52 protein-coding genes (1 of these 52 only partly in view) are annotated in these 55296 nt (G+C 66.8%); 31 read left to right on the top strand and 21 right to left on the bottom strand.

Annotated features, from left to right (window positions below; all coding sequences use genetic code 11):
• Positions 1-1481, top strand: partial view of a hypothetical protein gene (locus tag ACUXVE_RS15910; protein WP_445514775.1) — the 3' portion only. 670 nt of this gene lie to the left of the window's left edge; 1481 of the gene's 2151 nt are visible here — the last part of the coding sequence; its start codon lies beyond the left edge, outside the window; it ends in the stop codon at positions 1479-1481.
• Positions 1482-1488: 7 nt separating this feature from the next.
• Here the strand turns inward: ACUXVE_RS15910 and ACUXVE_RS15905 are convergent, their stop codons facing one another.
• Entirely contained in the window at positions 1489-1872 is a 384-nt protein-coding gene (locus ACUXVE_RS15905; protein ID WP_093818066.1) for a GtrA family protein, read from the bottom strand.
• Positions 1873-2034: 162 nt separating this feature from the next.
• Here ACUXVE_RS15905 and glmU point away from each other — a divergent pair, with 162 nt between their 5' ends.
• Both glmU and ACUXVE_RS15895 read left to right on the top strand, forming a co-directional pair.
• Positions 2035-3402: a bifunctional UDP-N-acetylglucosamine diphosphorylase/glucosamine-1-phosphate N-acetyltransferase GlmU gene (glmU, locus tag ACUXVE_RS15900; RefSeq protein ID WP_222388331.1), complete on the top strand. Its 1368-nt coding sequence runs from the start codon at positions 2035-2037 to the stop codon at positions 3400-3402.
• Positions 3371-3904 (top strand): GNAT family N-acetyltransferase, encoded by a 534-nt coding sequence (locus tag ACUXVE_RS15895; RefSeq protein WP_445514774.1) that lies wholly within the window; start codon positions 3371-3373, stop codon positions 3902-3904. The genes glmU and ACUXVE_RS15895 overlap by 32 nt, the downstream gene beginning before the upstream one ends.
• 468 nt (positions 3905-4372) lie before the next feature.
• Here the strand turns inward: ACUXVE_RS15895 and ACUXVE_RS15890 are convergent, their stop codons facing one another.
• The 7 genes from ACUXVE_RS15890 to ACUXVE_RS15860 all read right to left on the bottom strand — a co-directional run bounded on the left by ACUXVE_RS15890 (position 4373) and on the right by ACUXVE_RS15860 (position 12185).
• Complete coding sequence (locus tag ACUXVE_RS15890) at positions 4373-5734, bottom strand: sensor histidine kinase (protein WP_180831952.1); 1362 nt, start codon at positions 5732-5734, stop codon at positions 4373-4375.
• A complete protein-coding gene (locus ACUXVE_RS15885; RefSeq protein ID WP_222388333.1) occupies positions 5731-7077 on the bottom strand; it encodes a sigma-54-dependent transcriptional regulator in 1347 nt (448 codons plus the stop codon). Before ACUXVE_RS15885 ends, ACUXVE_RS15890 begins: the two co-directional genes overlap by 4 nt.
• A 140-nt stretch (positions 7078-7217) precedes the next feature.
• On the bottom strand, positions 7218-7601 hold the full coding sequence (locus ACUXVE_RS15880; protein WP_445514773.1) for a PDZ domain-containing protein: 384 nt from the start codon (positions 7599-7601) through the stop codon (positions 7218-7220).
• A 1-nt stretch (position 7602) separates the two neighbouring features.
• The gene (locus tag ACUXVE_RS15875; protein ID WP_154881091.1) at positions 7603-8817 is read right to left on the bottom strand and encodes an ABC transporter permease; all 1215 of its coding nucleotides are present in this window, start codon (positions 8815-8817) and stop codon (positions 7603-7605) included.
• Positions 8818-8838: 21 nt separating this feature from the next.
• Positions 8839-10143 (bottom strand): ABC transporter permease, encoded by a 1305-nt coding sequence (locus tag ACUXVE_RS15870; RefSeq protein WP_445514772.1) that lies wholly within the window; start codon positions 10141-10143, stop codon positions 8839-8841.
• A 10-nt stretch (positions 10144-10153) separates the two neighbouring features.
• The gene (locus ACUXVE_RS15865; protein ID WP_032976565.1) at positions 10154-10876 is read right to left on the bottom strand and encodes an ABC transporter ATP-binding protein; all 723 of its coding nucleotides are present in this window, start codon (positions 10874-10876) and stop codon (positions 10154-10156) included.
• Positions 10877-10907: 31 nt separating this feature from the next.
• The gene (locus ACUXVE_RS15860) at positions 10908-12185 is read right to left on the bottom strand and encodes an efflux RND transporter periplasmic adaptor subunit (protein ID WP_445514771.1); all 1278 of its coding nucleotides are present in this window, start codon (positions 12183-12185) and stop codon (positions 10908-10910) included.
• A 214-nt stretch (positions 12186-12399) separates the two neighbouring features.
• Between ACUXVE_RS15860 and glmS the strand changes: the two genes are divergently transcribed.
• Both glmS and ACUXVE_RS15850 read left to right on the top strand, forming a co-directional pair.
• On the top strand, positions 12400-14238 hold the full coding sequence (gene glmS, locus ACUXVE_RS15855) for a glutamine--fructose-6-phosphate transaminase (isomerizing) (protein WP_222388338.1): 1839 nt from the start codon (positions 12400-12402) through the stop codon (positions 14236-14238).
• Positions 14239-14681: 443 nt separating this feature from the next.
• Complete coding sequence (locus tag ACUXVE_RS15850) at positions 14682-15113, top strand: CBS domain-containing protein (protein WP_025877332.1); 432 nt, start codon at positions 14682-14684, stop codon at positions 15111-15113.
• A 125-nt stretch (positions 15114-15238) separates the two neighbouring features.
• On the opposite strand, the gene ACUXVE_RS15845 is transcribed toward ACUXVE_RS15850, so the two are convergent.
• Positions 15239-15667, bottom strand: coding sequence for a VOC family protein (locus tag ACUXVE_RS15845; protein WP_025877330.1), 429 nt, complete (start codon positions 15665-15667; stop codon positions 15239-15241).
• Between the two features lie 127 nt (positions 15668-15794).
• Entirely contained in the window at positions 15795-16313 is a 519-nt protein-coding gene (gene gloA, locus ACUXVE_RS15840) for a lactoylglutathione lyase (protein ID WP_445514770.1), read from the bottom strand.
• A 126-nt stretch (positions 16314-16439) separates the two neighbouring features.
• Between gloA and ACUXVE_RS15835 the strand changes: the two genes are divergently transcribed.
• Entirely contained in the window at positions 16440-17552 is a 1113-nt protein-coding gene (locus ACUXVE_RS15835) for a PLP-dependent cysteine synthase family protein (protein WP_025877326.1), read from the top strand.
• 97 nt (positions 17553-17649) lie between these two features.
• On the opposite strand, the gene ACUXVE_RS15830 is transcribed toward ACUXVE_RS15835, so the two are convergent.
• Positions 17650-18054, bottom strand: coding sequence for a hypothetical protein (locus tag ACUXVE_RS15830; RefSeq protein WP_093818057.1), 405 nt, complete (start codon positions 18052-18054; stop codon positions 17650-17652).
• Between the two features lie 170 nt (positions 18055-18224).
• On the opposite strand from ACUXVE_RS15830, the gene ACUXVE_RS15825 reads away from it, so the two are divergent.
• Positions 18225-20255, top strand: a complete 2031-nt coding sequence (locus ACUXVE_RS15825; RefSeq protein WP_445514769.1) for a M3 family metallopeptidase — start codon at positions 18225-18227, stop codon at positions 20253-20255.
• 168 nt (positions 20256-20423) lie between these two features.
• On the opposite strand, the gene ACUXVE_RS15820 is transcribed toward ACUXVE_RS15825, so the two are convergent.
• Positions 20424-21224: an SDR family oxidoreductase gene (locus ACUXVE_RS15820; protein WP_222388342.1), complete on the bottom strand. Its 801-nt coding sequence runs from the start codon at positions 21222-21224 to the stop codon at positions 20424-20426.
• On the bottom strand, positions 21221-21787 hold the full coding sequence (locus ACUXVE_RS15815) for a DUF1415 domain-containing protein (protein WP_025877318.1): 567 nt from the start codon (positions 21785-21787) through the stop codon (positions 21221-21223). Before ACUXVE_RS15815 ends, ACUXVE_RS15820 begins: the two co-directional genes overlap by 4 nt.
• 195 nt (positions 21788-21982) lie before the next feature.
• Between ACUXVE_RS15815 and ACUXVE_RS15810 the strand changes: the two genes are divergently transcribed.
• The 3 genes from ACUXVE_RS15810 (at position 21983) to ACUXVE_RS15800 (ending at position 26189) form a co-directional block, all read left to right on the top strand.
• Complete coding sequence (locus ACUXVE_RS15810) at positions 21983-23449, top strand: benzaldehyde dehydrogenase (RefSeq protein WP_445514768.1); 1467 nt, start codon at positions 21983-21985, stop codon at positions 23447-23449.
• Between the two features lie 17 nt (positions 23450-23466).
• Positions 23467-24594 carry an NAD(P)-dependent alcohol dehydrogenase gene (locus ACUXVE_RS15805; RefSeq protein ID WP_445514767.1) on the top strand — a complete coding sequence of 376 codons (1128 nt, stop codon included), beginning with the start codon at positions 23467-23469 and terminating at the stop codon, positions 24592-24594.
• Positions 24595-25097: 503 nt separating this feature from the next.
• The gene (locus ACUXVE_RS15800; RefSeq protein WP_261311864.1) at positions 25098-26189 is read left to right on the top strand and encodes a helix-turn-helix domain-containing protein; all 1092 of its coding nucleotides are present in this window, start codon (positions 25098-25100) and stop codon (positions 26187-26189) included.
• 38 nt (positions 26190-26227) lie between these two features.
• Here ACUXVE_RS15800 and ACUXVE_RS15795 read toward each other — a convergent pair whose 3' ends face one another.
• Positions 26228-26710 carry a YajQ family cyclic di-GMP-binding protein gene (locus ACUXVE_RS15795; protein ID WP_080149807.1) on the bottom strand — a complete coding sequence of 161 codons (483 nt, stop codon included), beginning with the start codon at positions 26708-26710 and terminating at the stop codon, positions 26228-26230.
• An 83-nt stretch (positions 26711-26793) separates the two neighbouring features.
• On the opposite strand from ACUXVE_RS15795, the gene ACUXVE_RS15790 reads away from it, so the two are divergent.
• The 3 genes from ACUXVE_RS15790 to ACUXVE_RS15780 all read left to right on the top strand — a co-directional run bounded on the left by ACUXVE_RS15790 (position 26794) and on the right by ACUXVE_RS15780 (position 29545).
• A complete protein-coding gene (locus ACUXVE_RS15790; protein ID WP_049465804.1) occupies positions 26794-27690 on the top strand; it encodes a DMT family transporter in 897 nt (298 codons plus the stop codon).
• Between the two features lie 161 nt (positions 27691-27851).
• Positions 27852-28859 (top strand): methionine ABC transporter ATP-binding protein, encoded by a 1008-nt coding sequence (locus ACUXVE_RS15785; RefSeq protein WP_025877309.1) that lies wholly within the window; start codon positions 27852-27854, stop codon positions 28857-28859.
• Entirely contained in the window at positions 28856-29545 is a 690-nt protein-coding gene (locus tag ACUXVE_RS15780; RefSeq protein ID WP_445514766.1) for a methionine ABC transporter permease, read from the top strand. The genes ACUXVE_RS15785 and ACUXVE_RS15780 overlap by 4 nt, the downstream gene beginning before the upstream one ends.
• Positions 29546-29652: 107 nt before the next feature.
• Here ACUXVE_RS15780 and ACUXVE_RS15775 read toward each other — a convergent pair whose 3' ends face one another.
• The gene (locus tag ACUXVE_RS15775; RefSeq protein WP_222388346.1) at positions 29653-30252 is read right to left on the bottom strand and encodes a lipocalin family protein; all 600 of its coding nucleotides are present in this window, start codon (positions 30250-30252) and stop codon (positions 29653-29655) included.
• A gap of 126 nt (positions 30253-30378) precedes the next feature.
• Between ACUXVE_RS15775 and ACUXVE_RS15770 the strand changes: the two genes are divergently transcribed.
• On the top strand, positions 30379-30696 hold the full coding sequence (locus ACUXVE_RS15770; protein WP_093818049.1) for a hypothetical protein: 318 nt from the start codon (positions 30379-30381) through the stop codon (positions 30694-30696).
• 69 nt (positions 30697-30765) lie between these two features.
• Positions 30766-32862: a prolyl oligopeptidase family serine peptidase gene (locus ACUXVE_RS15765; protein ID WP_445514765.1), complete on the top strand. Its 2097-nt coding sequence runs from the start codon at positions 30766-30768 to the stop codon at positions 32860-32862.
• Positions 32863-32982: 120 nt separating this feature from the next.
• Here the strand turns inward: ACUXVE_RS15765 and ACUXVE_RS15760 are convergent, their stop codons facing one another.
• Complete coding sequence (locus ACUXVE_RS15760) at positions 32983-34167, bottom strand: pyridoxal phosphate-dependent aminotransferase (RefSeq protein ID WP_445514764.1); 1185 nt, start codon at positions 34165-34167, stop codon at positions 32983-32985.
• 203 nt (positions 34168-34370) lie between these two features.
• Here ACUXVE_RS15760 and ACUXVE_RS15755 point away from each other — a divergent pair, with 203 nt between their 5' ends.
• The 9 genes from ACUXVE_RS15755 to hslU all read left to right on the top strand — a co-directional run bounded on the left by ACUXVE_RS15755 (position 34371) and on the right by hslU (position 42086).
• The gene (locus tag ACUXVE_RS15755) at positions 34371-36503 is read left to right on the top strand and encodes a S9 family peptidase (protein ID WP_222388349.1); all 2133 of its coding nucleotides are present in this window, start codon (positions 34371-34373) and stop codon (positions 36501-36503) included.
• Positions 36504-36559: 56 nt separating this feature from the next.
• Complete coding sequence (locus ACUXVE_RS15750) at positions 36560-36982, top strand: YbaN family protein (RefSeq protein WP_222388350.1); 423 nt, start codon at positions 36560-36562, stop codon at positions 36980-36982.
• A gap of 129 nt (positions 36983-37111) precedes the next feature.
• Positions 37112-37351, top strand: coding sequence for an LPS translocon maturation chaperone LptM (lptM, locus tag ACUXVE_RS15745; RefSeq protein WP_049465812.1), 240 nt, complete (start codon positions 37112-37114; stop codon positions 37349-37351).
• Positions 37344-38195 (top strand): diaminopimelate epimerase, encoded by an 852-nt coding sequence (dapF, locus tag ACUXVE_RS15740; protein WP_222388351.1) that lies wholly within the window; start codon positions 37344-37346, stop codon positions 38193-38195. The genes lptM and dapF overlap by 8 nt, the downstream gene beginning before the upstream one ends.
• Positions 38192-38866 (top strand): DUF484 family protein, encoded by a 675-nt coding sequence (locus ACUXVE_RS15735; protein ID WP_100462415.1) that lies wholly within the window; start codon positions 38192-38194, stop codon positions 38864-38866. Before dapF ends, ACUXVE_RS15735 begins: the two co-directional genes overlap by 4 nt.
• Positions 38867-38882: 16 nt before the next feature.
• On the top strand, positions 38883-39776 hold the full coding sequence (gene xerC / locus ACUXVE_RS15730; RefSeq protein WP_222388352.1) for a tyrosine recombinase XerC: 894 nt from the start codon (positions 38883-38885) through the stop codon (positions 39774-39776).
• A 31-nt stretch (positions 39777-39807) separates the two neighbouring features.
• Positions 39808-40032, top strand: coding sequence for a DUF3079 domain-containing protein (locus tag ACUXVE_RS15725; RefSeq protein ID WP_445514763.1), 225 nt, complete (start codon positions 39808-39810; stop codon positions 40030-40032).
• A 49-nt stretch (positions 40033-40081) separates the two neighbouring features.
• Positions 40082-40633 (top strand): ATP-dependent protease subunit HslV, encoded by a 552-nt coding sequence (gene hslV / locus ACUXVE_RS15720; protein ID WP_025877284.1) that lies wholly within the window; start codon positions 40082-40084, stop codon positions 40631-40633.
• Positions 40634-40709: 76 nt separating this feature from the next.
• Positions 40710-42086, top strand: a complete 1377-nt coding sequence (gene hslU, locus ACUXVE_RS15715; protein WP_025877282.1) for an ATP-dependent protease ATPase subunit HslU — start codon at positions 40710-40712, stop codon at positions 42084-42086.
• Between the two features lie 92 nt (positions 42087-42178).
• Here the strand turns inward: hslU and smeT are convergent, their stop codons facing one another.
• Positions 42179-42838: an efflux transporter SmeDEF transcriptional repressor SmeT gene (smeT, locus tag ACUXVE_RS15710; protein ID WP_222388353.1), complete on the bottom strand. Its 660-nt coding sequence runs from the start codon at positions 42836-42838 to the stop codon at positions 42179-42181.
• A 225-nt stretch (positions 42839-43063) separates the two neighbouring features.
• Between smeT and smeD the strand changes: the two genes are divergently transcribed.
• The 3 genes from smeD (at position 43064) to smeF (ending at position 48866) form a co-directional block, all read left to right on the top strand.
• A complete protein-coding gene (gene smeD, locus ACUXVE_RS15705; protein ID WP_032976547.1) occupies positions 43064-44245 on the top strand; it encodes a multidrug efflux RND transporter periplasmic adaptor subunit SmeD in 1182 nt (393 codons plus the stop codon).
• Between the two features lie 12 nt (positions 44246-44257).
• Complete coding sequence (gene smeE / locus ACUXVE_RS15700; protein ID WP_032976546.1) at positions 44258-47383, top strand: multidrug efflux RND transporter permease subunit SmeE; 3126 nt, start codon at positions 44258-44260, stop codon at positions 47381-47383.
• A 97-nt stretch (positions 47384-47480) separates the two neighbouring features.
• Positions 47481-48866 carry a multidrug efflux RND transporter outer membrane subunit SmeF gene (gene smeF / locus ACUXVE_RS15695; protein ID WP_445514762.1) on the top strand — a complete coding sequence of 462 codons (1386 nt, stop codon included), beginning with the start codon at positions 47481-47483 and terminating at the stop codon, positions 48864-48866.
• A 173-nt stretch (positions 48867-49039) separates the two neighbouring features.
• Here the strand turns inward: smeF and ACUXVE_RS15690 are convergent, their stop codons facing one another.
• The 4 genes from ACUXVE_RS15690 to ACUXVE_RS15675 form a co-directional block, all read right to left on the bottom strand.
• The gene (locus ACUXVE_RS15690; protein ID WP_093818039.1) at positions 49040-49462 is read right to left on the bottom strand and encodes a low affinity iron permease family protein; all 423 of its coding nucleotides are present in this window, start codon (positions 49460-49462) and stop codon (positions 49040-49042) included.
• A gap of 72 nt (positions 49463-49534) precedes the next feature.
• Complete coding sequence (locus tag ACUXVE_RS15685) at positions 49535-49861, bottom strand: hypothetical protein (protein ID WP_025877273.1); 327 nt, start codon at positions 49859-49861, stop codon at positions 49535-49537.
• Between the two features lie 74 nt (positions 49862-49935).
• Positions 49936-50196, bottom strand: a complete 261-nt coding sequence (locus tag ACUXVE_RS15680) for a hypothetical protein (protein WP_445514761.1) — start codon at positions 50194-50196, stop codon at positions 49936-49938.
• A 199-nt stretch (positions 50197-50395) separates the two neighbouring features.
• The gene (locus tag ACUXVE_RS15675) at positions 50396-50848 is read right to left on the bottom strand and encodes a nucleoside deaminase (RefSeq protein WP_093818037.1); all 453 of its coding nucleotides are present in this window, start codon (positions 50846-50848) and stop codon (positions 50396-50398) included.
• Between the two features lie 79 nt (positions 50849-50927).
• Here ACUXVE_RS15675 and ubiE point away from each other — a divergent pair, with 79 nt between their 5' ends.
• From ubiE to ACUXVE_RS15655, 4 genes are all read left to right on the top strand, one after another.
• Positions 50928-51689: a bifunctional demethylmenaquinone methyltransferase/2-methoxy-6-polyprenyl-1,4-benzoquinol methylase UbiE gene (gene ubiE, locus ACUXVE_RS15670; protein WP_032976541.1), complete on the top strand. Its 762-nt coding sequence runs from the start codon at positions 50928-50930 to the stop codon at positions 51687-51689.
• Positions 51690-51867: 178 nt separating this feature from the next.
• Positions 51868-53796 carry a M1 family metallopeptidase gene (locus tag ACUXVE_RS15665; RefSeq protein ID WP_222388356.1) on the top strand — a complete coding sequence of 643 codons (1929 nt, stop codon included), beginning with the start codon at positions 51868-51870 and terminating at the stop codon, positions 53794-53796.
• A 126-nt stretch (positions 53797-53922) separates the two neighbouring features.
• Positions 53923-54654 carry a hypothetical protein gene (locus tag ACUXVE_RS15660; protein WP_445514760.1) on the top strand — a complete coding sequence of 244 codons (732 nt, stop codon included), beginning with the start codon at positions 53923-53925 and terminating at the stop codon, positions 54652-54654.
• A complete protein-coding gene (locus tag ACUXVE_RS15655) occupies positions 54642-55271 on the top strand; it encodes an HAD family hydrolase (RefSeq protein WP_093818034.1) in 630 nt (209 codons plus the stop codon). Before ACUXVE_RS15660 ends, ACUXVE_RS15655 begins: the two co-directional genes overlap by 13 nt.
• Positions 55272-55296 lie beyond the last annotated feature (25 nt).

The following is a 55296-nucleotide window of genomic DNA, read 5'->3' as shown; positions in this document are numbered from 1 at the left end:
TGTCCACGCTGGCCTGGCTGGGCGAGACAAATCGCGATGGTTTCTCGTTGGAGGCTGCGTTGCCGGGGGCGATGCACTGGCAGACCCTGGCTACGCTGCTGTCGGGCAACGTGTTCTCGCAGGGGCGCGGTGACAGCTGGGCCTTTGGCGACATCAGTGCCGATTACCTGTATCTCGGCGCGGTGCCCCTGGCGCTCTGGCTGGGATGGGGCGGTGAGGTGCTGCGGCGCAGACCCGCGGCGACCCGCATCGCGCTGGCAGTGGTGATCCTGATGATCCTGGCTGCACTGGGTGGGGCGACGCCACTGTTTCCGTGGCTGTTCACCTGGCTGCCTGGGCTGGATCTGTTCCGACGACCTGCCGATGCCTTGTTCCTCACGGTTCCCGCTGCGGCTTGGCTGGCTGCCAACGCCTTGCAGGTTGCATTGCAGCGAGGCCCGTTGCGGCCGCCGTGGACATCGGTGGCCGCCGTCATGCTGCTTGCCGTCTCCAGTGCATGGATGGCGATGGAACGCGGCCACCCCGTGGCCTTTGTCTGGCTCGGCATCAGCGCGGCCGTGGGAATCGCCGCGGTGCTGCTGCTGCGTCGTCACCGGGCACCCGAGCGCTGGCTGTTTGTGCTGGTGCTGTTCGACCTGCTGCTGTTCAACGTGGGGACCAGCTTCAACGCAGGCAGTGGCACCAAATCGGTGCTGACCGCCGACCGCGCCGGGCCGGCGCAGCGGGCCTACGCGCTGCTCGCGGCAGAGCGGCAACCCGGTTTGCCTGAGCGCGCCGTGGTCTTCGGCATCGGTGGGCTCACCAACGGTGCTGCGGTCCATGCGATCGCGCTGGCAAACGGCTACAACCCGATGTTGGCCAGCGACTACCTGCAGATGACCGGCATGCCGGGTGAACCGGTGGATACGTTCCAACAGAAGCTGCCGACGGCCTGGGCAACGGACACAACCGCGCCTGTGTACGATCTGCTGGGCGTGCGCTGGCTGCTGGCCCAGGATCCGTTCCCGGGTTCAAGCGCGCAGGGTGACCAGGTCGAGCTCGCGCGACGCGACAGCGTGCTGCCGCGCGTGCTCAATCCTCGGAATGTCCGACGCCACGATGCGCGTCTGCCGCCTGCGGATGAATTCAACCAGACCGATTTCAGCCGGCAGCTCTGGCTGCCAGCCATGGCCGGCGCCGCATGCCCGGAGCATGATGCCGGTGAGGCCAACATCCAGGTGCAGCACTACCAGCCTGGCCGTATCGAGCTCACGGTGGAAGCCGACCGCCCCGCGTGGGTCGTGGTCAACGAGGTGGCTGCCCGTGGCTGGCAGGCCCGCTTGCCCGATGGCACCGTACTGCCGCTGCTGCGTGGCAATGGCCTGTTCCATGCGCTGTGCGTGCCGGCAGGCCGCCATCAGGTGCAGTTGCGTTACAGCCCGCTGCAGTTGTGGCGCGAGGGATTGAGCGTGCGCCTGGCCGGCGACGGTAGCCGTCGCTGAATGCTGGTCAGCGGTACACCACGTGCCGCAGCAGCAGGAACGACACCAGCGCCAGACCACCTTCCACCAGCGGCTTGGCCAGCCACGCGTACTGCAGCCCCAATGCGTGGTCGGCCGCGGTCACCAGCAGGGTGCTGGCCGCGGTGAGCAACGTCCACAGCAGGAGGAAGCGCGCGAAGCGCTTCCAGCCCAGGCGCTGTTGGCCGGCGGCCGAAAAGGTGTAGCGGCCGTTGAGCCAGAAGCCGAGCAGCATGCCGGCCAGGCGGCCGACGACGTTGGCAGGGGCGACGGGCAGCCCGAGTGCGGTGCTGCCCACGAACACCAGCCAGTCCAGCAGCAGCTGCACCAGGCCGACGACGATGTATGAGCTGCCCTGGCGGATGAGCGTCATGACCGTGGGATTGCGATACCGCCCAGCAACAGCGGAGCCATCCAGGGCAACAGATCGGGAAATCGTTCCTGCAGGAAGAGCACGGTTCACGTCGGGTGGGGAAAGAGCTCGGCTATCCTATCAGCCAACCCCCAGATTGCCGCCGCCGTGCGGCCCCTCTCCATGACCCAACCCCTGCACGTGATCATCCTCGCCGCCGGCGCCGGCAAGCGCATGAAGTCGGTGCTGCCCAAGGTCCTGCAGCCGATTGCCGGCCAGCCGATGCTGGCGCATGTGATCGCCACCGCGCGCGAACTGCAGCCGGCCGCCATCCACGTGGTGTACGGCCACGGTGGGGACCAGGTGCGCAGCTGTTTCGCTGACCAGCCGGACCTGTTGTGGGCTGAACAAGCGCAGCAGCTGGGTACCGGTCACGCCGTTGCCCAGGCCATGCCGGAGGTGCCCGACGCCGCACAGGTGCTGGTGTTGTATGGAGATGTGCCGTTGATCCGTGCGCAGACCCTGCGCGACCTGCTGGCCCAGCCGGGCCGGCTGGCCGTGCTGGTGGCCGATGTGGAGGATCCCACCGGCTACGGTCGCGTGCTGCGCGATGCCGAGGGCAAGGTCGGGGCGATCGTTGAGCAGAAGGACGCCGACGATGAACAGCGTCGGGTGCGCATCATCAACACCGGCATCATCACTGCCGAATCGACGGCGCTGCGCCGCTGGCTGTCGCAGCTGTCCAACAGCAACGCGCAGGGCGAATACTACCTGACCGATGTATTCGCCTTTGCCGCCCGCGAGTTCACTCCGGCGGAGATGGCCCTGGTGGCCGATGCGCAGGACGCCGAAGGCGCGAACGATCCGTGGCAGCTCTCGCAGCTGGAACGGGCCTGGCAGCGGCGCGCGGTGCGCGCGCTGTGCATCCAAGGCGCGCGCGTGCGCGATCCAGCGCGGGTGGATGTCCGGGGCGAGGTGATCGTCGGCAGCGATGTGATGATCGATGTCGACGTGATCCTTGAAGGCAAGGTGGTCCTCGGCGATGGCGTGACCATCGGGCCGTTCACCCGGCTGAAGGACGTCACTCTCGGCGCGGGCACCGAAGTGCGTGCGCACTGCGATGTGGAAGGCGTGATCAGCGAGGGCGCGGCCCAGATCGGCCCGTTCGCGCGCCTGCGCCCGGGCACCGTGCTGGCCGACGGCGTGCACGTGGGCAACTTCGTGGAAACCAAGAAGGTCACCCTGGGCGTGGGCAGCAAGGCCAACCACCTGACCTACCTGGGCGACGCGGTGATCGGCAGCAAGGTCAACATTGGCGCGGGCACCATCACCTGCAACTACGACGGCGTGAACAAGTCGACCACCACCATCGGCGACAACGCTTTCATCGGCTCCAACAGTTCGCTGGTGGCGCCGGTGCTGATCGGTGAAGGGGCCACGATTGCGGCCGGTTCGGTCATCACCCGCACTGCGCCGGACGGCAAGCTGACCGTGGCCCGTGCGCGCCAGGAAACCATCGATGGCTGGCAGCGCCCCATCAAGAAAAGCTGAGCCGAGGCCACCGCGCGTCGAGGAACTGAGTGCGCTGCCGCGCATCGAACAGCGTGCGGGCGAACTGCTGCGCGGGCACGAGGCGTACCCGGTGTTCGCTGGCCATGGACTGGAGCTTCCCACGTTGCAGGCCGGACTGCGGCGTGGCCAGTTGTGGATCATCGAAGGCGCCGATGGCGGCATCGCCGGCTACCTGCTGGGCGATGCGCTCGACGGCGATTTCCATGTGCTGCAGATGGATGTTGATCCCAATCATGCTCGCCGGGGCTACGGACGGGCGTTGCTGCAGCACGCACTCGCCGAGGCCAGGGCGCTTGGCTATCCGGCGGCGGTGCTGACCACGTTGTCCGATGTACCGTGGAATGCGGCTTTCTATGCCAGCGAAGGATTCACCCTGCTGCCGGATTCAGAGTGGGGCGCGGGCCTGCGAGGGGTGATGGCCGAGGAAGCCGCGTTGGGATTCCCGATGCACCTGCGGGTGGCGATGCGACGGGTGCTTTAGTTTTGCTTCTTCTGTTGATTGCTGAAGGTTGATAACGGTTCATGGGTGTCACTTTTCTTTTCGCGCGAAAAGAAAAGTAACCAAAAGAAACGCGCCGCCAGTCCGCGAGCCGTCGTGCTGCACACGCCGGTACCCTGCGCTCCTCGGTCCGCCGAGGGACGGCGCGGGAACTCGCTGCGCTCAGACACCCGCGCCTCTTCGCCCTCGCCGGCCCTGCGGTGCTCGGCTCGCTTCAAGGCGGACCCAAGTCAAAGGCCACAGCTGCACCCAGTAGATCCACGCCATGCGTGGATGCTTTTGCTCTGCTTCTCGAGTCCGTCTTGAAGCGAGCCGAGCACCGATGCGCAGCACGACGGCTCGCGGCCGGCGGAACGCTTCTTTTGGTTACTTTTCTTTGCGTACAAAGAAAAGTGACACCCATGAACAATGATCAACCTTCAGCCATCAACAGAGGAGGGAAGAACAAACCTACCCCACCGGCAACAGGATCGACACACACAGCCCGCCGTCGGTGCGGTTCTGCAGTGACACGCGACCACCGTGCGCCTCGACGATCTCGCGGGTGAGGGCCAGCCCCAGCCCGGTGCCGTTGCGCTTGGTCGAATAGAACGGCATCAGCGCATTCTGCAGCACCTGCTCGTTCATGCCCTTGCCGCGGTCCAGCACATCCAGCCGCAGCCACTGCGGCAGCCGGGTCAGCTGCACCTGTACGTCGTCGTTGGGCGGATCGGCTTCGGCGCAGGCCTCGTGTGCATTCTTCAGCAGGTTGAGCAGGGCCTGGCCGAACTGGGCGATGTCGATCCGGCTGCTCAGCTCCTCGTCGGGTGCACGCTCCATCGTGAACGGAATCTGCTGGCACAGGCTGGACAGGAACGGCGCCCAGTGCACGGTCTGCAGCTGCGGCTGCGGCAGCTTGGCGAAACGTGCATAGCCGCGGATGAAGCCTTCCAGGTGGCGGGCCCGGTCTTCGATGGTGGTGAAGATCTCCGGCAGCCGGTCGAAGCGCTCGCGCTTGACCAGTTCGCCGCCGGAGTGCGCAAGCGAGGCGATCGGCGCCAGCGAGTTGTTGAGTTCGTGGCTGATCACCCGGATCACCTTCTTCCAGGTCTGTACTTCCTGCCGGCGCAGTTCGGCGGTGAGCTGGCGTACCAACAGCAGGTCATGCGGGCGGCCGTTGAGCTGGAATGCGCGCCGCGACAGGTGATAGACCTGTTCGTCGTCCTCGTCGCCTTCCACACCGTCTTCGCTTTCCGACTTCACCGCAAACAGGCTGTCGCCGCCGCGGCCGATGGCATCGCGCAGTTCCACCGGCAGCTGCTCGAGCACGTCTTCCATGCGCTGGCCTTCCAGCTTCCAGCCGCTGTGCAGCAGCTTGCGCGCGGCCAGGTTGGAGAACACCACGCGGGAAATGCCATCGCCACCGGCGGCGATCAGCAGCATCGCCACCGGGGTGTTCTGCACCATGGTGTCCAGCAGCAGTTCGCGCTGCACCAGGCCCTGGCGTTGTGCGCGCAGCACTTCCCCGAGCTCGCGGTGTGCCTGCACCAGGTCACCCAGTTCGTCATTGCCGGGCCAGTAGATGCCGAAGTTGTACTCACCGTCGCGGTAGCTGCTGGTGGTCCCGGACAGCGCCCGCATCAACGAGCGCACCGGTGCGGTGGCGCGGCGCAGCGTCCACCACATCAATGACAGCAGGATGATCGTGGAGACCGTGGTCACCACCCAGCCATGGTCCATCCAGTAGGCCAGCAGCCACGGCAGCGCGGCAGCCAGCGCCAGCACCGGCAGCAGGCGCAGGAACAGGCGGAAGGTGAAGGAGCGTCGCTTCATTCGCGTGGGATGCCGTGACGGTCCATGCGCCGGTACAGCGCCTGCCGGCTCAGTCCAAGCTCGTTGGCCGCCTGTGCGATGACGCCGTGGTTGCGCGCCAGCACTTCTTCGATGCGTGCGCGATCGGGATCATTGCCGGCGCTTGGCGTCGGGCGCGACGCAGCCGGTGCACGCGGCAGGTTGAGATCGGCCACTTCGATGCGGTTGCCGGTGGCCAGCAGTTCGGCACGCTGGATCACGTTGCGCAGCTCGCGCACGTTGCCCGGCCACGGGTGGCGCTGCAGTGCGGTGGCCGCCGTGCTGGACAGCGGCTTGCCGATGCTGAGGAAATGCTCGGCCAACGGCACGATGTCGCCTGGGCGGTCGGCCAGCGGCGGCAGCGTCAGTTCCACCGTGTTGAGCCGGTAGTACAGGTCTTCGCGGAACGTACCTTCGCGGATCATCGCCGGCAGGTCGGCATTGGTCGCGCTGACCACGCGCACCTTGACCTGGCGTTCGCGGTTGGAGCCCAGGCGTTCGAAACGTCCTGTCTCCAGCACGCGCAGCAGCTTCATCTGCCCACCCAGCGACAGGTTGCCGATCTCGTCCAGGAACAGCGTGCCGCCGTCAGCTGCCTCGAACTTGCCTTCGCGCGCCTTGTTGGCGCCGGTATAGGCGCCGGCCTCGGCGCCGAACAGTTCGGCCTCGATCAGTTCGGAGGGCAGGGCGCCGCAGTTCACCGCCACGAACGGGCCCTTGGCCACCAGCGAGTTGGCCTGGATGATCTGCGCGATCTTCTCCTTGCCCGCGCCATTGGGGCCGGTGATCAGCACCGGCAGCTCAGAGCGCGCGACCTGGCACGCCAGGGCGATCACCCGCTCGCTGGCGGGGTCGGCGAACACCGCACCACACAACGCGTACTTGTCTTCCAGCGCATGCCGCTGGCGTTGTTCGCGCTGGCGTCGCTGGTCCAGTTCGCGCCGCGCTTCGGACAATTCCAGCAGGTTGTTGACCGTGGTCAGCAGCTTGCGGTCATCCCAGGGCTTGGCCAGGTAGTCGGCGGCACCGGCCTTGACCAGGTCCACCGCGCTGCTCAGGTGGGTCCAGGCGGTCAGCAGGATCACCGGCAGATCGGGGTGGCGTTCGCGGATCTGTGCGAACAGCGCCTCGCCTTCCTCACCGGAGGTGGTGTCCTCGCTGAAATTCATGTCCTGGATCACCAGGTCCACCGGCTGCGATTCCAGCAGCGCCAGCCCTTCGGCCGGGCTCTGCGCCAGCAGGGTGTCGATGTCGTGCAGGGAGAACAGCACGTCCAGCGCGGTACCCACGCTGGCGTTGTCGTCGATGATCAGGATCGCAGGCATGGGTCGCAAAGAGGGTAGCGCCGGGCCATGCCCGGCGGGGCGGGTGCAGTTGCAGCGGCTGGAACCGCCGGGCATGGCCCGGCGCTACCGGGCCGCTCTGCAATATAGCGAAACCAGCGGTAGCGCAGGGGCGTCCGGACTCAGCGCCGTGGCGGGGGCGGCGGTGGCGGTGGTGCTGGCGGGTTCAGCGCCGCCCGCCACGCCGACACCGCCACCGGCACGGTCAGCATCCGACCATCGCGCCGCAGCAGCAGGTGGACGGTGGGCGTCGATGCCGCCCGTACTGCGTCGGCGAGCTGTTCGATCTGCCGCACCGGCGAATCGTCCACCCGCAGGATGCGGTCGCCGCTTCGCACGCCGAAGCGCGCCTCCGGGCTGGCCGCATCCACCCTCACCACGCCTTCGGTCGAGCGCAGCGCCAGCCGCGCATCGTCCTGGCGCCACGCCAGCGTCTGCGCGCTGCTGCTGCCGGCGAGTACCGGCAGCGGCAGGGCCAGCAACAGAAACAGCAGGCTGGCGCGCATCTCACGCCCCCCGCGTGGCGACGGCCGGTGGCACCGCCGCAGCGCGGCGGGCCGGGCCGAACACGGCGATCTGGCCGAGCAGCCACAGCAGCGCTGCGCCCAGCGGCAGGTACAGCAGCGGCATGCGCGGCAGCTCGTACATGTTCATCAGGGCCAGGTTGATGGCGTACGCCGCCAGCATGCCCAGCACGATGCCCAGCGTGGCCAGCAGGAAGTTCTCGGTCTGGAAGTAGCGCAGGATCTGCCCGCGGGTGGCGCCCAATGCGCGGCGGATGCCGATCTGCTTGCTGCGCTGCTGCACCCAGAAGCTGGCCAGGCCGACGATGCCCAGGGCGGTGACCACCAGCAGCGCCACGCAGACCGTCACCAGCAGGCCGACCATCGAGCGGTCGTTCTTGAAGTAGTCGGCACGCTGTTCCTGGTAAGTCAGTTTCTCGCGCACCAGGCGGTTGGGGTCGTTGTGCTCCAGCGCGGCCAGCGCACCTTTCAGCACTTCATCGCGGCGTTCCGGCGAAGTGCGCAGCATGTACGGGCCGCGGGTGAAGTCGGTACGCACCGGCAGCATCATCGACAGGGTGCTGTTGTCGTTGTAGTCGGTAGGGGTGGCCAGATGGGCGACCACGCCGACCACATGCAGGGCCTGGTTGCCCATGTAGAACGTCTTGCCCAGCGCGCTCTGGTCCGGATACATCTTGGCGGCGACCTGCTGGTTGATGATCACCGGCGCGGCGCGGTCAGGCTTGGGATTCTTCTGGGCTTCCTCATAGTCGATGTATTCACTGGGCAGGAAGTCGCGGCCGGCGACCAGCTGCAGGCCAAGCGTCGGAAGTGCGTTCTCGCTGAACATGTACAACGACACGAACGCGGTCGGGCGCTCCTGGTCACGTTCGCGCGAGATGCTGGTGTTGCTCGAGTTGCGGCGGAATGGCAGCTGGTTGACCTTGGTCACGCTGGTCACGCCGGGAATCGCGCGCAGCGATGCCAGGTCTTCGTTGGTGCGGGCCATGGCGTTGGTCTGCTTGCCGATGCCGCTGACCCGGACCATGACCAGTTCGTTCTCGGCCAGGCCGCTGGGCTGGCTGATCTTTTCCACGCGCTGGGTGACCAGGAACAGGGCATTGCAGACGATGGCGCAGGTCAGGGCGATTTCCAGCACGATCAATGCGGCTGCGGTCTTGTGCCGGCGCAGGGTGCTGAGGATGGGGCGGATGTCCATGGGAAGTCCTCGTTCTGGTGCTTACTGCGACTTGAGCTGGATGGCCGGGGTGACCTGCATCGCGCGCCAGGCGGGCAGGAAGCCGGCAGCAATGCTGGCCAGCAGGGTCAGGCCGAGGGCGAGCAGCAGCATGCTGCCGTCGAGGTGGGCCAGCTTGGCGTAGTCCACCGGCTGCTGGCGTACTGCATACAGGCCCAGCAGTGCCAGGCCGATGCCGAGCACGCCGCCAACCACGCCCACCGCGCCCGCCTCGACCAGGCACTGCAGGAAGATCTGCCCGCGGCTGGCACCCAGTGCGCGGCGCACGCCGATCTCACCGCTGCGGCGCAGGAACTTGGCCAGCAGCAGGCCGACCGTGTTGACCAGGCAGACACCGAGGAAACCCAGGGCCAGCCACATCTGCAGGCGTACGTCGCTGGGTACCGCGTTGTTGAAGGTCAGCCACTCCATCACGGTGCGCAGGCGCACGTTGGCCGGGCGCTCGAAACGGCCGGCAGCCCGCTGCTGGTCCGAGTAGTTCACCAGGTAGCGGCGGTAGTCCTCGGCCTTGGACGGGTCAAGCTCCACCCAGTACTGGATCCAGGTGCACGGCGCGTTGATCGAATTGCTGTCGTCATCGGGTGCGCCGTCGCGGAAGCAGTTCATGTTGCCGTTGCTGCCGAGCTTGAGGTCCATCGCGGTGGACAGCGGCATCATCAGGTCCTCTTCGCGGCCGTAGTTGCCAACGGTCAGGTCGAAGAAGTGCGGTTCCGGATTCCAGGTATCCATCACGCCGATCACGCGCAGCGAATGGCCATCGACCCGGATCTCACGGCCGACACTGTCGGCGCCCTGGAACAGCTTGTCGTTGATCACCTTGGACAGCACCACCACGCGGGAGCGACGGTCATCGTCGCTGGCCGTCCAGGCACGGCCATACAGCATCGGCACATTGAACATCGGGAAGAAGTCAGCCGAAGTCCAGCGGGTGTCGATGTTGAACGGCTTCAACGTGCTGCCTTCCGGCTCGATGGTCGCGTCACCGGCACTCATCATCGCCTGGCGCTCGCCACGCTTCTCGCGCAGCAGCGTCTCTGCATCGAAGCGGGTCATCTGGGTCTCCGGCTCTTCGCCGGTCAGGTAACCCGAGCGCGGGCGCGGATCGACCTGCACGTAGAACAGGCGGTCGCTCTTGTCAGGGATCGGATCGCCGGACAGCACGTGGAACACGGTCAGGGTGGTCATCGAAGCACCGATGCCCAGCGCGATGGCGACCACCATCAGCGCGGTCAGTACCTTGTTGCGGCGGAAGCTGCGCACCGCCAGTCGGGCGTAGTAGGCGAACATGGTCGTGCCCTCACTCGTTGACGGCGACGATGCGACGCGGGGTGGCCAGCACCGGCTCGCGCACCAGGTCGGTGACCTGGCCGTCGACGATGTGCACGTTGCGCTGCGCGCGTGCGGCCAGTTCCGGGTCGTGGGTGACCATCACGATGGTGGTGCCGGCGGCGTTGATCTCCTCCAGAAGTTCCATCACCCCGCGCGCCATCTGCGTGTCCAGGTTGCCGGTCGGTTCGTCGGCCAGCAGCAGGCGCGGGCTGCCGGCCAGGGCACGGGCGATCGCCGCGCGCTGCTGCTGGCCGCCGGAGAGTTCGTTCGGGTAGTGCTTCATGCGCGAGCCCAGGCCGACCTGGCTCAGCGCCTTCTCGATGCGCTCGCGGCGCTCGCCGGCGCTCATCTTGCGGTAGCGCAGCGGCACGTCCACGTTGTCGAACAGGTTGAGGTCCGGAATCAGGTTGAAGCCCTGGAAGATGAAGCCGATCTTCTGGTTGCGCAGGCGGCTGCGGGCATCATCGCCGAGCTTGCTGACGTCCTGGCCATCAAGCATGTAGGTGCCGCTGGTGAAGGTTTCCAGCAGGCCGGCGATGTTGAGGAAGGTGGTCTTGCCGGAGCCGGACGGACCAGTGACGGCGACGAACTCGCCTTCCTTGACCTGCAGTTCCAGTGAACGCAGCGCGTGGGTTTCCACCTGTTCGGTACGGAAGACCTTGGCGACCGAACGCATTTCGAGCATGTACATGGGGTGTCCTCTCTCCAGGATGTATGAGTTGTCAGTTGACGGAGACGCGTTCGGCGTCCTTGAACAGGTCGCTGCCCGAGACCACGATGCGGTCCCCCGGCTGCACACCCGACTTGATTTCCACTTCGCCCAGGCTGCTGACGCCCAGTTCGATCGGACGACGCACCGCGGTGCGGCCATCCATTACGTACGCCACGCCGTTGCCCTGCTCCACGAACGGGCCGCGCTCGACCTTCATGACATTCCTGCGGGTATCCAGCAGCACCCGCACCGACATCCGCTGGCTCTGGCGCAGCCCTTCAGGCTGGGCCGCAGCGAAGCGGACGCGAGCGTTGACTTCACCATTGACCACTTCCGGCGACACCGCACTGATCTCGCCCGGGAACGGCTGGCCATTGCCACCGGTCAGCTGCGCCGGCATGCCGATCGCCAGATCGCGCGCGAAGCTCTCCGGCACCTTGATCTCGACTTCGAACTTGGACAGGTCGACCACGCCCAGCACCGGCGCGTTGGCGGCAAGGTTGGTGGCCTGGGTGGCCTGCACCTGGCCGACCTGGCCATCGAACGGTGCACGCAGGGTCAGTGCGTCCACCTGGCGCCGCACTTCGGCCACTACGGCCTTCTGGCGGTCGGCCAGCAAACGCTTGTTGCGTGCGTCCAGGTCCGCGCCCTGGCTCTGCAGGCGTGCATCGGTGGTGGCATTGACCAGGCTGATGTCGGCCTTCTTCAGGGTGTCCTGGGCCTTGGCCAGGTCGATCTGCGGCACCGCACCGCCATCGAAGCCACGCTGGTAGCGCTGCAGGTCGCGGTCGGCGGCCTGCCGCTCGATGTTGGCCTGGTCGGTTTCCTTGCGTGACTTGGCCCGGGCCAGGGTGGCATCCAGGTTGGCGCGGCTGGCCTCGGCTTCCAGGCCGGCCAGGGTGGCCTCCTCCTGGGCGAGCTTGCTGCGCAGCTCGGGGCTGTCGATGATCGCCAGCTCCTGGCCCTTCTTGACCACGTCGCCGGCCACCACCTTCAGGTCCACCGTGCCGGCGGAGATGGCGTACAGCACCGGGCTGTTGGCGGCGATCACGCGGCCGTCGGCGGCGATGTCGCGCACCAGGTCGCCGCGCTGCACTTCGGCGATGCGCACCCGGCTGCTGTCGAACGAGCTGCTGGCATTGGACCACGCATGCACGGCCCAGCCGATGCCGGCCAGCAGCGCGATCCCCGCCAGGGCCGGCCAGCGGTAACGATGCCATGCGGCCTTGGGGGCACTGGCTGAAGCGGAGGAAACGATCTGGTCCTGGGCGGAGGTGTCGCGGATCATCGGGTTCGTGCCTGTCGGTGGTGCCAGAGTGGTGCCAAGGACAAAGCACACAGCGTGCCAACTTTATTTCCTTTCCCATCAATTAGTTGCGGATTTTTCATGACTGTCCGGGTGTCCGCGGACACCTTTCCGGACACTTTCATTAAGCGGACAGGAGGGGGCTGGCGGACACGCACGCTAGAATGCGGCGACCGTCTTCAAGGAACTGCGTGACATGTGTGGAATCGTAGGTGCGATCGCCGGGCGCGACGTGGTGCCGCTGCTGATCGAGGGACTGAAGCGACTGGAATACCGCGGCTACGATTCCTCCGGCATCGCCGTGATCGATCAGGCCGAACGGCCCGAGGTGCGCCGCGTACGCCGCACCGGTCGTGTCTCGGAGATGGCCACTGCTGCCGAGGCTGAAGGCTTCAATGCCAGCCTGGGTATCGGCCACACCCGCTGGGCCACCCATGGTGGTGTCACCGAGGCGAACGCGCATCCGCACATCAGCCATGGCGTGGCGCTGGTGCACAACGGCATCATCGAGAACCATGAGGAGCAGCGCGAGAAGCTGCGCGCGCTGGGCTACACCTTCGAGTCGCAGACCGACACCGAAGTGATCGCCCACCTGATCCACCACCATCTTAAGAATGGCGATGACCTGCTGGTCGCGCTGCAGCACACGGTGAAGGAACTGACCGGTGCCTATGCGCTGGCCGTGGTCAGCCGTGCCGAGCCGCAACGTTTCGTCTGTGCCCGCATGGGCTGCCCGCTGCTGGTCGGTCTGGGCGAGGGCGAGAACTTCGTGGCGTCCGATGTGTCGGCCGTGCTGTCGGCCACGCGCAAGGTGATCTTCCTGGAAGAGGGCGACACCGCCGAGATCCGCCGTGATGGCGTGAGCATCTTCGATGGCAACGATCAGCCGATCGAGCGCGATGTGCATCTCTCCGATGTCTCGCTGGCATCGCTGGAGCTGGGCCCGTACCGCCACTTCATGCAGAAGGAGATCCACGAGCAGCCGCGTGCGCTGGGCGACACCATCGAAGCGGCGATCGACGCTGGTGGCTTCCCGGCCGAACTGTTCGGCAAGAATGCCGAAGCGGTGCTGTCGGGCATCGAGGGCGTGCAGATCCTGGCCTGTGGTACCAGTTACTACTCGGGCCTGACCGCGCGCTACTGGATCGAGGCCATCGCCGGCCTGCCGTGCAGCGTGGAGATCGCCAGCGAATACCGCTACCGCGCGGCCTATGCGAATCCGAAGCACCTGATCGTGACCATCTCCCAGTCCGGCGAAACGCTGGACACGATGGAAGCGCTGAAGTACGCCAAGTCGCTGGGCCACACGCACACGCTGTCGATCTGCAACGTGCCGGAAAGCGCGATTCCGCGCGCCAGCGAACTGGTCTGCTACACCCGTGCCGGCGCCGAGATCGGCGTGGCCTCGACCAAGGCGTTCACCACCCAGCTGGCCGCGCTGTTCCAGCTGACCGTGGTACTGGGCAAGCTGCATGGCCGCGTTGATGCCGCACAGGAAGCGGACTACCTGGAGCAGCTGCGTTTCCTGCCGGGGAGCGTGCAGCATGCGTTGAACATGGAACCGCAGATCGCTGCATGGGCCGAGCGCTTCGCACGCAAGAGCAGTGCGCTGTTCCTCGGCCGTGGCCTGCACTATCCGATCGCCCTGGAAGGCGCGCTCAAGCTGAAGGAAATCTCGTACATCCACGCCGAGGCCTACCCGGCCGGTGAGCTCAAGCACGGGCCGCTGGCGCTGGTGGACGAGGACATGCCGGTGGTGGTGATCGCGCCCAACGACAGCCTGCTGGAGAAGGTCAAATCCAACATGCAGGAAGTGCGCGCGCGTGGCGGCGAGCTGTTCGTGTTCGCCGACCAGGACAGCAACTTCAACGAGTCCGAAGGCGTGCACGTGATCCGCACCCCGCGCCATGCCGGCGTGCTCAGCCCGGTGGTGCACACCATCCCGGTGCAGCTGCTGGCGTACCACACCGCGCTGGCGCGCGGCACCGACGTGGACAAGCCGCGCAACCTGGCCAAGAGCGTTACGGTGGAGTAAACACTCGGGTCCATTGGATGCTGCATGCGAAAGGGGCCCACGTGGCCCCTTTCGTTTATGACAGTGGCGCTTCCAAGTGGGACAGCTGCCGGGTTTTCTGTCCGCGGTCGGCAGCAGGCAATCAATCTTTAATGCGCGACATCGCCTGTATTCAGCTGCGGTTTCAGCCGCGGTGCCATTCTCTGGATCGTCAGTTGGTTCCTACGACGAACTGTCCCATCGATGCCGCTAGTGACCGATGGTCGCAGTCGTAGAATCGAGTTGACCGAGATCCGGGTTGAGCCGTTGAACCCCCTCGTTCGTGTTGCAGCACGACGTCTGCCGATCCATTCCAAGCGGCAGGTGGGTGCGCCAGACGTGCACTGAAAGGTCTGTTCCCGGGGAGGGGGCGAATCGGCAGAGCACACTTTTTTGACTTCAGTGACCTGCACCAGGAAACAAGAATGAACGTCCGCGAGCTCCTGCAATCCAAGAAAGAAGCTGTCATCACCATCGACACGGAAGACACGATCGGTGCCGCCGCGCACAAGATGAGCGCGAATAAAATCGCCGCACTGGTCGTGATGAAGGATGATGCCCCGGTCGGCATCATTTCCGAAAAGGACATCGTCCGCAGCCTGGCCGATGATGGCCCGCAGGCCGGTCGCCGGGTGATTTCCAGCCTGCCGTCCACCGGCCTGGAAGGCATTGCGCCGGACGCCACGTTGAAGCAGGCCATGTCCCTGATGACCTACTCGCGTCGTCGCCACCTGATGGTCACCGACGGCAGCAAGCTGGTCGGCATCCTCAGCCTGGGTGACATCGTGAAGAACCTGCTGGGCGAGCTGGAGCTGGAAAAGGCCGTGTTGCAGGACATCTACATGGCGGCCCACTGAGGCCTGCGCTGCGTGATGAAACGAAGCCGGGCATTGCCCGGCTTCTTCGTTGGTAGCGCCGGGCCATGCCCGGTTTCATTCGTTGGTAGCGCCGGGCCATGCCCGGCGAGTGCGTAGCGCAGGAATCAGAAGCTGACCTTCACCGAATCGGCGCTGTAGTTCGCCGGGCCGTGGTAGACAACCTCGATGTTGTTGCCATCCGGATCGAGCACGAAGGCGCCGTAGTAGCCGGGATGGTACGGGCGCTCGCCGGGCGCGCCGTTGTCCTTGCCGCCCGCCGCCAGCGCAGCGCTGTGGAAAGCATCGACGGTGGCGGTATCGCGGGCCTGGAAGGCCAGGTGATGGCGACCGGTCAACTGGCCGGCAGCGGCCTCGCTGCTGGCGCTGGAAATGAACAACTCGTCGGCCCAGAAGTAGTCATCGCCTTCGCCGGCCACCGGGATGCCGATCGTGTCGAACACCGCCTGGTAGAAGCGGCGGCTGGCGGCCAGATCGCGTACGACCAGCTGGATGTGGTCGATCAATCGCCCGCGGTGCAGTTCCATCGTTTCCATACGAACCTCGCAAAAAAGGGGGATGGAGTCGGTAGCGCCGGGCCGTGCCCGGCGAGCGCGCAGCGCGGCCTGCTCAAGGCCGCCGGGCATGGCCCGGCGCTACCGGAATTGTGCCCCTTTCTGCCGGTCAGGCGTTGGCGATGATCTCGACCCAGTAGCCGTCCGGGTCCTTGATGAAGGCCAGGTTCTTCATGCGGCCGTCGGTCAGGCGCTTCTGGAAGGTCACGCCCAGGTCTTCGAAACGCTGGCAGGCCGCTTCGATGTCCGGCACCGACACGCAGATGTGGCCGAAGCCGCGCGGGTCGCTGTTGCCGTCGTGGTAGACGGCGCCTTCCTGGTTCTCGGTGCCATGGTTGTGGGTCAGTTCCAGCACGCCCGGCAGGCCGGCCATCCACAGGCGGCGGGTGTTGTCATCTTCCGGCACCACGGTGCCGGCAGGTACGTAGGCCAGGAAGTACAGGCTGAACTGGGCTTCGGCGAAGTCGCGCTTGTCGATCAGCTGGTAGCCCAGCACGCGGGTGTAGAAGTCCAGCGAGGCGGTGGCGTCCTTGACCCGCAGCATGGTGTGGTTGAAGACGAAGCCGGTGGTCTCGGACGGGGCCTGGGCGGCGACGCCGGGGACATCGCGCAGGGCGGGAATGGTCATGGGGGAGGTCCTTCAGACAGGGCCGTTGCCGGCCGGATGGGTGTCATTCTACGGGCCGGCAGCTGACGGCACCGCGACGTACAATGGCCGGATCGCACCGTTCCGTCCTGATGACCATTGCCCGCCATGTCGCAGCGTGAATGGGTGGCCGCCGCCATCCGCAAGATCGAAGCCGATTTCAACCGTTCCGCCGATACCCACCTGATCCCGCTGGCGCTGCCCGGGTTCGAGGGCATCGAGGTGTACCTGAAGGATGAATCGAGCCATCCCACCGGCAGCCTCAAGCACCGGCTGGCGCGTTCGCTGTTCCTGTATGCGCTGGCCAACGGCTGGCTGCGTGAAGGACGGCCGGTGATCGAGGCCTCCAGCGGCTCCACCGCCGTTTCCGAGGCCTACTTCGCGCGCCTGCTCGGCCTGCCGTTCATCGCAGTGATGCCGGCCACGACGTCGCCGGAGAAGATCGCGGCGATCGAGTTCCACGGTGGCCGCTGCCATCTGGTCGAGCGCGCCTGCGACCTCAACTGCGATTCGGAAAAGCTGGCCCGCGAAACCGGCGGCCACTTCATGGACCAGTTCACCTATGCCGAGCGCGCCACCGACTGGCGTGCCAACAACAACATCGCCGAATCGATCTTCAAGCAGATGGCCGAGGAGCCAAGCCCGATTCCGGACTGGATCGTGTGCAGCCCCGGCACCGGCGGTACCGCAGCAACGCTCGGGCGCTACGTCAGCTATCGCCGGCATGACACCCGCATCCTGTGTGCGGACCCGGAAGTCTCGGTGTTCTACGATGGCTACCAGGCTGCACTGGCCGGCGGCAACGAGTGGCGCGGCATGACCTGCAACGGCGGCTCGCGGGTGGAAGGCATCGGCCGGCCGCGGGTGGAGTCCAGCTTCATCCCGACCAGTGTCGATGCCATGGTGAAGGTGCCCGACGCCTTGAGCCTGGCTGCGATGCGTCATGTCAGCCGCCAGCTGGGGCGCCGCGTCGGTGGCTCCACCGGCACCAACTTCATCGGCGTGCTGCAGGCCGCGCAGTGGATGCGCGAGGCCGGCCGCCAGGGCAGCATCGTCAGCATCCTGTGCGACAGCGGCGATCGCTACGCGCACAGCTATTACGACCCGGCCTGGTATGTGCGGCAGGGAATCGATGTGGACGCTGCCGACGCGCAGGTGGCGGCGGCGGTGGCCGGGCAGGGCCTGCCTGGATTGCCGTGGTGCAGTCTGGAAGCGCTGTAAGCCCGTCAGGCATCCGCCGGGCATGGCCCGGCGCTACCAGGACAGGTCGGCAGCGCCGGGCCATGCCAGGCGAGCGCGGCGGCGCATTGGATCGCGCTCAATACCCGGCGGCCATGAAGGCATCCAGTACCGCATCGCGCAGCGCGTCGGGCAGGGCCTCAATCTCCACGGCGCGGTCGTCCAGGTGCAGTCGCGGGTCCAGGCTGCTGGCCCGGCCCTGGGCCAGGGCCTGCAGCCACAGCAGCACGCAGATGACGAACTCGCGCTCGTGGCCCAGCCGCACCTGGCTGGCACCGCGCTCGATCACTTCGAAGGGATACCATTCCTGCTCGTCGCTGAATCTTCCACCCTGAAGCTGCAGTGCCTGCAACTGCTGCAGGTGGCGCGGTGCATCATCGCCCGCATCGCACAGCGCGGCGATCCAGGCCAGCTCGGTCGGGCTGGCCGACAGCGCCAGCGATGACGTACGTACTGCGGATGGAGCTGGAGCCAGACCTTCCATGTGGGGCCTCCTCGATACGTTCCGCTGCGGTCTCCCCCGCGCCGCAAGCTTCAGCCGACGGACGTCAGGCCGACGTGAACAATGGCCCGCCGCCCCTTGTCTGTCGGCCTGGCCAGCGCCATATCGATCTGGCTGCCCGCGCTGCCGGGCCCGTACCCTGGAGACCTGCCGTGACCGTTGCCAACCCCCTGCTCGATTTTTCCGGCCTGCCGCGCTTCGAGGCGATCCGCCCCGAGCATGTGGCGCCGGCGCTGGACGTGCTGCTGGCGCAGGCCGAAGCGGCGGTCAGCGCTGCCGAGCAGGTGCAGCCGGTAACCTGGCAGACCTTCGTCACCCCGCTGGACGACGCCACCGAACGCCTGTGGCGCGCCTGGGGCCTGGTGGGCCACCTGCAGGGCGTGGTCAACACGCCGGAACTGCGTGAGGCCTACAACAGCAACCTGCCGCGGGTGACCCGTTTTGCCAGTGCGCTGGGCCAGAACCTGGTGCTTTACCGCCAGTACCAGGCGCTGGCGGCCAGCACCGAAGCGGCCGGTTTTGATGAGGCGCGCCGCAAGGTGCTGGACAACACCCTGCGTGATTTCCGCCTCGGCGGTGCCGAACTGGATGCGGACGCGCAGCAGCGTTTTTCCGCCATCAAGGAGGAACTGTCGGCGCTGTCGGCGAAGTTCTCGCAGAACGTGCTCGACGCCACCGATGCGTGGTCGCTGATCGTCGAAGACCCGGCGCGCCTGGCCGGCGTGCCGGACGACGTGAAGGCTGCTGCACGCGCCGCTGCGGAGAAAGACGGCAAGGCAGGCTGGAAGCTGACCCTGCAGATGCCGTGCTACCTGCCGGTGCAGACCTGGGGCGAGGACCGCGACCTGCGCGAGATCCTGTACCGCGCCAGCGCGCAACGCGCCTCCGAGTTCGGCGACGATGCGCTGGACAACGGCGGCAACATCGATCGCATCCTTGCACTGCGTGCCGAGCTCGCCGCGCTGCTGGGCTTTGATTCCTACGCCGACTATTCGGTGGCCACCAAGATGGCCAGCGACCCCGCCGAAGTGCTGGGCTTCCTGCGTGACCTGGCCGCGCGCGCCAAGCCGTTCGCCGCCAAGGACCGCGCCGAGCTGGAGCAGTTCGCCCGCGAGCATCTCGGTATCGACAGCCTGCAGGCCTGGGATCTGGCGTTCGCCGCCGACCGCCTGAAGCAGGCGCGTTACAGCTACTCCGAGCAGGAAATGAAGCAGTATTTCACCGAACCGAAGGTACTGGGCGGCCTGTTCTCGGTGATCGAGCAGCTGTACGGCCTGCGCGTGCAGGAAGACAGCGCGCCGGTCTGGCATGAGGACGTGCGCTTCTTCCGCCTGGTGGATGCGCAGGGCGCCCTGGTGGGCCAGTTCTACCTGGACCTGTACGCCCGCGAGGGCAAGCGTGGCGGCGCGTGGATGGATGACTGCCGCAACCGCCGCGAGCGCGCCGATGGCAGCGTACAGACGCCGCTGGTGTACCTGGTGTGCAACTTCGGCCGTGGTGCCGATGGCAAGCCGGCAACCTTCAGCCACAATGAAGTGACCACGCTGTTCCATGAAATGGGCCATGGCCTGCATCAGCTGCTGACCCGCATCGGCGAACTGGGCGTGGCCGGCATCAACGGCGTGGAGTGGGATGCGGTGGAGCTGCCCAGCCAGTTCATGGAGAACTTCTGCTGGGAATGGGACCACCTGCAGGGCATGACCGCGCATGTGGAAACCGGCGAGCCGCTGCCGCGCGCGCTGTACGAGCGCATGCTGGCCGCACGCAACTTCCACAGCGGCATGGCCACCGTGCGCCAGTTGGAATTCGGTCTGTTCGACATGCTGCTGCACAGCCAGTTCGAGGCGGCGCAGGACAGCGTGCTGGCACTGCTTGAGCGGGTGCGTGCGGAAGTGGCGGTGAACCATCCGCCGAGCTGGAATCGCTTCCCGCACCAGTTCAGCCATATCTTCGCCGGTGGCTATGCCGCCGGTTACTACAGCTACAAGTGGGCCGAAGTATTGAGCGCCGATGCCTACGCCGCGTTCGAGGAAGCACCGCAGGCGCTGGCCGCAACCGGCGCGCGTTTCCGCGACGAGGTGCTGTCGCGCGGCGGCAGTCGCCCGGCTGCCGAGAACTTCAAGGCCTTCCGCGGCCGTGCGCCGCAGATCGACGCGCTGCTGCGCCATTCGGGCATGGCGTAAGCACGTTGCCGCCATCCACGCATGGCGTGGATCTACCGGAATGCTCCGGCATGGCGTAAACGCAGAAAAGGGCAGCGCTCCGGTAGCGCCGGGCCATGCCCGGCGAGCACGTAGCGCGGCGCAGGAAAGCCGCCGGGCATGGCCCGGCGCTACCGGGGCGTCCCGCTTTCAATCGGCGTAGATCATCTTCCGGGTCATGCCGCCGTCGACTATGAAGTCCTGGCCGGTGCTGAAGCCGGACAACGAGGACAGCAGGTACACCGCCAGTGCGCCGATGTCCTCGGGTTCGCCGACGCGGCCAACCGGATGCTGGGCGTGGTCGGTGGCCGAGTACTGCGGCACGTGCTGGCGTGACGGCGCCTGCCAGGCATCGGTGCTGATCCAGCCGGGGCTGATGCTGTTCACCCGCACCGCCGGTCCCGCACTGATGGCCAGAGCGTGGGTGAAGGCCACCAGCCCGCCCTTGGCCGCAGCGTAGGCTTCGCTGTGCGCCTCGGACTGCCAGGCGCGCGTCGATGCGATGTTGATGATCGCGCCTGCGTCGGCCGACAACGCCGGCAATGCGTGCTTGCTGCACAGGAACGCGCCATGCAGCGATGACAGCCGGCGCTGCCATTCTTCCCAGTCCATGTCCTGCAGCAGGGTGCCGTGCGGCCCGGCGATGCCGGCATTGTTGACCAGGCCGTCGATGCGCCCGAAGCGTTGCAGGGCCGCCGCGATGAAGTCGCGCACGCTGCTTTCGTCGGTGATGTCCAGCCGCTGGAACGCGGCATCATCGCCGCGTTGCCATTCGGCCAGGCAGGCCTGGCCCGCCTCTACGTCCAGATCGCCGATCAGCACACGGCCGCCGGCCCCGAGCACCGCCTGGGCGATGCCGCGGCCGATGCCGTTGGCACCGCCGGTGACCAGCACCACCCTGCCGTGCAGTGGCGCGGCCGGCCAGGTGGCAATCGGCGGCACCGTGCTCATGACAGGTCGTCGCCGCGCAGGCGACGGTGCCAGCCCTCGACACCGATCCGGTCCAGGGTCTGGATGTTGCGCTCGACGATCACGTCCGGGTCCGGGTAGACATCCACCGCGCGTGCCACGCTGTCTTCGCGCAGCAGGTGCAGGGTGGGGTAGGGCGCGCGGTTGGTGTAGTTGCTGGCGTCATCGGCGGCGACGCCATCGAACTGGTAGTCCGGATGGAAGCTGGCCACCTGCAGGATGCCCTGCAGGTCCAGCGCCTCGATCGCCGCATCGGCGTTGTCGAGGAAGTCGTTGTAGTCGAGGAAGTCGGTCAGTACCTGCGGATGCACGATCAGCGTGGTATCGATCTGCTCGGCCGGCGTGTCGCGCAGCAGCACCAGTTCTTCGGCCAGTTCTTCCACCAGGGCTTCGGGTGTGGTCGCGTCGCTCAGCACGATGCGGACCTGGTCCTTCACGTACACCGCCTTGGCGAACGGGCACAGGTTCAGGCCGATGACGATGCGCTCCAGCCACAGGCGGGTGGCGGCGATCGGGTCATCGGTGGGCAGGGGGGTGTCGGTCATGGCGGGCGCATCGGCTGGCGGGGGTGGCCATTGTAGGCGGGCCGCTGCAGGGGCGCCGTTCACTGTGCAGGAACTGGACAACGGCGATGCTGGAAATTCCCATCGATTCAATCCCTTGCCGATATCACGCCAATGGCCGATTGCCGACGCTGCGGGCCAGGCGTGCAATGGCGGCACGACACAGGAGGACTTTTCATGACTGCATCTTCCCCATGGCTGCCGGACGCACTCTGGTCAGGCGCCTTCTTCGACGGTCAATGGAGCGCCGCTGCACAGTGCCAGCCGGTGATCGAGCCCGCCACCGGGCAATCTCTTGGCGAAATCGGCCTGGCCGATGCGGCGCAGGTCGCACGTTCGGCGGCCGCGGCGGCGCAGGCGCAACAGGCATGGGCGGCAGCGCCGTACGAACAGCGCGCCGAGGTGCTGCGCAAGGCTGCACGCCTGGCCGAAGAAAACATCGATACGCTGATCGACTGGCTGGTCCGCGAAAGTGGCTCCACCCGCCTGAAGGCCGGTTTCGAAGCCAAGGTGACCATCAAGGCGCTGCATGAGGCCGCCGCGCTGCCTTCGCGCAGCGTGGGTGAGATCCTGCCGTCCGAACCTGGGCGGCTGAGCCTGGCGCGGCGCCGTCCGCTGGGTGTGGTGGGGGTGATCTCCCCGTTCAATTTCCCGCTGTACCTGGCGATGCGCGCGGTGGCGCCGGCGATCGCGCTCGGCAATGCCGTGGTGCTCAAGCCGGACCCGCGCACGGCGGTGTGTGGTGGTGCGGTGATCGCACGCCTGTTCGAGCAGGCTGGTCTTCCGCAGGGGGTGCTGCAGATGCTGCCCGGCGACGGCGCCGCCGGTGCCGCGCTGACCAGCGACCCGCATGTGGCGATGATCCAGTTCACCGGCTCGACGGCGGCCGGACGCAAGGTTGGCGAAGCCGCCGGCAAGCACCTGAAAAAGGTGTCGCTGGAGCTGGGCGGCAAGAACGCGCTGATCATCCTTGACGATGCCGATCTCGACCTGGCCGTGGCCAACACCGCCTGGGGCGTGTACCTGCACCAGGGCCAGATCTGCATGGCCACCGGCCGTGTGCTGGTACAGCGCGGCATCCACCAGGCCTTCCTGCAGAAGCTGGTGGCCAAGGCGAAGTCGCTGAAGGTGGGTGACCCGGCACGCGAGGATGTTGCGCTGGGCCCACTGATCAATGCCGCGCAACGCGACCATGCGGCGCGTGTGGTCGACGACGCGGTGAAGGCGGGTGCCACGCTTGAAACCGGCGGCACCCACCAGGACCTGTTCTTCGCACCCACCGTGCTCGGCAACGTCAGTGTCGACAATCCGGCGTTCAACGAAGAGATCTTCGCGCCAGTAGCGGTGGTGGTGCCGTTCGATGACGACGACGAAGCCGTGCGCCTGGCCAATGACAGCGAGTACGGCCTGTCGATGGCGATCGTCTCCCGCAATGTCGGCCGCGCGCTGAAGCTGGGCGAGCGCCTGCGCACCGGTCTGCTGCACATCAACGACCAGACCGTGAACGACGAGGTCATCAATCCCTTCGGCGGGGTAGGGGCGTCCGGCAACGGCACCAGCATCGGCGGCCCGTCCAACGTGGAGGAATTCACCCAGTGGCAATGGATGACGGTCAAGGGCGAAGCCCCGGCCTATCCCATCTGATCGAGGAGAACGCAACGATGAGCAGCAACAGTGGATCGCGTGACATCACCGCAGCGGTGGTGCGCGGCAAGGAACTGCCCTTTGTCATTGAACAGGCGCGCCTGCGGGGCCCGCAGGACGACGAAGTGCTGGTGAAGATCGTAGCGACCGGCCTGTGCCATACCGATCTGATCGTGCGCGACCAGTACTATCCGGTGCCGCTGCCGGCAGTGCTGGGCCATGAGGGTGCGGGCATCGTCGAGGCGGTCGGCCCCAACGTGCGCGAGCTGAAGGCCGGCGACCATGTCGTGCTGACCTACGGCCAATGCGGCCACTGCAATCCCTGTCGTGGTGGCCACGGTGCATACTGCCGCGATTTCTTCGCGCTGAATTTCGGTGGTGATGATGGCCACGGCCATACCGCCATCACCGATGCACAGGGCCAACCGCTGCACGATCACTTCTTTGCACAATCGTCGTTCGCTACGTTTGCGCTGGCGCGCGAGATCAATGCGATCAAGGTGCCTGACGATGCGCCGCTGGAGCTGCTCGGTCCGCTGGGCTGCGGCATCCAGACCGGTGCCGGTGCGGTGCTCAACTCGCTGCAGGTGCGATCGGGCAGCAGCTTCGCCAGCTATGGCGCCGGTGCGGTCGGCCTGAGTGCGGTGATGGCGGCCAAGGTCGCCGGTGCCACCACCATCATCGCCATCGACGTGGTGCCCTCGCGGTTGCAGCTGGCCATGGAGCTGGGCGCCACCCATGTGGTCAACAGCCGCCAGACCGATGTGATCGAGGCGGTGCGCGCGATCACCGGTGGTGGCGCCGATTTCGCGCTGGAATCGACCGGGCGCCCGGAAGTGCTGTCGGCCGGCATCGAAGCGCTCGGCGGGCTTGGCATGATGGGCGTGGTCGGTGCGCCGAAGCTGGGCACCACTGCCAGTTTCGATGTGAACAACCTGCTGCTGGGCGGCCGCAGCATCCGTGGCATTGTCGAGGGCGACAGCGTGCCGCAGGTGTTCATTCCGCAGCTGGTGACGCTGTACCAGCAGGGGCGCTTCCCATTCGACAGGCTGGTGAAGTTCTATCCGCTGGAGCAGATCAACCAGGCGGCCGAGGACAGCACGCGGGGGATTACGCTGAAGCCGATTCTGCGGATTGCGGCGTGAGGTGAGGGTGGGTTTGCAGGGCTGCGCCCTGCACCTGCCGAATCAACGGCAACGGCAACGGCAACGGCAAAAGCGGGCATTCCGTGGGATGGCGGGGTGGGTCCGGTTGCGGGGGACGCTGCAAGTCCCCCTCCGGGGCCCGGCCCAACCGCTGGCGGCTGTGCGTTCGGGCGCTTGCGAAGCAGTGCTTCGCAAGCAAAGCGCCCTCACCCCTGTAAGCTCGGTCGCCGCTTGCTCGTGTGCGCTGTCCTGCGCACACGGCAAGGCCCGGGTTGGGCGTCCTGCCCAACCCGCCCGAGGCATGCCTCGGGCCCATGCGGCTCACGCCCCCGCAACCGGACCCACCCCGCCTTCGACGGGTTCCCGCTGCTGTTGGTGGGTGTCGACCCTGGTCGGCACGTGGATCCACGCCATGCGTGGATGAATGCCGGACGAAATTGGAAACGCTCCGTTGTTGGCACGTAACGCGGGCATGGCGTGCGTGGGTGTACGCTGCATGCATGATGGCCACGACAGTCGGGCAACAGCAGCTGGTGGCGGCTCGGGCCGCCTTCGCCGAGGGTGACGTGCAGTCGCTGGCGATGCTGCCCCTGCCGTTGCAGCAGTCCTGGCAGCGCTCGCATGCGGCCGGTGTGCGCCCCGGGCAGGAGCCGTATTATCCGCCGTTGCAGGGCAATGGACACCGCTTGGAGTCCCGCGATGACCGCCGCCTGGCGCGTTGCGTGCAGCCGGAACTGGAGCAGTTGTGGGCGGCGTTCGGTGCGCGTGGGTGGACGATGTTCTGCGCCAACGGCGAGGGCATGGTGATCGTGCATCGCGCCCATGGCCTGGAAGATGCGCCGCTGCTGCGGCCGATCCAGGTGGGCCGGCGGCTGGGCGAGGCCGAGATCGGCACCACCGCGCCTGCGGTCAGCCTGGCCGACGACCTGCCCGCGCTGGTACGCGGCAATGAACACTATCTGCAGCGGTTCGCCCCCGTGTTCTGCCTGAGTGAGCCGCTGCATGACCTGCAGGGGCAGGTCTGCGGTGCGATCGACATCACCGGCCTGGGGGAACGTGACCCGGCATTGCTGCAGGGCTATTTCCGGCAGGCGGCGCTGGCCATCGAGAACCGCTTGATCCACACGCTCAGGGATGTCCACCTGCTGGCGGTACAGCATGATCCGCGCTGGCTGGCATCTCCGCTGCAGGGCCTGTTGGCGGTGCAGGAAGACGGCCAGTTGCTTTGCGCCAATCGCGTCGCCCGGCGCCTGCTCGGACTGCCGCGGCGTGGGCCGCTGCCGCTGCTTTCGCTGGAAACACTGTTTGCCGGCGCCAGCGCTGCGCAGCGACGTCGACTGCTGCAGCCCGGCCCTGCGCATCGGGTGCGACTGGGCGAGGGCAGTGCGGTCCATCTGCAGCACCTGCAGGCACCGCGCGCCGCACGGACACGTTCACCGGCTACGGCCGCAGCGCCCGTGCAAGCGGCACCATTGCGTGACCAGCAGCGCGATGCGGCAAGGCGAGCCGCCCATACTGCCGACGGCAACCTCAGCCTCGCCGCACGCCAGCTCGGCATCTCGCGGACAACGCTGTACAGACTGCTGCGCGAGTGAGGCCGGCCACCGAGGCCGGCGCTACATCGCGGTGTTGATCAATCGCGGAAGTTGTTGAACTGCAGCGGCAGGTCGAACTTGCCGGCCTTGAGCACCGCGATGGCGTCCTGCAGGTCGTCGCGCTTCTTGCCCTGCACGCGCAGCTTGTCACCGTTGATCTGGCTTTCCACTTTCAGCTTGGCGTCCTTCAGCGCAGCGGCGATCTTCTTGGCGATCTTCTGCTCGATGCCCTGCTTGACGGTGATCTTCTGCCGCGCCTGGGCCAGGTTGGTCTCGATGTCACCAAACTCCAGGCTCAGCACGTCGATACCGCGCGCGGCCAGGCGCGCACGCAGGATGTCGTTCATCTGCTTGAGCTGGAATTCGGTCGGTGCGGTCTGGTTGATGACATCGCCATCGCGCTCGAATTTCGCATCCACGCCCTTGAAGTCGAAGCGGGTGGCCAGTTCACGGTTGGCCTGGTCGATGGCGTTGGTCAGCTCGTGGGTGTCGACTTCGGACACGACGTCGAAGGAAGGCATGGGCGTTACTCCGCAGAAATCAGTGGCGGCCATTCTATCGCGCCGGTCGCGGCGGCAACGCCCGTGGTCGGCGATAATGGGCCATGAACGTGCAACGCTCCCCTTCGCGCGCCGTGGCCTGGATGGTCGCTGCTGTCGCCTGTTTCTCGCTGATGGACGCCGGCATGAAGCAGCTCTCGGCCGGCTATCCCTCGCTGCAGGTCACCTTCCTGCGTGGCGCGGCGTCGCTGCCCTTCGTGCTGGTCTGGGTGCTGGCCAGTGCCGGGCCACGCTCGCTGATCCCGCGCCGCTGGGGGCTGCACCTGCTGCGCGGCGGGCTGGGCATGGCGATGATCGGCTGCTTCGTGTTCGCCCTGCGCGACCTGCCGCTGTCCACCGCCTACACCATTTATTTCGTCGCGCCGCTGCTGATTGCCGCACTGTCGGTGCCGCTGCTGGGCGAGCGGGTCGGGCCGCGGCGCTGGGTCGCCATCGGCATCGGCCTGGTCGGCGTGCTGGTGGTGCTGCGGCCGGGCGTGGGCGGTTTCATCTCGGTGCCGGGCCTGATGGTGCTGGCCGCCGCCACCGCCTATGCCATCGCCGCGATCACCGTCAGCCTGCTGACCCGCACCGATACCTCGCAGTCGATGGTGGTCTGGTTCCTGGTCATCATGGCCATCGGCGCCGGGCTGCTGGCTATTCCCGGCTGGGTACCGCTGCAGCTGGCGCATGCGCCGTTGATTGCCGGCATGGGCCTGGCCGGGGCGCTGGGCCAGATCGCGCTGACCAAGGCCTTCCAGCTGGGTGAGGCCTCGATGATCGCACCGCTCGAATACAGCGGCCTGGTCTGGGTGATCGGCTGGGACCTGGCCTTCTGGGGGCAGCTGCCCGATGGCTACACCTGGGCAGGCGCGGCAATCATCGTCGCCTCGGGCCTGTACCTGCTGCACCGCGAACGGGTGAACCGGCAGGAGCCGCCGAAACCGTTGGACCATCCCTGAACCGATCTGGCTGGGGAAGGGGCTCTGACCGCCGCCGATGTACCGACGTGGGCGGCTTAGAACCAAAAGGAATAACATTCTGGCCCATGGCGCGGGCGCGCGAGCGCCGGCGCTGGTAGGCTGCACGCCCCCTTCCATCGCCCTTCCGGTGAGCTGATCCCGTGATCGAGTTCCAGCGCCTGCACAAATCCTATGCCGTTGCCGGCCGCGCGGTCAGCGCGCTGCAGCCGCTGGACCTGACCATCGAGGCCGGCGAGGTGTTCGGCATCATCGGTCATTCCGGTGCGGGCAAATCGACGCTGATCCGCATGATCAACCGCCTGGAGGAGCCCAGTGGTGGCCGCCTGCTGATCGCCGGCGAAGATGTCACTGCGCTGGATCCGGAAGGCCTGCGCGCGCTGCGCCGCCGGATCGGCATGATCTTCCAGCACTTCAACCTGCTGTCCTCGCGCACGGTGGCCGGCAATGTCGCCTTCCCGCTGGAGCTGGCCGGTACGCCGAAGGCCGAGATCGATGCGCGCGTGGCCGAACTGCTGCAGACCGTGGGCCTGCAGGCGCATGCGGACAAGTACCCGGCGCAGTTGTCGGGCGGCCAGAAGCAGCGCGTGGGCATCGCCCGCGCACTGGCCACCCGCCCGCAGATCCTGCTGTGCGACGAGGCCACCAGCGCGCTCGATCCGCAGACCACCGCGTCGGTGCTGGCGCTGCTGTCGAAGATCAACCGCGAACTGGGCCTGACCATCGTGCTGATCACCCACGAGATGGACGTGATCCGTCGCGTCTGCGACCGCGTGGCCGTGCTTGATGCGGGCCAGCTGGTCGAGACCGGCCCGGTAACGAAAGTGTTCCTGCACCCGCAGCACCCGACCACCCGCCGTTTCGTCAGCGAATCGGAGCAGGTGGACGAGGGCACCCTGCACCGCGATTTCGACGCGGTCGGTGGCCGTGTCGTGCGCCTGACCTTCCTTGGCGCCGACACCTACGAACCCCTGCTCGGCAGCGTCGCGCGGCAGACCGGGGTCGACTACAACATCCTGTCCGGCCGTATCGACCGGATCAAGGACACCCCGTATGGCCAGCTGATCGTCGCCCTGGTGGGCGGTGACCAGTCCGCCGCGCAGGCCGCGTTCGTGGCCGCCGGCGTGCACGTTGAGGAACTGCGTCGATGAACATCGCCACCGCTGGCGGCTTCTTCCGTCACCTGGATGCAGGCAAGTGGGCCGACATCGGCCAGGCCACCATCGACACCCTGCTGATGCTGGCCGGTTCGCTGCCGCTGACCCTGGCCATCGGCCTGCCGCTGGGTGTGCTGCTGTACCTGTTCGGTGCGCCACAGCTGAAACGCCGGCCGGTTGCCTACGGCGTGCTGGCGCTGGTGGTGAACCTGCTGCGCTCGGTGCCCTTCATCATCCTGATGATTGTGCTGATCCCGGTCACCCTGTTCATGATGGGCACCTCGCTGGGCGTGCGTGGCGCGATCGTGCCGCTGGTCATCGGCGCTGCGCCGTTCTATGCGCGGCTGGTGGAAACCGCGCTGCGTGAAGTGGACCGTGGCGTGATCGAGGCGACCCAGGCAATGGGTGCCACGACCTGGCAGCTGGTCACCCGCGTGCTGCTGCCCGAAGCGCGGCCGGGCCTGATTGCCGGTGCTACGGTGACCACCGTGGCCCTGATCGGCTTCACCGCGATGGGCGGTGCGATCGGTTCAGGTGGCCTGGGCGACCTGGCCTTCCGCGACGGCTACCAGCGCTCGCACACCGACGTGGCGCTGGTCACGGTGGTCCTGCTGCTGGTGCTGGTGCAGCTGCTGCAGATGCTCGGCGACCGCCTGGTCGCGCATTACAGCCGCAGATAACAGAATGCCGGGCGGCGCCCGGCATCGTTCACGGTAGTGCCGGGCGCTGGCCGGCAACTTCATGTCTGGTAGTGCCGGCCGCTGGCCGGCACTACCACCGTGCGCAGTCAACGCACGTTCGGTACTTCGTAGCCCAGCTTGCCCACCTGCTCGGGGTGCTGCGGCACGCGCTTGAGCTTGTCGGTGTTCACCCCGTACTCGTCGCGCAGGCGTTCGGCCAGGTCCTTGTACAGGGCCTTGTCCATGTCAGGTGTGCGCGCGAAGATCCAGGCCATCTCGCGGCCCGGGTAGCCGATCAGCGCCCAGGAATAGTCCGGTGCTACTTCCAGTACCCGCGAATGGGTCGGCACGACCCGGTAGAACCAGGTGCGCCAGCCATGGTTGCCACTGTCGGGATCGACGCTGGCGCGCGCACGGATTTCCTGCAGCGGCTCACCGAAACCATCGCGGTAGCGATAGGTGATGGCGACCTTGTGGTCCTCGCGCAGCTCGTACTGATTGACGCTGGTGACGTGGCCGCGCTCGATGAAGTTCGGCACGCGGCCGATCACGTACCAGGTCCCCATGAAGCGCTGCAGGTCGATCGCCCCATCTGCAGAGGCTTCCGCGGCGCTGTTGCGGGACGACGGTGGGGAATTGGCAGCCACTGCCGGACCGCCCAGGGACAGGGCCAGCAACACAGCGCAGAGCGGGCGGATCGAGGTCATGCGGCGGCGGGCTCCAGTGGGCTTGCCCGCGCATGGTCACTGTGTGCAGGCCATCCGTCAATGGTGTCGCAGCCGGTGAGAAGCCCCACAGCCAAGCTGGCCGGCATCGACCCCCGGAGAATCCGCATGCGCACCCGTCCCCGCCACCGCCGGCCAACTGAACGCGTCAGCGAACGCGCCGATCCGCGCCTGTTGCGGGTGGTGCCGCAGCTCGCCCTCGCTGGCCTGGCCGTGGTGCTGGTGTGGCCGGCCGCGCGTGGCAGCAGTGCCTGGCTGGGCTGGTTGCCGCTGTGGCTGGTCGGCATGCCGTTGGCGGCCTGGTGGGCACTGCTGCGCTGCCCGTTGCCAACGCTGGCCATGCTCCGCTCGCTGCAACGCGACCATGGGCAGGCCCGGCGGCGCTCCCCCACGCGTACGCGCAAGGCGCACACCGCCACGGCCTGACCTTCGACACGGGGGCGGCCCCGGTGATCCATGCTAGCGTTTCACGGCTAATGACTGCCTGGAGCTGCAATGTCACGATTCGCTTCCGCCTGCCTGCTGGCCGGCATGATGACCGCTGCCTCGGTGGGTACCGCCGTGGCCGCTGAAGACACCGACCGTTACGCCTGGCTGGAGGACGTCACCGGCGACAAGCCGTTGGCCTGGGTCAAGGAACAGAACGCCAAGTCCGAAGCGCGCCTGGCGCAGACCCCGGCCTTCAAGCAGATGGAGAGCAGCATCCGCGAGGTGCTTGATTCGGACGCCAAGATTCCCGGCGTGCAGAAGATCGGCGATTACTACTACAACTTCTGGAAGGACAAGCAGCACGAGCGCGGCCTGTGGCGTCGCACCACCCTGGCCGAGTACCGCAAGGCCTCGCCGACCTGGGAGACCGTGCTCGACCTGGATGCGCTGAACAAGGCCGAGAACGAGAACTGGGTCTGGCACGGCGCCGACTGCCTGCGTCCGGACTACAGCCGCTGCCTGATCGCGCTGTCGCGCGGTGGTGCCGACGCCGATGTCACCCGCGAGTTCGACCTGACCAGCAAGAGCTGGATCAAGGACGGCTTCTTCCGTCCCGAATCGAAGGGCGGCCTGAGCTGGATCGACCGCGACACCGTGTTCGTCTACACCGATTTCGGCAGCGGCTCGATGACCACCTCCGGTTACCCGCGCGTGGCCAAGCTGTGGAAGCGTGGCACGCCGATGTCCGCCGCCAGCCTGGTCTACGAAGGCAAGCCGGAAGACATGTACATCGCGGCGATGCACGATGACACTCCGGGCTTCGAGCGCAACCTGGTCAGCCGTACGCTGGCCTTCTACAACAACGAGATCTACCTGCGCGGCGATGATGGCAAGCTGACCAGGATCGATGCGCCGAACTCGGCCGAGAAGGGCCTGCACAAGCAGTGGCTGACCCTGGAACTGCGCGATCCGTGGGCCGTGGGTGGCAAGACCTATGCCTCTGGCGCGCTGCTGGTGACCAAGCTGGATGATTTCCTGGCCGGCAAGCGTGATTTCGAGGTGCTGTTCACCCCGACCGCGACCACCTCGCTGGCCAGTGCCTCGTGGACCAAGAACCACCTGGTGCTGAATGTGCTGGACGACGTCAAGAACCGCCTGTCGGTGCTGACCCCGACCGCCAAGGGCTGGCAGAAGAGCGATTTCGTCGGCGCGCCGGCCTTCGGCACCCTGGGCGTCAGTGCGGTCGACAGCAATGACAGCGATGCAGTGTGGCTGACCGCCACCGATTACCTGACCCCGACCACCCTGGCGATCGCCGACATCGGCAAGGCGCCGGAAGTGCTCAAGACCATGCCGGCGTTCTTCGATGCCGACGGCAAGGTGATCGAGCAGCATTTCGCCACCAGCAAGGACGGTACCCGCGTGCCGTACTTCGTGGTGCACGACAAGGCGATGAAGCTCGACGGTTCCAACCCGACCCTGCTGTACGGCTACGGTGGTTTCGAGATTTCGCTGACCCCGTCGTACTCGGGCGGCATGGGCCGCGCCTGGCTGGAAAAGGGCGGCGTGTACGTGGTTGCCAACATCCGTGGTGGTGGCGAGTACGGCCCGCGCTGGCACCAGGCGGCGCTGAAGCAGAACCGTCACAAGGCCTATGAAGACATGGCCGCGGTTGCCCAGGACCTGGTCACCCGCAGGATCACTTCTGCCAAGCACCTGGGCGTGCAGGGCGGCAGCAACGGTGGCCTGCTCACCGGCAACATGCTGACCCAGTACCCGGAGCTGTTCGGTGCGGTGGTGGTGCAGGTTCCGCTGCTGGACATGAAGCGTTACAGCCACCTGCTGGCCGGCGCATCGTGGATGGCCGAGTACGGCAACCCGGACACCAGCGACTGGGAGTTCATCAAGACCTTCTCGCCGTACCACCTGTTCGACGCGAAGAAGAGCTACCCGCCGGTGCTGTTCACCACCTCCACCCGCGATGACCGCGTGCATCCGGGCCACGCCCGCAAGATGGCCGCGAAGATGATCGATGCCGGCAAGGACGTGACCTACTACGAGAACATCGAAGGCGGTCATGGCGGTGCAGCCAACAACGCGCAGGCCGCGCACATGTCCGCACTGGCCTACAGCTTCCTGTGGGAGCGGTTGGCCGGTAAATGATGAAATGAAGAACGCCGCCCCCGGGCGGCGTTCTTTGTTGGGCATTCGCTGAACGGTAGCGCCGGGCCATGCCCGGCGGCTCCTTTGCCGCGCTGCGCGCTCGCCGGGCACGGCCCGGCGCTACCGGAATCGTTTCAACCCGCGCGCGATACGCTCCACCGCTTCCTGCAGCCGCGGCACTTCCTGGGTATAGGCCAGGCGTACGTGCTGGTTCGATCGATGGAAGCCGAAATCCAGGCCCGGGGTGAATGCCACGTGCTCGGTTTCCAGGAAGTGCGCGCAGAACGCCTGCGCGTCATCGGTGAACGCGCTGACGTCGGCGTACAGGTAGAACGCCCCCTGCGGCTCCACTTCGATGCGGAAGCCAAGTTCGCGCAGTGCCGGCAGCAGGAAGTCGCGGCGCTGCTGGAAGGCCTGGCGGCGCTGCTCGAAGATCGCCATCGCCTCGTCGCTGAAACAGGCAAGGGCCGCGTGCTGGGCGATGCTCGAAGCGCTGATGTACAGGTTCTGCGCCAGCTTCTCCAGGTCGGGTACCGCCGCCGGTGGCGCCACCAGCCAGCCCAGTCGCCAGCCGGTCATGCCGAAGTACTTGGAGAAGCTGTTCAGCACGAAGGCACTGTCATCGACCTGCAGCACGCTCGCTGCATCCAGGCCGTAGGTCAGGCCGTGATAGATCTCGTCGACCACCAGGTGGCCGCCGCGCGCATGCAGCGAAGCCGAGAGGGCCGCCAGTTCATCGGCTGACAGCACGGTGCCGGTGGGATTGGCCGGCGACGCCACCAGCGCGCCGACGCTGTCGGCGTTCCAGTACTGCTGCACCAGCGAAGGAGTCAGCTGGTAGGCCGTTTCCGGGCCGACCGGAACGAGCTGCGCGCCGCCTTCCACCAGCCGCAGGAAGTGGCGGTTGCACGGATAACCGGGATCGGCCAGCAGCCAGTGGCGGCCCGGGTCGACCAGCAGGCTGCTGGCCAGCAGCAGCGCGCCGGAGCCGCCCGGCGTGACCAGGATGCGTTCGGGGTCGATATCCAGGCTGTAATGACTGCGATAGAAACCGCTGATCGCCTGGCGCAGGGCCGGCAGGCCGCGTGCGGCGGTGTAGCGGGTGTGGCCGGCGGCCAACGCCGCCTGGCCGGCACGCACGACCGGCTCGGCGGTGGTGAAGTCCGGTTCGCCGATCTCCAGATGGATCACATCGTGACCGGCCTGTTCCAGCGCCTGTGCGCGGGCCAGCAGGGACATCACATGGAAGGGAGCGATTTCGTGGCTGCGCCGGCTGTAGCCCGGCGTGTGGGGCAGGGTACTCATGCCCCACATGGTACGCCGGGTGTCCCGGTAGTGCCGGCCGCTGGCCGGCAACCTCGGGATGAACAGTCTGCTGCCGTTGCCGGCCAGCGGCCGGCACTACCTCCGCGCGTCCATGACGATCCGCAGGGTTGCCCGCAGCCCCCCTGCCACCCAGACTCAGGCGCAAGGACGCCATTGCATTGCCGATCAAGGAGCCTTATTTCATGAAATCCACTCTCTGCCTGTTGCTTGCGAGCCTGATGACCAGCACCGCTACCGCCGCCACCCCGCCCGTTCCGCCGGATGTTGAGAAGCGTCCGCACGTGGTCAAGGCGCCGTTCGGCGCGACCCGCAACGATGACTATTACTGGCTGCGCGACGACAAGCGCGAGGACAAGGCCATGCTGGCCTACCTGCAGGCCGAGAACGCCTACGCCGACCAGCTGCTGGCACCGCTGAAGCCGCTGGAGGACGCGCTGTACGGCGAGATCGTCGGCCGCATCAAGCAGGACGATGCCAGCGTGCCGGCGCGCGAGCGCGGCTACTGGTACTACAGCCGCTACGAGACCGGCCAGGACTATCCCATCCATGCACGCCGCAAGGCCAGCATGGACGCGCCGGAGGAAGTCCTGCTCAACGTCAACACGATGGCTGCCGGCAAGGGCTATTTCAGCGTCGGCTCGATGGAGGTCAGCCAGGACAACCAGCTGCTGGCCTGGGCCGACGATGACGTGGGTCGCCGCCAGTACGTCATCCGCTTCAAGGACCTGAGCACCGGCGCGGTGCTGCCGGACACGATCACCGGCACCTCGGGTGACCTGGTCTGGGCCGATGACAACCGCACCGTGCTGTATGTCGAGAACGATCCGGAAACCCTGCTGACCGTGCGGGTGAAGAAGCACGTGCTGGGCACCCCGGCCAGCGCCGACACCGTCGTTTACGAAGAGAAGGACGACAGCTTCTACATGGGCATCGGCCGCACCCGCGACGATCGCTTCATCACCATCGGCGTGCACAGCACCGTGTCCTCCGAAGAGCGCTATGCGCCGGCCAGCGACCCGACCACGTTCACCGTGCTCGCCCCGCGCCAGCGCGACGTGGAGTACGACGCCGACCACTACGACGGCCGCTGGGTGATCCGCACCAACGATGGCGCGAAGAACTTCAAGCTGGTGACCGCACCGACCGATGCCACCTCGCGTGCGCAGTGGAAGGACTGGATCGCCCATGACGATGCGGTGTTCATCGAAGGCTTCGAACTGTTCGATACCTACACCGCCATCGCCGAACGTTCAGAAGGCCTGGAGCGCATCCGCCTGCTGTTCAAGGACGGTCGCAACGACTATGTAAAGGCCGACGAACCGGCCTATTCGATGGGCCTGGGCGACAACACCGAGGCTGACACCACGTGGCTGCGCTACGTGTACACCTCGATGACCACGCCGACCACGGTGTACGAACTGAACACCGCCACCGGCGAGCGTCGCCAGCTGAAGCAGCAGCCGGTGATCGGCTATGACGCCTCGAAGTACGAGACCGACCGGGTGTGGATCACCGCGCGCGACGGGGTGAAGGTGCCGGTGTCGCTGGTCTATCGCAAGGGCTACAGGAAGGATGGCACCGGCGCGCTGTTCCAGTACGCCTACGGCAGCTACGGCATGTCGATGGACCCCTACTTCAACCAGACGGCGGTGAGCCTGCTCGACCGTGGCGTGGTGTACGCCATCGCCCACATCCGCGGTGGTCAGGAAATGGGCCGCGACTGGTACGAGAACGGCAAGCTGCTGCACAAGCAGAACACCTTCAACGACTTCATCGACGTCACCCGTGGCCTGGTGGCACAGGGCTGGGCGGCGAAGGATCGTGTCGCCGCGTCCGGTGGCAGCGCCGGTGGCCTGCTGATGGGCGCCATTGCCAACCAGGCGCCGCAGGACTACCGCGTGCTGGTGGCGCAGGTGCCGTTCGTGGACGTCGTCACCACCATGCTCGATCCGACCATCCCGCTGACCACCAACGAGTATGACGAGTGGGGCAACCCCGAGCAGAAGCCGTACTACGAGTACATGCTGTCCTACTCGCCCTACGACAACGTGAAAAAGCAGGCGTACCCGGCGCTGTTCGTGGGTACCGGCCTGTGGGATTCGCAGGTGCAGTACTGGGAACCGGCCAAGTGGGTGGCCAAGCTGCGCGATGACAACACCAGTTCCTTCCCGATCCTGTTCCGCACCAACATGGAAGCTGGCCACGGCGGCAAGTCCGGGCGCTTCCAGCGTTACCGCGAACTGTCCGAGTCGTATGCATTCGTGCTGCAGCAGCTGGGCATCGAAACGCCCGCGGCCGGTGCTGCGACGGAATGACGCATCGTGGCGGCGGTGATATCGCCGCCGCCACCTGCGCTCGGTATCCTTGCGCGATGCGCCCGCCCGAACCGCCCGCCAGCAAGGACCTGCCAACGCCCGCCCGGCCGGTGCGGTTCCGTTGGGCGTGGTGGCTGCTGGCCTACGCCAGCCTGGGCACCGGCATCGTCGGCATCTTCGTGCCGGGACTGCCCACCACCGTATTCATCCTGATCTCGGCCTGGGCCGCCTCGCGCGGCTCCGAGCGCCTGCACGCCTGGCTGCTGCAGCACCCGCGCTTCGGCCCGGCCATCACCCACTGGCAGGCCCACGGTGCGGTCAGCCGCTACGGCAAATGGATGGCCACGATCACCATGGCGGTATGCGCCGGCATCATGCTGTGGTGCGTGCCGGTGGCCTGGGTGAAGTGGTTCTCGATCGGCAGCATGACCGTGGTGGCGATCTGGCTGTGGACCCGGCCGCTGCCGCCGGCCGATTGATCTCTCCCGTCGGGCATGGCCCGGCGCTACCAGGGGTGCTGGGTTGCGGCAGCGCCGGGCCATGCCCGGCGGATGCGTGGCCCGGCACCCTGCACCAACCGCTCAGCCGCCAATGGCTATACTCGGGGCATGAACATCCCCCATCGCAATGTCATCCTGATTCCGCTGGCAGCGGCCTCGCTGCTGTTCCTCGCCGCATGCGGCAACAAGGGCCCGCTGGTGCTGCCGCAGAAGCCGGTGCCGGTGGAAGAAACCGTCGAACCGGCCACCGATACCGACACCACGCCCGCTGCCACCCAGGACCCCCGCGACGGCAGTCCGTCGGTGACCCCGGACCCGGTCAAGAAGGTGGACGACGGGAATGAGTAAGGCGGTTTCCAACGGCCTGCGCTTCAGCAAGATGCACGGGGCGGGCAACGATTTCGTAGTGATCGACCTGCGCGACGGCACCCCGCCGCCCACCCCGGAACTGGCCGCGCGACTGGCCGACCGCCATACCGGCGTCGGCTGCGACCAGATCCTGACCATCGAGCCGCCGCGTGCCGAGGGCTCGGTCGCTTCGTACCGGATCTGGAACGCCGACGGCTCCAACTCCGAGCAGTGCGGCAACGGCGCGCGCTGCATCGCGGCCTGGCTGGTGCGCGAGGGCAGTGCGCAGGGCGATCGCTTCGTCATCGACAGCCCCCTGGCCAGCCACGCCGTGGACGTCCTGGGCAATGACCAGTACGCGGTGGCGATGGGTGTGCCGGTGTTCGATCCGGCGCAGGTGCCGCTGATCGGCTTCGCCCACCCGCGCGAGGAGTACCTGCTGCCACTGCAGGGCGAGACCGTGCGCTTCGCGGCGGTGTCGATGGGCAATCCGCACGCGGTGATCGAAGTGGGCCTGGTCGATGCTGCACCGGTTGAGCGTGTGGGCGGACTGCTGCAGCAGCATGCTTCGTTCCCGAAGTCGGTGAACGTGGGCTTTGCCCAGGTGATGGGCCCGGAACATGCGCGCCTGCGCGTGTTCGAGCGCGGCGTGGGTGAAACCCTGGCCTGTGGCAGTGGCGCCTGCGCTGCCGCCGTGACCCTGATGCAGCGCGGCCGCCTGCAGCGCGATGCGCGCATCAGCCTGCCTGGTGGCGACCTGCGCATCCAGTGGCCGGGCGATGGCCAGCCGGTGGTGATGGCGGGCCCGACCGCATTCGTCTTCGAAGGGGAGTGGATCGCATGACTGAGACCGTCGACAAGCTCGGTGCCCATGAAGTCGCGGCCTGGTTGCGGCGCCATCCGGGCTTCCTCAAGCAGTTCCCGGACCTGGCGCTGACCCTGGTGGTGCCACGCGATGACGGCCCGACCGCATCGCTGGCCAGCTACCAGCTGGAAGTGCTGCGGGAGAAGAACCGCGAGCTGGCGCGACGGTTGGCCGACCTGGGCGCGACCGCGCAGGTCAACGAGCGGCTGGCGGTGCGCACGCATCAGCTCACCTTGGCCCTGATGAAGCAGGACAACGCCGCCGATACGCTGCGCGCGATGGCCGCATCGCTGCAGGAGGACTTCGCCGGCGATCTGGTGCGGTTGGTCGTGCATGCGCCGGTGGCGGGGCTGGAGCAGGCCGAGTGGCTGCAGGTGCTGGCTGCCGATGATGCGCAGCTGGGCCCGTTCCGCGACTGCCTGAAGGATGGCGAGCCGATCTGCGGCCGCCTGCAGAGTGACAAGAACGCGGTGCTGTACGGCGCGCGCAGCGAGGAAGTGCAGACCACCGCATTGCTGCCGCTGCCGGGCGTCGGCCTGATCGCGGTGGGCAGCCATGATCCGAACCGCTTCTATCCCGGCATGGGCACGCTGTTCCTGCGGATGATGGGCGAGGCCCTGGTGACCGGGCTCAAGCGCTTCGCGGATTGAGCGGGAAACGACGACGATGAGCGCGGTGCAGGCGTTCCTGCAGCACCTGCAGGTGGAGCGGCGGATGTCGGCGCATACGCTCGACGCCTACCGCCGCGACCTGGAGGCGTTGTCGGTGTGGGCCGAACCCCGCGGGGTGGCCGTGGAGGCGCTGGATACCGACGCGGTGCGCCAGTTCGTTGCCGATGAACACCGCCGTGGCCTGTCGGCCAAGAGCCTGCAACGCCGGCTGTCGGCCTGCCGCAGCTTCTATGCCTGGCTGCTCAAGCATGGCCGCATCGAGGCCAGCCCGGCAGCGACACTGAAGGCGCCGCGTGCGCCGCGACGGCTGCCGCAGGTACTCGACGCCGATGAAGCCGTGCAATTGGTTGAACTGGAACCGGAAGGCGAGCTGGGACGTCGTGACCGCGCGCTGCTGGAACTGTTCTATTCCTCCGGCCTGCGCTTGAGCGAAGTCTGTGCGCTGACCTGGCGCGATCTGGATTTCGCCAGCGGCCTGGTCAACGTGATGGGCAAGGGCAACCGGCAACGTCGCGTCCCCTTCGGAAAGCCGGCACGCGAAGCGCTGCTGACCTGGCGCAGCGAAAGCGGTGGTGATGCTGCCACACCGGTGTTCCCCGGCCGCAACGGTCCGATCAGCCAGCGCGCGGTGCAGATCCGCATCCGCCAGTTGGCGCAGCGCCAGGGCCTGTTCAAGCACGTGCACCCGCACATGCTGCGGCACAGTTTCGCCAGCCACATCCTGGAATCCTCCGGTGACCTGCGCGGCGTGCAGGAACTGCTCGGCCATGCCGACATCGCCACCACGCAGATCTACACCCACCTGGATTTCCAGCATCTGGCCAAGGTCTACGATGCGGCGCATCCGCGCGCGAAACGCCGCAAGGACCCGCCCGACACGGGGGGGTAGCGCCGGGCAATGCCTGGCGGCTGTGTGATCCATGTGGCGTGTATGCGCCGCCGCCCGCGCTGCGCGCTCGCCGGGCATGGCCCGGCGCTACCGTTACTGCGCCGCCGATGCACTGGCCTGTGGCAACGGCTCGGGCCGCACCCAGCACCCGATCGAAACCCAGGGTGAAGACTGGTACACCGCCCGGGAGTCGAGCCGAATCCGGACCGGCCATCGCAGGACGAGCGCTGAACGGCAGCTATCGGCACGGGCTTGATCGCTTCGGCGGCTGTCCCCATGTCCCGTGAACAGCTATCGGAGGCCGCATGGACCCCAGTCAGAATCCCACCGTTTTCCACGCCACCACCATCGTCTGCGTTCGTCGCGGCGAGCACGTGGCCATTGCCGGCGACGGCCAGGTCACCCTCGGCCACACGGTGATGAAGGGCAACGCGCGCAAGGTCCGCCGCCTTGGCCGCGATGGCCAGGTGCTGGCCGGCTTTGCCGGTGCCGCCGCCGATGCCTTTACCCTGTTCGAGCTGTTCGAAGCCAAGCTGGAGAAGCATGGCCAGCTGCAGCGTGCCGCGGTGGAACTGGCCAAGGATTGGCGCACCGAGCGCCGCCTCGGCAAGCTCGAAGCCCTGCTGGCGGTGGCCGACAAGGAAACCTCGCTGATCATCAGCGGCACCGGCGACGTGATCGAGCCGGAGGACGGCATCATCGCCATCGGTTCCGGTGGTTCGTATGCGCTGTCCGCTGCACGCGCGCTGATGGCGCACACCGAACTGGATGCACGCACCATCGCCAGCGAAGCGATCAACATCGCCGGTGACATCTGCATCTACACCAACCGCAACGTGGTGGTCGAGGAGTTGTGACGCGGAACTGTCACACGCATTCCTGATCCGCCGGGCATGGCCCGGCGCTACCGACAACGCATTCGTGAGCACACCCATGCCGCACAAGATCGAAGTTTCCTCCGCCACCATGACCCCGCGCGAGATCGTGCAGGAACTGGACCGGCACATCGTCGGCCAGCATGACGCCAAGCGCGCGGTCGCCATCGCCCTGCGCAACCGCTGGCGCCGCATGCAGCTGCAGCCCGAGCTGCGCAACGAGGTCATGCCCAAGAACATCCTGATGATCGGCCCGACCGGCGTCGGCAAGACCGAGATCGCGCGCCGCCTGGCCACGCTGGCCAACGCGCCGTTCGTCAAGGTCGAAGCGACCCGCTTCACCGAAGTCGGCTATGTCGGCAAGGATGTCGAGCAGATCATCCGTGACCTGGCCGATACCGCCGTCAAGCTGTACCGCGAACAGGCCAAGGTGCGCGTGCGCACGCAGGCCGAAGAGCGTGCCGAAGACCGCATCCTCGATGCGCTGCTGCCGCGCCGCAGTGGTGGCATCGGCTTCGACCCGGAGGCTGCGCGCAACGAGCCGTCGGCGCAGGACAACGAGACCCGCATCAAGTTCCGCAAGATGCTGCGCAACGGCGAGCTGGACGATCGCGAGATCGAGCTCGACCTGACCGCCAACGTCAGTATGGACATCATGACCCCGCCGGGCATGGAGGAAATGGGCCAGCAGCTGAAGTCGATGTTCGCCAACCTTGGTGGTGGCGCCAAGGCCCACAAGCGCACGCTGACCATCAAGGCCGCGCGCCCGCTGCTGCAGGAAGAAGAGGCCGGCAAGCTGGTCAACGAGGATGACATCCGCACCGCCGCGATCGAAGCCTGTGAACAGCACGGCATCGTGTTCATCGACGAGATCGACAAGGTCGCCAAGCGGGGTGACAACGTGGGCGGTGGCGATGTCTCGCGCGAAGGCGTGCAGCGCGATCTGCTGCCGCTGGTGGAAGGTTCCAACGTGTCCACCAAGTACGGCACGATCAAGACCGACCACATCCTGTTCATCGCATCGGGTGCCTTCCACCTGGCCAAGCCCAGTGACCTGATCCCGGAACTGCAGGGCCGCTTCCCGATCCGCGTGGAGCTGGGTGCGCTGAGCAAGGCTGATTTCGTGCGCATCCTGACCGAGCCGAAGGCTGCGCTGACCAAGCAGTACGAAGCGTTGCTGGCCACCGAAGGCGTCAAGGTCAGCTTCACCACCGATGCCATCGACCGCCTGGCCGAGATCGCCTTCCAGGTGAACGAGCGCCAGGAGAACATCGGTGCGCGCCGCCTGCATACCGTGCTGGAGCGCCTGCTGGATTCGCTCAGCTACGAAGCACCGGACCGCGATGGTGAAACCCTGGCCATCGACAGTGCCTATGTCGATGCGCACCTGGGTGAGCTGGTGCAGGACCCGGACCTGAGCCGTTACATCCTGTAACCGGGAATGCGAAGAGGCCGCCGAAAGGCGGCCTTTTCGTTATGCAGGGTGGCCGAATCTGCGGTAGCGCCGGGCCATGCCCGGCGGCGCCGTCACGCCTCCGGCAGCGGCTCGGGTAACGAACCCGGTACGAACACGCCTTCCTTCACGTAGGCGGCCAGGGTCATGTCCAGCGCCAGCATGCCGTCGCGCTTGAGGTCCATCAGGTCCGGTTCGACCATCGCCCCGTGCAGCACGCCGAGCACGGTGGCGTGCAGCATGCGCGCGGCGATCTTCGGGTCGGCGCCGTCGCGCAGCTGGCCCAGGTCCTGGGCACGGCGCAGGGCGCGTTCCATCCGGTCCAGGGCATCGCGGAAACCGCTCTGCTGCAGTTCGGTCAGCACCCTGGTGTCGGCCGAGGCATCGCTGCGCAGCATGATCTCCATGGTCTTGCGCAGGCGCTCGTCCTCGGACAGCTCGATGAACGAGTGGATCATCACCGCGCGCAGGTCATGCACCGGCGTGTCGCGCTGGTCGGTGGAGGTGCGCTCCAGCTCCTGCATGAAGGGCAGGTGCACCCGTTCGACGATCGCGGTCAGCACCTCGCCCTTGTTCTTGAAATGCCAGTACACGGCGCCGCGGGTGTAGCCGGCGCGGGCACCGATCATCTCCAGCGTGGTCCGGGCCACGCCGTGTTCGTGGAAACAGGCTTCGGCGGCATCCAGGATGCCTTCGCGGGTTGCCTGGGTGTCCTCTTTGGTCTTGCGGGCCATGAGCGGGTACGAGTGCAGGTGAAACGTGGCTGAATTGTACCGCTTTACAAACAAACACGCATGTATGTATATTTCCGTCCCATCATTCCCGTCGTGTGCGTGGCAGGCCCGTCCCGGCTCCCACTTCACGCGGGTGGGCGCTGTCAGCGCGGTCTTCTCCTGCAAGGGGAGGGGCCTTCGTATCAGCCCCTTCTGAGATCCCTCCCTTCAAGAGCCATTCCCATCATGTTGCTGAGCCGAATCCGACCCTTCGCGTTGTCGCTGGCGATCGCTGCCACCGTCGCTGCCTGTGGCGGCCAACCCCAGGCACCTGAACAGGGACCGGGCCAGGTCAGCGTGGTCACGCTGAAGTCCGAGACCGTCGGGCTGACCCGTGAGCTGCCGGGCCGCACCAACGCCTTCCTGGTGGCCGAAGTGCGCCCGCAGGTCAACGGCATCGTCGCCAAGCGCCTGTTCACCGAGGGTGGGATGGTCAAGGCCGGCGAGCCGCTGTACCAGATCGAGGACGCCAGCTACCGCGCCCAGGCCAACAGTGCGCGTGCACAGCTGGCCCGCGCCGAAGCCACCGCCAATGCGGCGCGGCTGAGCGCCAAGCGCATCACCGAGCTGGCCAAGGTCGACGCGGTCAGCCAGCAGGATCTGGAAAACGCCGTGGCTGCGCAGAAGCAGGCAGAGGCCGATGTCGGCGCCGCCAAGGCCTCACTGGATGCCGCCAACGTGACCCTCGGCTATGCGCGCATCACCGCGCCGATCAGCGGCCGCATCGGCAAGTCCAGCGTCACCCAGGGCGCGCTGGTCAGCGCCGGCCAGGCCACGGCGCTGGCCACCGTGCAGCAGCTGGACCCGATCTACGTCGACCTGACCCAGTCCTCGGCCGAGCTGCTGCAGCTGCGCCGCGAACTGGCCGCCGGCCGCCTGCAGGACAACCAGCAGACGCCGGTCAGCATCCTGATGGAAGACGGCAGCACCTTCGAACACAAGGGCACGCTGGAGTTCTCCGAAGTCAGCGTCGATCCGGCCACCGGCAGCTTCGCGCTGCGGGTCAGGGTCGACAACCCCGATGGCCTGCTGATGCCGGGCATGTACGTGCGCGCGGTGATTGGCGGCGGTGTGCGCAGCGATGCGGTGCTGGTGCCGATGCAGGGCATCGCCCGCGATCCGAAGGGCGATACCAGTGCGATGGTGGTCGGCAAGGACAACAAGGTCGAAGTGCGCCCGGTCAAGGTCAGCCGCACCGTCGGCGACAAGTGGCTGGTCGAGGACGGCCTGAAGGCCGGCGACAAGGTCATCGTCGAAGGCCTGCAGAAGATCGGCCCGGGCATGCCCGTGAATGCCACCGAACAGGGCGCCGCCCCGGCCAAGCCGGCCGCCGCCCAACCTGCAGCTGCGGCCGCAGGCGCGAAGTAAGCGGAGAACTCCATGGCACGTTTCTTCATCGATCGACCCATCTTCGCGTGGGTCATCGCGATCATCATCATGCTCGCCGGCGGCCTGGCCCTGTTCAAGCTGCCGATCTCGATGTACCCCAACGTCGCACCGCCGGCGGTGGAAATCAGCGCCAGCTACCCGGGTGCTTCGGCCAAGGTGGTCGAAGACTCGGTGACGCAGATCATCGAGCAGAACATGAAGGGCCTTGATGGCCTGATCTATTTCTCCTCCAACAGTTCGTCCAACGGCCAGGCCACCATCACCCTGACCTTCGAGAGCGGGACCAACCCCGACATCGCCCAGGTGCAGGTGCAGAACAAGCTGCAGCTGGCGATGCCACTGCTGCCGCAGGAAGTGCAGCGGCAGGGCATCAACGTGGCCAAGTCCAGCTCGGGCTTCCTGAACGTCATCGCGTTCGTGTCCGAAGACGGCAGCATGGATGCCAACGACATCGCCGACTACGTCGGTTCCAACGTCGTGGACCGTCTCAGCCGCGTTCCGGGCGTGGGCAACATCCAGGTGTTCGGTGGCAAGTACGCCATGCGCATCTGGCTGGACCCGAACAAGCTGCACACCTACGGCATGTCGGTGCCCGAGGTGGTCGCTGCGGTGAAGGCACAGAACGCGCAGGTGGCCATCGGCCAGCTGGGTGGTGCGCCGTCGGTGAAGGGCCAGCAGCTCAACGCCACCATCAACGCGCAGTCGCGCCTGCAGACCCCGGAACAGTTCCGCAACATCATCGTGCGCGGTGCGCAGGACGGTGCCGAACTGCGCCTGGGCGATGTAGCCCGCGTCGAGCTGGGCGCCGAGTCGTACGACTTCGTCACCCGCTACAACGGGCAGCCGGCCAGCGGCCTGGCGGTCACCCTGGCCACCGGCGCCAACGCGCTGGATACCGCTGCCGGTGTCGATGAAACGCTGAAGGAACTGGAAGGCTTCTTCCCGGCCGGCCTGAAGGCCGAGATCCCGTACGACACCACCCCGTTCGTGCGCGTGTCGATCAAGGGCGTGGTGCAGACCCTGCTCGAAGCGATCGTGCTGGTGTTCGTGGTGATGTACCTGTTCCTGCAGAACTTCCGCGCCACCCTGATCCCGACCATCGCCGTGCCGGTGGTGCTGCTGGGTACCTTCGGCGTGCTGTCGGTGCTGGGCTTCTCGGTGAACATGCTGACCATGTTCGCGATGGTGCTGGCCATCGGCCTGCTGGTGGACGATGCCATCGTGGTGGTGGAGAACGTCGAACGCATCATGTCCGAAGAGGGCCTGTCGCCGCTGGAAGCCACCCGCAAGTCGATGAGCCAGATCACCGGCGCGCTGGTGGGCATCGGCCTGGTGCTGTCGGCGGTGTTCGTGCCGATGGCCTTCATGAGCGGCTCCACCGGCGTGATCTACCGGCAGTTCTCGGCGACGATCGTCTCGGCGATGGCGTTGTCGGTGCTGGTCGCGATCGTGCTGACCCCGGCGCTGTGCGCGACCATGCTCAAGCCGCTGAAGAAGGGTGAGCACCATGTCGCCCACCGCGGGTTCGCCGGTCGCTTCTTCAACGGCTTCAACCGTGGCTTCGACCGCACCAGCGAGAGCTACCAGCGCGGCGTGCGCGGCATCCTGCACCGTCCGTGGCGGTTCATGGGCATCGTGGCCGCGCTGTTCCTGCTGATGGGCGTGCTGTTCGTGCGCCTGCCCAGCTCGTTCCTGCCCAACGAAGACCAGGGCGTGCTGATGGCGCTGGTGCAGGCACCGGTGGGCGCAACCCAGGAGCGCACGCTGGAATCGATCGCCGCGCTCGAAAAGCACTTCATGGAAAACGAGAAGGGTGCCGTCGAATCGGTGTTCTCGGTGCAGGGCTTCAGCTTCGCCGGCATGGGCCAGAACGCGGGCATGGCTTTCGTCAAGCTGAAGGACTGGAAGGATCGTGACGCCGACAACGGGGTGATGCCGATCACCGGACGTGCGATGGCTGCGCTGGGGCAGATCAAGGATGCCTTCATCTTTGCGTTCCCGCCGCCGGCGATTCCGGAACTGGGCACGGCCTCCGGCTACACCTTCTTCCTGAAGGACAACAGCGGCCAGGGCCACGAGGCGTTGCTGGCGGCCCGGAACCAGCTGCTGGGCCTGGCGGCCGGCAGCAAGAAGCTGGCCAACGTGCGACCGAACGGCCAGGAGGACACGCCGCAGTTCCGCATCGATATCGATGTGGCCAAGGCCAGCTCGCTGGGCCTGTCGATCGACCAGGTCAACACCACCCTGGCCACCGCGTGGGGCAGCTCGTACATCGATGACTTCATCGATCGCGGCCGCGTCAAGCGCGTGTTCGTGCAGGCTGACCAACCGTTCCGCATGGTGCCGGAGGATTTCGATCTCTGGTCGGTGAAGAACGACAAGGGCGAGATGGTTCCGTTCAGCGCCTTCGCCAGCAAGCACTGGGACTACGGCTCGCCGCGCCTGGAACGCTACAACGGCGTGTCGGCTACCGAAATCCAGGGCGAACCGGCCCCGGGCGTGGCGTCCGGTGATGCCATGGCCGAGATCGAACAGCTGGCCAAGCAGTTGCCGGCGGGCTTCGGTGTCGAGTGGACGGCGATGTCCTACCAGGAACGCCAGGCGGGCTCGCAGACGCCGCTGCTGTACACGCTGTCGCTGATGATCGTGTTCCTGTGCCTTGCCGCGTTGTATGAAAGCTGGAGCGTGCCGACCTCGGTGCTGCTGGTGGCGCCGCTGGGCATCCTCGGTGCGGTGCTGGCCAATACTTTCCGTGGCATGGAGCGCGACATCTATTTCCAGGTGGCGATGCTGACCACGGTGGGCCTGACCAGCAAGAACGCGATCCTGATCGTCGAGTTCGCCAAGGAGCATCTGGAGAAGGGCGCGGGGCTGATCGAAGCGACGATGCACGCGGTCCGCGACCGTCTGCGCCCGATCATCATGACCTCGCTGGCCTTCGGCATGGGCGTGCTGCCGCTGGCGATCTCCAGCGGTGCCGGCTCGGGTGCCAAGCAGGCGATCGGCACCGGCGTGCTCGGCGGCATGGTGGTCGGCACCGTGCTCGGCGTGTTCTTCGTGCCGCTGTTCTTCGTCGTGGTGCAGCGCGTGTTCAAGAAGCGCAACGCCACCGAGTGATGAAAACCGGTAGCGCCGGGCCATGCCCGGCGGATGCCTCACCGCATGGTCGCCGGGCCCGGCCCGGCGCTACCACCGTGACCCCCAAGGTGTCGCTATGAAATTCTCTTCTCTTGCAGTATCCCTTGCCACCGCGCTGGCGCTCAGCGCGTGCGGCACCCTGGCGCCGAAGAACACCGCAGTGGCCCCGGCCATTCCTTCACAGTGGCCGGCCGAAGCCGCGCAGGGCGAAGTGGCCGATGCAGCCGCGGTCGGCTGGCGTGACTTCTTCACCGACGAGCGCCTGCAGCAGGTGATCGGCCAGGCGCTGGACAACAACCGCGACCTGCGCGTGGCGGTGCTCAACGTCGAAAAGGCGCGTGGCCAGTATCGCGTGCAGCGCGCAGACCGCGTACCGGGCGTGGCCGTGACCGGGCAGATGGACCGCCGCGGTGGCGACGTGCCGGTCACCGAGCAGTTCAGCGCAGGCGTCGGCGTGGCCGAGTTCGAACTGGACCTGTTCGGCCGCGTGCGCAACCTGAGCGAAGCCGCGCTGCAGCAGTACTTCGCTGTAGCCGCCAACCGCCGCAACGCGCAGCTGAGCCTGGTGGCCGAGACCGCCACCGCGTGGTTGACCTACGGTGCCGACCAGCAGCGTCTGGCGATCGCCGAGGCAACGGTGAAGACCTATGAGGATTCGCTGCGCCTGGCCGAAGCGCGCCATGAGCGCGGTGGCAGTTCGGGGTTGGAACTGACCCAGACCCGCACCCTGGTGGAAACCGCGCGTACCGATGCCGCACGCCTGCGTGGGCAGCTGGCCCAGGACCGCAACGCGCTGGCGCTGCTGGCCGGTGGCCAGCTGGATCCGGCGCTGCTGCCGGACAGCATCGCACCGCAGGTGCTTGCGTTGGCACCACCGCCGGCTGGCCTGCCCAGCGACGTGCTGCTGCAGCGCCCGGACATCATGGCGGCGGAACATCAGCTGCTGGCGGCCAATGCCAACATCGGTGCCGCACGCGCAGCCTTCTTCCCCAGCATCTCGCTGACCGGCAGCATCGGCAGTGGCTCGGGTGAATTGTCCGGCCTGTTCGACAGCGGTACGCGGGTGTGGAGCTTCCTGCCGAAGATCACCTTGCCGATCTTCCAGGGCGGCAAGCTGCGCGCGAACCTGGCCGTGGCCAACGCCGACCGCGATATCGCGCTGGCGCAGTACGAAAAGTCGATCCAGAGTGGTTTCCGCGAAACCGCCGATGCGCTGGCATTGAATGTCAGCCTGGATGAACAGGCGGCCTCGCAGCAGCGCCTGGTGGAAGCGGCCGAGCAGGCCAACCGCCTGTCGCAGGCGCGCTATGACGCGGGCTTGGACAGCTTCGTCACCCTGCTGGATGCACGGCGTACCGCCTACAACGCGCAGCAGAGCCAGCTGCAGACACAGCTGGCGCAACAGGCCAACCGCATCACGCTGTACAAGGTGCTGGGCGGCGGCTGGCACGAGCGCGGGTAAGTCGCTCTGATTCCGGTAGCGCCGGGCCATGCCCGGCGGCTTTCCCGTTGGGTGTTTACGGTGTCTGCCGCGTTGCGCGTTGCGCGCTGCGCCCTCGCCGGGCATGGCCCGGCGCTACCAGAGGGTGGGAATTGCCGGTCGCGCCGGGTCATGCCCGGCGAGCGTTGCTGCTGTCACACCGCTTCGTCGTCGCGCCGCTCGGTGCGGCAGGCGCGTACCCGCGTCAATGCGTCGCCGGCTTCGCGTGCCATGCGCTCATATTCGCGGCGGATCTCTTCCAGGCGCTCTTCGTCCAGCTCTTCCAGGTCCAGCAGCTCATTGTTGGCCTCGGCGGTGGCGCGGATCAGTTCATCCAGCTTGATCTGCATCGCGGCGGTGTCCGAGTTCTGCGTGTGCTGGATCAGAAACACCATCAGGAAGGTGATGATGGTGGTGCCGGTGTTGATCACCAGCTGCCAAGTGTCGTTGAACTTGAATATCGGGCCGGTGATGCCCCACAGCGCCACGATCGCCACCGCGGCCAGGAAGGTCCACGGCGAGCCGGTGGCGGCCGCGGCCTTCTTGGCGATCGTATTGAACAGGTTCCTTGCGCTCATCGTCATCGTTCCACGGAAATGGCGACGATCATCGGCACATGGCCGTGCAGGTACCGTGCAGCAGGCGTGGACTCAGGCGCGCAGGCGCGGTGCTTCCTGGCTGCGCACCGGGCTGGCCAGGTACACGTGCTGCCAGCAGCGTTCGACGAATTCGCGGGCCTGCGCTTCACTCAGGCGCGGCATGATCTGCAGGGCGTACTGGGTCTGGAACAGCTCATCGCGCTGGGCGTTGCTGGCGCGCGGCTGGGTGATCAGCGAATCACAGGCGAACTTGATCCACGGGACATAGGTGCCGAACGAGGTATGCGCGAGTGCGCCATCGGCGTGCTGGCGGCGCCAGTAATCCAGCTCCGCATCGACATTGATGACAGGGGGAATGGCGGGAACTTCAGCGTGCATGACGATCCAATCGGTTGGAGGTGAAGGGAGTGGGGGACCATCACAGTGTGGCCCGGGCGACGGTGCATGCCGCGTCAGCGCGATGTGCAGCCAGCGTGGCGATGGTGCAGCAGCTGCGCGTGTTCAACCGCGCCCAGTTGTTCGGCCATGGCGGCCATCGCATTGCACAGGCGCACCAGGTCGCGGGGATGGTCGTGCAGCAGATTCTGCTGCATGTCCTGGTAGGCGCTCCAGAACGGGGCACTGCGCTGGTGCAGTGCGTATTGCTGCTGCAGTCGGCTCCAGATCGCGGCCAGGGCCGGGTCGCTGCGAGGACGTACGGCATGCGCGTGCATGGTCGGCTCCAATCCGGGGCGGGGGCCCGGTTGCATTCCACCCTAGACGTCGCTGCGCAGCAGGATGTTAGTAGCGCGTGTTGACTGCACGCAGCTGACTGCGCAGCAGTTCACGTTGAAGCGTGCAGACGCTGCCGGCACAAGGCTGTGCCGGCACTGAAGCGTTCATCAAGGCGGGCTCATCAGCCGTGGCGGATGCTCATTCGCCGATGTCTTCGTTCCAGATTTCCGGATGTTGCGCAATGAAACCGCCGAGCAGGTCCACGCATTCCTGGTTGTCCAGGTCGATCACGTTGACGCCGCTTTCCCGCAGCCAGTCGATGCCGCCCTGGAAAGTGCGCGATTCGCCGACCACCACCGTGCCGATGTTGAACTGCCGCACCAGGCCGGAGCAGTACCAGCAGGGAGCCAGGGTCGTGACCATGATGGTGTCCTGGTAGCGGCGCTGGCGGCCGGCTTTGCGGAAGGCGTCGGTCTCGCCATGCACGGACGGGTCACCTTCCTGCACGCGGCGGTTATGGCCGCAGCCGAGCAGGCGGCCGTCGTTGTGGTACAGCGCCGCGCCGATCGGCACGCCGCCTTCGGCCAGGCCCTGGCGGGCTTCGGCAATGGCGGTCTGCAGCAGGGCCTGGTAGTCGGGCGTGGTGATCATGCGGGGCTCCGGTAGGTCGTGGGGCGCCATGATACGGCCAGCGTTCCCCGTAGGGGCCCGGCGGTGCGATAATCGGGGCATGAGCGAATCCCCCTACAAATCCGGTACCACCCATTTCGGGTTCCGCGACGTTGACGCCAAGGACAAGCAGAAGCTTGTCGGCCAGGTGTTCACGTCGGTCGCGCGCAACTACGACCTGATGAACGACCTGATGAGCATGGGCGTGCACCGGGCATGGAAGCGCTACTACGTCGCCACCGCGCAGGTGAAGCCGGGTGACCGCGTGCTCGACCTGGCCGGTGGCACCGGCGATATCGCCGCGCTGCTGAAGGAGCGCGTCGGTGCGGAGGGCTCGGTGGTGCTGGGCGACATCAACGCCGGCATGCTGTCGGTCGGCCGTGACCGACTGACCAACCGCGGCCTGGTGCTGGGCCTGGACTACGTGCAGTGCAACGCCGAGGCCCTGCCGTTCCCGGACAACAGCTTCGACCTGGTGACCATCGCTTTCGGCCTGCGCAACGTGACCGACAAGGACGCCGGCCTGCGCGAGATGTACCGCGTGCTGAAGGTAGGCGGCCAGGCCCGCGTGCTGGAGTTCTCCGAAGTCACCGCCGACTGGTTCAAGCCGATCTACGACTTCCACTCGTTCAAGATCCTGCCGAAGCTGGGCAAGCTGTTCGCCAACGATTCGGACAGCTACCAGTACCTGGCCGAGAGCATCCGCAAGCATCCGCCGCAGGAAGAACTGAAGGCGATGATGGGGCAGGCCGGCTTCGAGCGCTGCCACTACAAGAACCTGACCGGCGGCATCGTCTCGATCCACTCCGGCTACAAGCTGTAAGCCTTGACGGTCGCCGGGCATGGCCCGGCGCTACCGCGCAACGCCCCGGTACCCGTCGGTAGCGCCGGGCCGTGCCCGGCGAGCGCGCTGCGCATGCGCCATTACCCCGCACCGCGCAACGCTTCCCGGCCGGGGGAGAGGTACCATTGGGGTTTGTTCCCCGTAACGGTCCCGATTCATGCGCAATCCGCTGATGCTCCTTCCGCTGGCCGTGGCCCTGGCCGCCGGCTGCTCCCAGGAGGCGGCCGCACCCGCCGCCACCCCGACTGCCCAGAAGGCTCCCGCCGCCCCCGTGAACGCCGAAAACCGCAGCCACGATGAAAGCTCGTACGCCGAGCCGGACAAGGTCGTCGTCAAGGACATCGCGCTGGACCTGAAGCTGGACTTCGACCAGAAGCAGATCGGCGGCACCGCCACCTACACCCTGGAATGGAAGCAGAAGGACGCCAAGCAGCTGGTGCTGGACACCCGCGAGCTGAGCATCGCCAAGGTCGAAGCGATCGCCGCTGACGGCGCGCGCAGCCCGCTGCAGTTCGTGCTGGCCCCGGCCGACAAGGTGTTCGGCAGCAAGCTGACCATCGAAACCCCGGAACAGCCGGCCAAGGTCGAAGTGACCTACCACACCGCACCGACCGCTTCGGGCCTGCAGTGGCTGGCGCCGTCGATGACCGAGGGCAAGAAGCTGCCCTTCATGTTCAGCCAGTCGCAGGCGATCCACGCCCGTTCCTGGGTACCGCTGCAGGACACCCCCAGCGTGCGCTTCACCTACAGCGCGCACGTGGTCTCGCGCCCGGACGTGATGGTGCTGATGAGCGCCGACAACGATCCCAAGGCCGCGCGTGACGGTGACTACACCTTCAAGATGCCGCAGCCGATTCCGTCCTACCTGCTGGCCATCGCCGCCGGCGACCTGGTGTTCGAGCCGATCTCCGGCCGCTCCGGCGTCTGGGCCGAGCCGACCATGGTCAACAAGGCCGCCAAGGAATTCGAAGATACCGAGAAGATGATCGGTGCCGCCGAGAAGCTGTACGGCGAATACCGCTGGGGCCGCTACGACATGCTGGTGCTGCCGCCGTCGTTCCCGTTCGGCGGCATGGAAAACCCGCGCCTGACCTTCGCCACGCCGACCGTGATCGTCGGCGACAAGTCGCTGGTCTCGCTGGTCGCCCATGAACTGGCGCACAGCTGGTCGGGCAACCTGGTGACCAACGCCAGCTGGAAGGACATCTGGCTCAACGAAGGCTTCACCACCTACGTCCAGGGCCGCATCACCGAAGCCCTGTATGGCAAGGAGATGGCCGAAATGGAAAAGCAGATCGACCAGACCGATCTGCTGGCCGAAGTGAAGGATATGAGCCCGGCCGACCAGGCGCTGGCGCTGCCGCCGCTGAACGAGCGTGACCCGGACGAAGCCCTGAGCCAGGTGGCCTACGTCAAGGGTGCGTGGTTCCTGGAATTCCTGGAACAGCGCTTCGGCCGCGAAACCTTCGACCCGTTCCTGCGCGGCTGGTTCGATGACCACGCCTTCCAGAGCGCCAACACCGACCAGTTCGTGGAGTACCTGAAGAAGAACCTGCTGCCGAAGAATCCGTCGGCGGTGACCGAGGCCGAACTGAAGGCGTGGCTGGACGAGCCGGGCATTCCGGCGTTCGCGGCCAAGGCGCAGTCGCGCAATTTCAGCAGCGTCGATACTGCGCGCATCGCCTTCGCCAGCGCCGGCACCGTGCCGAGCAGCCAGGTGATTGCCGAGTGGAGCACCCAGGAGTGGGTCCGCTTCATCGACGGACTGGGTGCTACCCAGCCGCTGGACAAGCTGGCCACGCTGGACAAGGCGTTCCACTTCACCGGCACCCCGAACGGCGAGATCGCCATGCGCTGGTACCCGCTGACCATCCGCAGCGGCTACGAGCAGGCCAATGAAGCGGCTGCTGCGTTCATCGAGCGTGTCGGCCGTCGCAAGCTGATCCTGCCGATCTACGCTGAACTGGTGAAGACCCCGAAGGGGCTGGAGCTGGCCAAGCAGGCGTTCGAGAAGGCCAAGCCGGGCTACCACCCGATCACCACCGCCTCGGTGCAGGACATGCTGGCCAAGGCTGAAGCAAAGTAAACGGTAGTGCCGGCCGTCGGCCGGCAACCTGATGCTGCGTCACCAGCAACGGCGGGGAAACCCGCCGTTGCTGTATCCGCTTTTCGCTGCCGATAGAATCGGGATGCACCCGTAAAGGACTCCGCCATGAAACGACTGATCCTGCTCACCGCCTGCACCCTGGCCCTGGCCGCCTGCAGCAACCCCGAGGAAGAACGCAAGGCGCAGGAGGCCGCTGCGGCCGCCGTGCAGGCGCAGAAGGAAGCCAAGGCCGAGGACGTGGCCAAGCAGTACGACATGGCCGTGGCCGCGCAGGACTGGGAGCGCGCGCGCCTGCACGGTGCCTCGCTGCTGGACCAGTACAAGGACACTGCCGCCGCCGAGCGCATCGCCGCCGGCTTCGACGAGGTCAAGGCCAAGGGCGATGCCGCGCGCGACCTGCGCCGCATGCAGGCGCTGTGGCAGTACAACCAGATTCCGGTCGGCAGCAAGGGCAACCAGGTGTCGGCGCAGATCTTCAGCAAGGAGCGGGTGGATGTGGATGGCAGCGGCGCCAAGCCGGTGCAGCTGGTGTTCCGCGACCACCCCGAATGGAAGCGTCATGCCTACCTGGTGCTGCAGGCCGGCGATTTCCGTTGCCCGCAGTGCACGGTGAAGGTCACGGTGGACGGCGGCAAGCCGGTCTCCATGGCGGCCTGGCGGCCGAAGACCGACGAGGCGATCGCCCTGTTCATCACCGACCAGAAGGCGTTGTGGAAGCTGGCAGCCAAGGGCAGGTCGATCAGCATCGAGTTCCCGGTCAAGGCCGGTGGCACGCGCACGGCCGTGTTCGAGACCGGTGGCGTGGATGCCAGCCGCATGCCGGCGTGGTGGCGTTGACTGTGCAGGCACCGGCGGCTGCGTCGTCGCTGTCGGCGATCCGCCACTGGGTGTTCGACATGGATGGCACGCTGACCGTGGCGGTGCATGATTTCGCGCGGATCAAGCGCGAACTGGCGATTCCGCAAGAGGATGACATCCTCACCCATCTGGCCGGGTTGCCGGCCGCAGAGGCCAGCGCCAAGCACGCCTGGCTGCTGGCGCACGAGCGTGCGCTGGCCGCCGCTTCCCAGCCGGCAACTGGAGCGGTGGCGCTGGTACGCGCGCTGCAGGGCGCCGGCTGCCGGCTGGGCATCCTGACCCGCAACGTGCGCAGTCTGGCGCAGGTCACCCTGCAGGCGATCGGGCTGGGCGACGTCTTTGCCGAAGATGACATCATCGGCCGCGACGAGGCCGCGCCGAAACCCTCACCTGCCGGTCTGCAGTACTTCCAGCAGCGCTGGCAGGTTGAGCCCGCGCAGGTGGTGATGGTGGGCGATTACCGTTTCGATCTCGAATGCGGCCGCGCGGCGGGCAGCCGCACGCTGCTGGTCAACGCTCCGGACAACCCGTGGCCGGGCATGGCGTGTTGGCACCTGGCCGATTGCGCGGCGGTGCTGGAGCGCTGGCGGCACTAGCGCGGCGCTACCAGAGCGGAGCCGG

Source organism: Stenotrophomonas sp. 3(2025), assembly GCF_052665395.1.
The sequence above is the reverse complement of the archived record's forward strand: the minus strand, read 5'-3'. Positions and strand labels throughout refer to the sequence as shown.

What these genes read in the sequence shown, in the direction of transcription:
- ACUXVE_RS15905 (WP_093818066.1), bottom strand. Translation starts at nt 1,872, where the DNA reads ATGACGCTCATCCGCCAGGGCAGCTCATACATCGTCGTCGGCCTGGTG.
- glmU (WP_222388331.1), top strand. Translation starts at nt 2,035, where the DNA reads ATGACCCAACCCCTGCACGTGATCATCCTCGCCGCCGGCGCCGGCAAG.
- ACUXVE_RS15895 (WP_445514774.1), top strand. Translation starts at nt 3,371, where the DNA reads ATGGCTGGCAGCGCCCCATCAAGAAAAGCTGAGCCGAGGCCACCGCGC.
- ACUXVE_RS15890 (WP_180831952.1), bottom strand. Translation starts at nt 5,734, where the DNA reads ATGAAGCGACGCTCCTTCACCTTCCGCCTGTTCCTGCGCCTGCTGCCG.
- ACUXVE_RS15885 (WP_222388333.1), bottom strand. Translation starts at nt 7,077, where the DNA reads ATGCCTGCGATCCTGATCATCGACGACAACGCCAGCGTGGGTACCGCG.
- ACUXVE_RS15880 (WP_445514773.1), bottom strand. Translation starts at nt 7,601, where the DNA reads ATGCGCGCCAGCCTGCTGTTTCTGTTGCTGGCCCTGCCGCTGCCGGTA.
- ACUXVE_RS15875 (WP_154881091.1), bottom strand. Translation starts at nt 8,817, where the DNA reads ATGGACATCCGCCCCATCCTCAGCACCCTGCGCCGGCACAAGACCGCA.
- ACUXVE_RS15870 (WP_445514772.1), bottom strand. Translation starts at nt 10,143, where the DNA reads ATGTTCGCCTACTACGCCCGACTGGCGGTGCGCAGCTTCCGCCGCAAC.
- ACUXVE_RS15865 (WP_032976565.1), bottom strand. Translation starts at nt 10,876, where the DNA reads ATGTACATGCTCGAAATGCGTTCGGTCGCCAAGGTCTTCCGTACCGAA.
- ACUXVE_RS15860 (WP_445514771.1), bottom strand. Translation starts at nt 12,185, where the DNA reads ATGATCCGCGACACCTCCGCCCAGGACCAGATCGTTTCCTCCGCTTCA.
- glmS (WP_222388338.1), top strand. Translation starts at nt 12,400, where the DNA reads ATGTGTGGAATCGTAGGTGCGATCGCCGGGCGCGACGTGGTGCCGCTG.
- ACUXVE_RS15850 (WP_025877332.1), top strand. Translation starts at nt 14,682, where the DNA reads ATGAACGTCCGCGAGCTCCTGCAATCCAAGAAAGAAGCTGTCATCACC.
- ACUXVE_RS15845 (WP_025877330.1), bottom strand. Translation starts at nt 15,667, where the DNA reads ATGGAAACGATGGAACTGCACCGCGGGCGATTGATCGACCACATCCAG.
- gloA (WP_445514770.1), bottom strand. Translation starts at nt 16,313, where the DNA reads ATGACCATTCCCGCCCTGCGCGATGTCCCCGGCGTCGCCGCCCAGGCC.
- ACUXVE_RS15835 (WP_025877326.1), top strand. Translation starts at nt 16,440, where the DNA reads ATGTCGCAGCGTGAATGGGTGGCCGCCGCCATCCGCAAGATCGAAGCC.
- ACUXVE_RS15830 (WP_093818057.1), bottom strand. Translation starts at nt 18,054, where the DNA reads ATGGAAGGTCTGGCTCCAGCTCCATCCGCAGTACGTACGTCATCGCTG.
- ACUXVE_RS15820 (WP_222388342.1), bottom strand. Translation starts at nt 21,224, where the DNA reads ATGAGCACGGTGCCGCCGATTGCCACCTGGCCGGCCGCGCCACTGCAC.
- ACUXVE_RS15815 (WP_025877318.1), bottom strand. Translation starts at nt 21,787, where the DNA reads ATGACCGACACCCCCCTGCCCACCGATGACCCGATCGCCGCCACCCGC.
- ACUXVE_RS15810 (WP_445514768.1), top strand. Translation starts at nt 21,983, where the DNA reads ATGACTGCATCTTCCCCATGGCTGCCGGACGCACTCTGGTCAGGCGCC.
- ACUXVE_RS15805 (WP_445514767.1), top strand. Translation starts at nt 23,467, where the DNA reads ATGAGCAGCAACAGTGGATCGCGTGACATCACCGCAGCGGTGGTGCGC.
- ACUXVE_RS15800 (WP_261311864.1), top strand. Translation starts at nt 25,098, where the DNA reads ATGGCCACGACAGTCGGGCAACAGCAGCTGGTGGCGGCTCGGGCCGCC.
- ACUXVE_RS15795 (WP_080149807.1), bottom strand. Translation starts at nt 26,710, where the DNA reads ATGCCTTCCTTCGACGTCGTGTCCGAAGTCGACACCCACGAGCTGACC.
- ACUXVE_RS15790 (WP_049465804.1), top strand. Translation starts at nt 26,794, where the DNA reads ATGAACGTGCAACGCTCCCCTTCGCGCGCCGTGGCCTGGATGGTCGCT.
- ACUXVE_RS15780 (WP_445514766.1), top strand. Translation starts at nt 28,856, where the DNA reads ATGAACATCGCCACCGCTGGCGGCTTCTTCCGTCACCTGGATGCAGGC.
- ACUXVE_RS15775 (WP_222388346.1), bottom strand. Translation starts at nt 30,252, where the DNA reads ATGACCTCGATCCGCCCGCTCTGCGCTGTGTTGCTGGCCCTGTCCCTG.
- ACUXVE_RS15770 (WP_093818049.1), top strand. Translation starts at nt 30,379, where the DNA reads ATGCGCACCCGTCCCCGCCACCGCCGGCCAACTGAACGCGTCAGCGAA.
- ACUXVE_RS15765 (WP_445514765.1), top strand. Translation starts at nt 30,766, where the DNA reads ATGTCACGATTCGCTTCCGCCTGCCTGCTGGCCGGCATGATGACCGCT.
- ACUXVE_RS15760 (WP_445514764.1), bottom strand. Translation starts at nt 34,167, where the DNA reads ATGAGTACCCTGCCCCACACGCCGGGCTACAGCCGGCGCAGCCACGAA.
- ACUXVE_RS15755 (WP_222388349.1), top strand. Translation starts at nt 34,371, where the DNA reads ATGAAATCCACTCTCTGCCTGTTGCTTGCGAGCCTGATGACCAGCACC.
- ACUXVE_RS15750 (WP_222388350.1), top strand. Translation starts at nt 36,560, where the DNA reads ATGCGCCCGCCCGAACCGCCCGCCAGCAAGGACCTGCCAACGCCCGCC.
- lptM (WP_049465812.1), top strand. Translation starts at nt 37,112, where the DNA reads ATGAACATCCCCCATCGCAATGTCATCCTGATTCCGCTGGCAGCGGCC.
- dapF (WP_222388351.1), top strand. Translation starts at nt 37,344, where the DNA reads ATGAGTAAGGCGGTTTCCAACGGCCTGCGCTTCAGCAAGATGCACGGG.
- ACUXVE_RS15735 (WP_100462415.1), top strand. Translation starts at nt 38,192, where the DNA reads ATGACTGAGACCGTCGACAAGCTCGGTGCCCATGAAGTCGCGGCCTGG.
- xerC (WP_222388352.1), top strand. Translation starts at nt 38,883, where the DNA reads ATGAGCGCGGTGCAGGCGTTCCTGCAGCACCTGCAGGTGGAGCGGCGG.
- ACUXVE_RS15725 (WP_445514763.1), top strand. Translation starts at nt 39,808, where the DNA reads ATGTGGCGTGTATGCGCCGCCGCCCGCGCTGCGCGCTCGCCGGGCATG.
- hslV (WP_025877284.1), top strand. Translation starts at nt 40,082, where the DNA reads ATGGACCCCAGTCAGAATCCCACCGTTTTCCACGCCACCACCATCGTC.
- hslU (WP_025877282.1), top strand. Translation starts at nt 40,710, where the DNA reads ATGCCGCACAAGATCGAAGTTTCCTCCGCCACCATGACCCCGCGCGAG.
- smeT (WP_222388353.1), bottom strand. Translation starts at nt 42,838, where the DNA reads ATGGCCCGCAAGACCAAAGAGGACACCCAGGCAACCCGCGAAGGCATC.
- smeD (WP_032976547.1), top strand. Translation starts at nt 43,064, where the DNA reads ATGTTGCTGAGCCGAATCCGACCCTTCGCGTTGTCGCTGGCGATCGCT.
- smeE (WP_032976546.1), top strand. Translation starts at nt 44,258, where the DNA reads ATGGCACGTTTCTTCATCGATCGACCCATCTTCGCGTGGGTCATCGCG.
- smeF (WP_445514762.1), top strand. Translation starts at nt 47,481, where the DNA reads ATGAAATTCTCTTCTCTTGCAGTATCCCTTGCCACCGCGCTGGCGCTC.
- ACUXVE_RS15690 (WP_093818039.1), bottom strand. Translation starts at nt 49,462, where the DNA reads ATGAGCGCAAGGAACCTGTTCAATACGATCGCCAAGAAGGCCGCGGCC.
- ACUXVE_RS15685 (WP_025877273.1), bottom strand. Translation starts at nt 49,861, where the DNA reads ATGCACGCTGAAGTTCCCGCCATTCCCCCTGTCATCAATGTCGATGCG.
- ACUXVE_RS15680 (WP_445514761.1), bottom strand. Translation starts at nt 50,196, where the DNA reads ATGCACGCGCATGCCGTACGTCCTCGCAGCGACCCGGCCCTGGCCGCG.
- ACUXVE_RS15675 (WP_093818037.1), bottom strand. Translation starts at nt 50,848, where the DNA reads ATGATCACCACGCCCGACTACCAGGCCCTGCTGCAGACCGCCATTGCC.
- ubiE (WP_032976541.1), top strand. Translation starts at nt 50,928, where the DNA reads ATGAGCGAATCCCCCTACAAATCCGGTACCACCCATTTCGGGTTCCGC.
- ACUXVE_RS15665 (WP_222388356.1), top strand. Translation starts at nt 51,868, where the DNA reads ATGCGCAATCCGCTGATGCTCCTTCCGCTGGCCGTGGCCCTGGCCGCC.
- ACUXVE_RS15660 (WP_445514760.1), top strand. Translation starts at nt 53,923, where the DNA reads ATGAAACGACTGATCCTGCTCACCGCCTGCACCCTGGCCCTGGCCGCC.